We start from the raw sequence: 57671 nt of genomic DNA, 5'->3' as shown, positions 1-57671 counted from the left end.
GCTGCGCTTACTTCCTCAACCGTCAGCACCGGTGACAACAACAACGCTGGCGGCCTCACGGTTGCTGGTACGGCTGGCGGCTCCTCTTCAGGTGGATCATCGTCCGGTGGGAGTTCGAGTGGCGGTTCGTCTTCCGGCGGTGGTTCCTCATCAGGCGGAAGCTCGGGCGGCGGTTGAACCTAATAAACGGAATTCATTAATACAAAAAGACAAACGCCGTCGCATACTGCGCGCGGCGTTTTCGTTTCAAAGAGAGACTGAATTTCTACGGCAGGTCTCAGAACACTTCCAATGCAACAGTGTTAAGATTCCCGAGCGATTGGCCAATTTGTCCCATATTTCGACACAATTGCTCTGTAGGGATTATGCTGTTCAAAATTAGTGATACTGTCGCCAACCAGTCGACCGGCAAAAAAGTGAGGTACAAATATGCGAGCGGTATTCGGACTTGTTCTGATTGTCGGGGTGGCTCTGGCAGGGGGTGCCGTCTACATGGCGCGCAACTATATTGCCGAGTACCAGAACGAGCTTGCCCGTCAGAAGCTGGCGGCAGCCGAGGCGCTGGCCAATGCTCAGGTTGATGTCATCCCCACTGTAACTGTTTACGTGTCGAATCGGCCGCTGAAGTACGGCGAAGCTCTGACACCAGAGGACGTTCGCGCCGTCGATTGGCCCGAAAACGCGATTCCCGAAGGCACCTTCACCGAGATGGCGGTCCTGTTTCCGGAGATCGGACCGCAGGAGCGCTTTGTCCTTCGCACCATGGAAAAAGACGAGGCGATTCTGGCAGTTAAAGTTACTGAGCCGGGCGAAAAGGCTGGCCTGACATCGCGTTTGGAAAAAGGCATGCGCGCTTTCGCCATTAGCGTTGACGTGGCATCAGGCGTATCCGGGTTCCTGCGCCCGGGCGATAACGTTGATATCTACTGGACAGGTTCAAGCGGCACTGCCGAGGGGTCAGCCGGTGGTATTACACGTCTAATTCAATCAAACATCCAATTGATTGCTGTCGACCAAACTGCGGGTTCAGACGTGTCGCAAACGACAATCGCGCGAACCGTGACGGTTGCTGCCACACCCGAGCAAGTCGCGGCGCTTGCCCAAGCTCAGAACACGGGTCGTCTATCATTGGCACTTGTTGGCGTGCAGGATGAATCAGTCGCATCTGCAATCGAAGTTGACCAAAGAAAGCTATTGGGCATCGAAGAAATCGCGCCTGCCCCTGAAAAAGCGAAAGAGCAGGTCTGCACCACGCGCATTCGACGCGGTGGCGACACGTTTGAAACCCAGATTCCCTGCACAAACTAACGTCAATTCAGAACGTTACCGGTTCAGGCCTCGCATAAAGCGCGGCCTGAATTTATCCATTGTTGCCTATTGTCCACATAAACAAAATTCCAGAAACCATTGATTATTGCAATAAATTCGGTTTTCGCGCACTGTCTTAGCCATAGGGCATCAGACCCAAAAAAACGAGGCGTGATCGGAGAGGCAGGTCACATGACAATACGTTCCTGGATCAGCGCAACCCTGCTGGGGTTATCGCTTGTTATGGGCCCGGTCGGCGATGCCGCCAGGGCCGAAACCCTTCGCGTGGTGAAAAAAGGCACAGTGGAAACACTGGATGTTCCGATGAACCGCGCAATCGTTGTGGAAAGCGAACAGCCGTTCGCCGAACTCAGCATTGCCAATGCGGGCATTGCGGATATCTCGTCGCTTTCAGACCGGACTATCTATGTTCTGGGTAAGACACCCGGCATGACCACCCTGACGCTGTTTGACGGCGCCGGCATGCTGTTGGCGAACGTGCGCGTTCGCGTTGCGCCCGATGTGACGGAATTTAAAGAGCGTCTGCGTCAGATTCTGCCGTCGGAGCCAATTGAGGTCCGCACCGCTAATGACGGCATTGTATTGTCGGGCACAGTTTCAAGCTCAGCCAAACTGGCACGCGCACTTGAATTGGCTGAACGCTATGCACCTGAACGCGTATCGAACCTAATGTCGGTCGGTGGAGTTCAGCAGGTCATGCTGAAAGTCCGTTTTGCCGAAATGAACCGTTCGGTTGCGAAACAGCTTTCCTCATCGCTTTCCTTCGCGAGCGGAGACGTTTCTGGTGGTTTCAACCCTCAGAACCTTGTTCCTCCTGTTGCGGTGCAAGACGGTACGTTGCTGTTCGGCTTCGGCGTGGGTTCGGCACAGGTCAATGTTTTGCTTCAAGCGCTAGAAACAAAAGGCCTGGTGCGAAATCTGGCTGAACCCAACCTGTCGGCACTGTCCGGGCAGGAAGCATCCTTCCTTGCGGGTGGAGAGGTTCCAATTCCGGTGCCCCAAGACGATGGGGTCGTTGCAATTGAATTCAAACAGTTCGGCGTTGAGATGAAGTTCACTCCGCGCGTTGTGGACGGTGACCTGATCAACCTGGAAATGGGTACGGCTGTTTCGGCGATTGATACAAGTTCGAACTTCACGATCAATGGTGACATTGTGCCCAGCTTTATCACGCGTCTGGCGAAGACAACCATTGAGCTGCGCGATGGCGAAAGCTTTGCAATCGCAGGTTTGCTTCAGGACAACTTCACCGATCAAAACAACCAGATCCCGTGGTTGGGTGATGTTCCGATCTTGGGCGCGCTTTTCCGCAGTGCTGATTATCAGCGCGAACAAAGCGAGCTTGTCATCATCGTGACTGCGCATCTGGTCAGCCCGACACGCGGCGAAGCCCTTGCGTTGCCAACTGATCGCGTCAAACCACCCAGCGACTTTGACCTGTTCGTCACGGGCCGTGTTGCGCGTACGGAACGCCAAGGTACAGGTGCTGCATCCGAGGTTGCCAAACAGGATTTTGGCAGCTCTTACGGCTACGTTCTGGATTGATGAGGAGGATAGACCAATGAACAAGTGGATTATCACCCTGGGTCTCACAGTCGCCATCTCGGCCTGTACACGCGAGGCGGGATATGAGCTCGACCAGGGCGCATACGGCAACGCAACGCTCAACAATATCCAGGTCATGAATGGCGAGTTGACCTTTGCACAGATCCTGAGCCGCCGATTCGCCTCAGACGTTCCGGTTCAGATCAACTTTGCCTTCAACAGCGCACAACTGGACGCGTCGGCACAGAGTGTTCTGCAGCGTCAGGCCGATTGGATCAAACAGTTCCCCGAGGCGCGTTTCCGCGTCTATGGCCACACCGACGCCGTGGGATCGACCAGTTACAACCAAAGCCTTGGCCTGCGCCGTGCGCAAGCTGCTGTTAACTATCTGGTGCAACAAGGAATTTCGCGCTCACGGCTTGAAGCTGTGGTATCGTTTGGGAAAACGCGACCCCTGATTGACACGCCGAATCGTGATCGGCGAAACCGCCGTACAGTGACCGAAGTTTCTGGCTTTGCAGATGGCAGATCACAGCTGCTGGATGGCAAATATGCCGAGGTCATCTATCGCGAATATGTCGAAAGCGCGACGCGGCCGAGCTACATTGAAGAGACGTCCAGCACCTCAGCCGACGGTTGATAATACACCCGAAATAGGCGACATCGTCGCCTATTTCCCTACAATTGGTTCTTTTGCGCCAAATTCTTGCCCAACTTCACAGCGACATTGTCAACAATTGGGTGACCTGCGGCCTGAATTGACCGCTTAGGGGCGACAGCAAATCAATCGGCGTGATCTCGTCCGCAAGAGATGCTGGCCTCTCTCAACGAGGGTAGTTTGTATGACCAGCGCGACGCCGCAAGACAACAACACCGGTATCCTGGCCTGCACGATCAGCCGGGACGTCCAAAACTTCGATCTGCTGATCGAAGATATGGAAGCCGCTTTGGGTGAGCGTTGGGGCGATCTTGGTTTTGCCGAAGCCTTGGCGTTTTTCGGTCAGCCCGAAGCAGATTCCATGCAATTCGTGGCTTTGGCCATCGACGGCGAAGACGAAGACAACCTTTCTCTGATGGGTGAAATCATCACCCAGGCGAAGGAGAAGAAGATCAAAGTAGTGCTGATCGCCGAGGATGTGACACCCGCATCGCTCCATCAGCTTTTGCGCAAAGGCGCGGATGAGTTTGTGCCATACCCTCTGCCCGAGGGTGAATTGCAAGAAGCAATTGAGCGTATGAACCAGCCAGATCCGGTTGCTGCTGCACAAGCAGCGGCAGTTCCATTGGCGGGGGGCGACGCCAAAGAAGGCGCGATGTTCGTTGTCCATGGTCTGGCCGGGGGTGTCGGCTCAACAACCATGGCCGTGAATCTGGCCTGGGAACTTGCTAACGTATCTGACAAGGACGCACCGACGGTTTGCCTGATCGATCTGGATCTGCAATTCGGTACAGTTTCAACTTATCTTGACCTGCCGCGCCGCGAAACTGTGTTCGAGATGCTGTCCGATACAGCCGCTATGGATGATGAAGTCTTCTCGCAAGCACTTCAGACATATGAAGAAAAGCTTCAGGTTCTGACCGCACCGGCAGACATGGTTCCACTGGATTTGATCACACCGGAAGACATTCAGCGCGTCATCGACATGGCACGCAAGCATTTCGACTATGTCATCGTGGACATGCCGAAAACCTTGGTTCACTGGTCGGAAACTGTATTGCAGGCGTCCCATGTCTATTTTGCCATGATCGAGTTGGACATGCGGTCCGCTCAGAACGCGCTGCGCCTGAAACGGGCCTTGCAAGCCGAAGAACTGCCATTCAACAAGCTGCGATTTGCATTGAACCGGGCCCCGAAATTCACCGATCTGAATGGTAAAGGTCGCGTAAAACGCATGGGCGAAAGCCTTGGAATTTCCATCGATTTGCAACTGCCGGATGGCGGGAAACCCGTGATGCAAAGTGGCGACCACGGTCTGCCACTTGCCAACGCTGCGGCCAAGAACCCGTTGCGCCGCGAAATCGCGAAGCTGGCAAAATCACTCCACAGCCTGGGCAGCAGCGACGCTGAGGCCGCATAAATCATCCCAAAGGGGGGATCAGCCGTGTTTTCAAGATACAAGAAATCGTCCGAAGCGCAGCCGGTGCAGACACCGGCTAAGGCGCCCGCACCGGCAGCACCTGTAGATACCCCCGCACAAAATGCCATCGCAAGAAAACCGGTTCAGAAAAAAGCGGCAGAGGCGAACGGTGTTGATCGCGATCGCAAGCGCAAGGAACGCCTGGGCGAAATCAAGATCGAGCTGCACCGTGAATTGCTTGAGAACCTGAACCTTGCTGCACTGGAAAACGCTGATGAATCTGAACTGCGCTCAGAGATCAGCGCGATTGCCAGCGAAGTTCTTGAAGCGCGTAGTATTGTTCTGAACCGCGAAGACCGGACCCAACTGAACAAAGAACTTTATGACGAAGTCACAGGCCTTGGCCCATTAGAAACGCTGCTTCAGGACGACACTGTCAACGATATTCTGGTGAACGGCCCGCAACAGATATTTGTGGAACGCGCCGGCAAGCTGGAAATCAGCGACATTACCTTCAAGGACGAAAAGCACCTGATGCGGATCATCGACAAGATCGTATCCGCCGTGGGTCGTCGAGTTGATGAATCCAACCCCTATGTTGACGCCCGTCTGGCCGATGGATCGCGCTTCAATGCTATGGTGCCACCAATTGCGGTGGACGGTTCGCTGGTTTCCATCCGTAAGTTCAAAAAGGACAAGCTGGGCATTGACGATCTGGTCAATTTCGGCGCGTTTACCGAAGAGATGGCCGCCTATTTGCAGGCCGCAGTGTCGACCCGACTGAATGTGATCGTATCGGGCGGTACGGGTTCTGGTAAAACGACCACTCTGAACGCGCTATCCAGCTTTATCGACGATGCCGAACGCATCCTTACCATCGAGGATACGGCGGAACTTCAGCTGCAGCAGACCCATGTGGGCCGGATGGAAAGCCGCCCACCCAACGTGGAAGGTAAGGGTGAGGTCAGCCCGCGCGACTGTCTAAAAAACGCCCTGCGTATGCGCCCTGACCGCATCATCGTTGGCGAGACGCGTGGCGCCGAGGTGATCGACATGCTGCAGGCCATGAACACCGGTCATGATGGGTCAATGACGACGATTCACGCCAACTCGGCACGGGACGGCATCTCGCGTCTAGAAAACATGATCGCAATGGCCGGCATTGAGATGCCGATCAAAGCGGTCCGCAGCCAGATCTCATCCGCTGTGAACCTGATCGTGCAGGCCAGCCGCCTGCAGGACGGCTCGCGTCGCATGACATCAATCACCGAGATCACCGGTATGGAAGGTGATGTTATTTCGATGCAGGAAATCTTTAGATTTCAACGCGTTGGATTGACACCTGACAACAAGATTATCGGTCACTTCACTGCAACGGGTGTACGCAGCCACTATTCGGAACGGTTCCGTTTGTGGGGCTTTGACCTGCCTGCGTCCATCTACGACCCAACCACAGTGTAGGAGAGCTTAGTATGAATGTGCCTATGGAGGCGATCATCTATGTCGCCATATTTGTGGGGGTCCTTGCCCTAGTTGAAGGCATCTATCTTGTCGCGTTCGGCAAATCCATCAGCCTGAACAGCCGGGTCAACCGTCGACTGGATATGCTGGAAAAAGGCGCCGGGCGCGAACAGGTACTTGAACAGCTGCGCAAGGAAATGCAGCAGCATATGAAATCGCAGAGCATCCCTCTGTATTCATTGCTTGCAGACAAAGCGCAAAAGGCGGCGATTGCGTTCTCGCCACGGCAGTTGATCATGATCATGTGCTTGGTCTCTGTTGTCGCGTTTATGGGGCTGAGCATTGGTACCGCTACAGAGATCACCCTGCGCATCGCGATTTCAATCGCGATCGGTATTGGCGGTGTCTACGCTTGGGTGAACCACAAAGCCAAGAAGCGGATGAGCCTGATTGAAGAGCAGCTGCCAGATGCCGTCGAACTGATGGTCCGATCCCTGCGTGTGGGCAACCCGTTTGTTTCGACAATTCAGGTGGTTTCTAACGAAGTACAGGACCCGCTGGGAACTGAATTCGGTGTAATCGCAGATGAATGCGCCTATGGCCGCGATGTGGGCGAGGCGCTGAAAGACATGGCAGAACGATTGGATATGCAGGATTTGCGCTTCCTCGCCGTTGCTGTCGGCATTCAACAGCAATCGGGCGGTAACCTCGCAGAAATTCTGGCCGGTCTCGCACAGGTTATCCGCGCACGTTTCCGCCTGTTCCGCCGGGTCAAAGCCATCACGGCCGAGGCGCAATGGTCTGGTAAGTTCCTGTCTGGTTTCCCAATCGCCTGTCTGGTGTTTATCCTGGTGAAAGACCCCGGCTATTACGACGAGGTTCTGGATCACCCCTGGTTCATTCCGGCCTGTTTCGTCGTTGGCATCCTGCTGACGCTGAATCTGATCGTCATGAAGATCATCACCAACATTAAGGTCTGAGGGCGGTATCATGGAATTTCTGACCAGTATCAACGATATGCTCACCGCGAACCTTGGTGAGTTTGGCCCACTGATCGTTGTGGGCATTCTGGGCCTTGTGCTGATCGGCGTCGCCGTTTCGCTGATGATGAGCCAGCCCGAAGACCCGTTGAAAAAGCTTCAGCGCTCGACCGCCGCCCCCAAGGCTGCGAAGAAGGGTAAAAAAGACAAGCTGCGGCATGGCAGCCAGAACGAACAACTTGAAAAGTTTGCCACTTTTCTGGAACCCAAGGACCAGGAAGAATATTCCGCAGTTCAGCTGAAACTGCGGCAAGCCGGTTATCAATCAAAAGATGCTGTTCGCTTCTTTCACTTTGCGCAGTTCGCACTTGGAATCACTGGTATCGTTCTGGGCGTCCTGCTGATCACGGTGTTGGCAGGGGATCAGGAATACACCAGCCAACAACAGATCATCCGCGTACTTTTGCCTGGTGGCATTGGCTACATGATCCCAAAGTACTGGATCACGCGACGGGTCGCCGAACGGCAAGAGGCGATAACATCGGGTTTCCCCGATACGCTTGACCTTATGCTGGTCTGCGTCGAGGCCGGGCAATCACTGGATCAGGCGATTGTGCGTGTCGCAGCTGAGATGAAATCCTCTTACCCGGACATTGCGCAAGAATTTGAAGTCGTTGCGTATGAGATGAAAGCCGGTAAGGACAAGGATACGGTCCTGCGTGATTTTGGTACACGCTGCGGAGTTCAGGATGTCAGCTCTTTTGTTACCGTTATGATCCAATCGGCAACATTTGGTACTTCAATCGCCGAAGCCCTGCGGGTTTATGCCGGCGAGATGCGCGATAAACGGGTAATGCGCGCTGAAGAGGCTGCAAACAAGTTGCCTACGAAAATGACTCTGGTCACAATGATGTTGACGGTGCCACCGCTGCTGATCATTTTGGTTGGCCCCTCTGCAAATGTCATTTCGAGCTTTGGCCGCGGATAAAGCGCTAATGAATACAAAACCCAGGTGCGTCCGATCTGGACTTCGCCGACTGCTTCAAGCCACGGTGGTGATAGCCACCGTGGCTTCTTGTGATCAACTTGGTAAACCCAACGGATTGGACGCGCCGGGCATCGACCCCGATGGTCAAACAAGCGACAACATCGCGACGGGCAACAGGTTGATGGCCGCAGGGGAATATGAACTTGCCCTGCAAAGTTTCAGCCGCGCCGCGCTTGAACAGGGGATGACGCCGCAAGTCCTGACATCGATGGGAACCGCCAATCTTGGATTGCGGCGTTTGGGTCAGGCAGAACCTTTGCTACGACGCGCGGTTAAAGATGATACCGAATGGCCCGTGGCCTGGAATAATCTGGGCGTATTGCTGATGGAGCAGCAGAAATACCCCGAAGCCGCGCAGGTCTTCCAACGTGCCTTCGCCCTGGACAATGGCGAAAGTGACGCAATTCGGGACAATCTGCGCTTAGCACTCGCAAAAATGGAAAATCCTGTTAATACTACTCCACAAGAACAAGAATATACGCTGGAACAGCGCGGCGACGGGCAATTTACGCTGCGCAAAATCCAGTAACCGAGGCAAGAGCAGTAAAGGACGCAAAAATGCGCCAACAATTCTTGATTCCGTCACTCATTCTGAGCGGGCTTATTCTATCCGCATGCGAAAAAGAATCTGCCGAAGAACGGGTTGAACGCACGTTTCAGGAAGTGAACGTCATTGACGAAACCAACCTGAACGACGTTCTTCTGAACGCCTCAGATCCCAACGAAGCGGTGACCTATTTTCAGGGTGCCGCCGCCAAGAACCCCAACCGGATCGATCTGCAGCGTGGACTGGCCGTTTCACTGGGTCGGGCAAAACGTACCACCGAAGCAAGCGCTGCCTGGAAACGGGTAACGACCATGAAGGGAACCAACAGCTCAGACAAAGTCGAATATGCGGACGCTTTGGTTCGAAATGGCGATTGGGCGCAGGCCAAATCTGTGTTGGATTCAGTTCCCCCGACCTATGAAACCTTCAAGCGCTATCGTCTTGAGGCTGTTGTGGCCGATTCCAGAAAAGAATGGAAACGCGCTGATCATTTCTATGAAACAGCCATGGGTCTGACGACTCGTCCTGGCAGCGTCATGAACAACTGGGGCTATTCTAAACTGACCCGCGGCCAGTATGCGGAAGCAGAGCGCCTGTTTTCCGATGCCGTTCGGCAGGATAGTTCGTTGTTTACAGCAAAGAATAATCTGGTTCTTGCCCGCTCGGCACAGGGAAACTACAGCCTGCCTGTTGTGCCCATGTCGCAGATCGAACGCGCACAATTGTTGAACACGATGGGCATTTCAGCTGTCAAACAGGGCGACATCAATACCGCGAAAAACCTGTTCCGCGAGGCGATCTCGACTCATCCGCAGCATTTTGACGAAGCGGTCAGATCTCTGCGCGCGCTTGAGAGTTCCACCTAAATGGAAATTCCTGTTCGCGCGGCGATCTGGTTCTTGCCGTTCATCCTACCGATCTGCCTGTATGTCGCCTTTACCGACATGCGCGATATGAAAATCAAGAACCATGCGGTTGTGGCTCTGGCTTTTGTCTATGTGGTTGTTGGGTTGATTGCCCTGCCCCCTTGGTCTACCGGCACAATCAGCGGCTCGCTAGGCCCCTTCCCGGTCGCCTTTTCCCCATATATCTGGCAGTTGCTGCATCTGCCCATTGTGCTGCTTGCGGGCATTCTTTTGAACGCCATCGGTGCTTTCGGTGCGGGTGATGCCAAGTTTCTGGCCGCGGCAGCACCCTTCGTCTGGATACAAGACCTGGGCGTTCTGATCGCGATTTTATTGGCAACAGTGCTGGGCGCCGTTGCCACTCACCGGCTGGCCCGCCACACCAGATTGCGCACCATCGCCCCTCATTGGGAAAGCTGGGATCGCGGTAAGAAGTTCCCGATGGGCCTTGCTCTGGCCGGGGCTTTGGTCATGTATCTGATTTTGGGTACTGTTTACGGTTCGTAAACTATCATCTGTGCGCCATGTCGCTGCCTTGGTCCCGCCACAAAGCTGAGCCAGATTTCCCACAAGTGGCCCCTTTGGGGGCATGTGTGTGATTTCAGGATAGACGAGCGCCGCGCATGAATATGCAAACCTCCGCCGTGATGGCCCCTCCTGCGCCTAAGGGATTGGGCGAAATGCAGCTTCCGCTGGTGATGATGCGGGACATCCTGCTGAAAACAGTCTTTCGCAAGAATGCCAGCACCGTGTCCGAAGTGGCCGAGGCGATCTGCCTGCCCGGCGCTGTCACACAGGAACTAATCGACATCGCGCGCGAGCAGAAACTGCTGGAAGCCACGGGCACCCTGAACGCGAACAGCGGCAAAGAGATGGGGTACCAGCTGACCGACGCAGGCAAGGCCCGTGCGCTGGATGCACTGAGTCAGTCGGAGTATTTCGGCGCGATGCCCGTGCCGCTTGATGTGTACCGCGAGCAGGTCAAACGCCAGTCGATCCGCAACATTCAGGTTACGCGTGAGCAATTGGTCGGTGCAATGGGCCATCTGGTCCTACCCGACAGCCTGTTGGACCATCTTGGTCCGGCGGTCAGTGCGGGCCGCTCGATCCTGATGTATGGCCCTCCGGGCAATGGTAAATCCTCGATCTCGAACGGTATCCGCGATGCATTGGGCGACAATGTCTATGTGCCCTATGCCATCGAATATGCCGGTCAGGTAATCACCGTCTATGACCCGATCGTGCACACCGCGATCGAGCAGGAAGCCGACGACCCCAACAGTCTGCGCCGCCGCAAGCGGTTCGACTCGCGCTATGTGCAATGCGAACGCCCTACTGTTGTAACGGGTGGTGAATTATCGCTCAGCATGCTGGATTTGGTCTACAACCCCACAGCGCGGACCTATCAGGCCCCGCTGCAGTTGAAATCGACCGGTGGCATCTTCATCGTGGACGACCTTGGCCGTCAGGCAGAACCGCCACAGGCGCTGGTCAACCGCTGGATTGTTCCGCTGGAAGAAAACAAGGATATCCTTGGCCTGCAATCGGGTGAGAAATTCGAGGTTCCGTTTGACACGCTGGTCATCTTCTCGACCAACTTCCACCCGAACGAGATTTTCGACCAAGCGGCCCTGCGCCGGATCTTCTTCAAGATCAAAATTGATGGCCCAAACCAAGAGAACTTCCTGAAAATCTTCGCCATGGTGGCCCGCAAACGCGGCATGCCACTGGATGAGGCCGCTCTGGTTCACCTGTTGAAGGTCAAATACCCGACCATCGACAATATCTATGCGAACTATCAGCCGATCTTCCTGATCGATCAGATGATTTCGATCTGCGAATTCGAGGGCATCCCCTATCAGATGAGCCCCGACCTGATTGACCGCGCCTGGGCCAACATGTTCGTCAAGGACGAGAAAATCGTCAAATAACGCCGTGCCATTCCGGCACGAGGGCGGTTAATCTGCACCTATGACGCAGATTCCCGCCCGGATCGCCGATTGGTTTTCGGCCAAAGGCTGGTCCATCCACCCCCATCAGCAAGACATGTTCGACCGGGCGCGTGATCCGGCGACGCTGCTGATCGCCCCTACCGGGGGCGGCAAGACAATGGCCGGGTTTTTGCCGTCTCTGGCTGAGCTGGCCGTAGGCGCACATAGCGGGTTGCACACGATCTATGTCTCACCGCTGAAAGCCTTGGCGGCGGACATAAAACGCAACCTGCGTTCCCCGGTCGACGAGATCGGCCTGCCTATCCGTATCGAAGATCGCACCGGCGACACCTCGGCCACGCAGAAGAAACGCCAGCGTGCGGACCCACCGCATATTCTGCTAACGACGCCGGAAAGCCTAGCCTTGCTAACCTCATATGAGGATGCGCCGCGCATGTTTGATGGGGTGCAGCGTGTGATCGTCGATGAAATCCACGCCCTCGCCGAAAGCAAGCGCGGAGATCAGTTGATGCTGGCACTGGCGCGGTTGCAGAGCCTGTGCCCGGAACTACGTCGCGTCGGCCTGTCGGCGACGGTCGAAGACCCGGAAGGGATCGCCCGCTTTCTGGCACGACACCCAGACCCCTGCCGGATCATACAGGCCGATCCCGGCCCCGACCCCGACATCGCGATGCTGGAAACCGACGAAATGCCCCCCTGGTCCGGTGGTGGGGCGGCCTATGCGATCCCGGCTGTTCTGGATCAAATCCGCCAACACAAAACAACCCTGATCTTTCACAATACCCGCGCGCAAGCGGAAATTTTCTTTCACAATCTGTGGCTTGCCAACGATGAGGGCCTGCCCATCGGCATCCATCACGGCAGTCTGGACCGACAACAGCGCGAAAGGGTTGAGGCCGCCATGGTCCGGGGCGACCTGCGCGCCATTGTCTGCACCGGCTCTCTGGATTTGGGAATCGATTGGGGCGATGTTGATCTGGTGATCCAGATCGGTGCGCCCAAAAACGTCAAGCGGCTGGTGCAGCGGATCGGACGGGCGAACCATCGCTACAATGCACCGTCCAAGGCGCTTCTGGTGCCCGCCAACCGGTTCGAAGTGGTGGAATGCATCGCCGCGCTAGAGGCTGCGAAGGCGCATGAACTGGACGGCGACCCGCGCGGCGCAGGGCCCCGCGATGTGCTGTGCCAACACATCCTGATTGCGGCCGCCGCGGGCCCATTCGATGCGGATACGCTGTTCACGGAAATGACGTCCGCCGGGCCGTTTTCCGATCTGACCCGCCCGGAATTCGACGCCTGTCTGGATTTCTGCGCCACCGGGGGCTACGCCCTGCGCGCCTATGACCGCTGGCAGCGGCTGCTACAGCGCCCTGATGGGTTGTGGCAGTTGCGCGACCCCCGCGCCGCTGCACGTATCCGCATGAACCTTGGCACCATTCAGGATACCGATACGCTCAAGGTTCGGCTGAGGCGTAACAGGGGTGGCAAACCTTTGGGCGAGGTTGAAGAGGCGTTTGCAGCCTCACTCACTCCCGGCGATACTTTTCTGATCGGCGGTCAGATCGTGCGCTATGAGGGGCTGCGTGAGATGGTGGTCGAGGTCAGCCGTCGTGCTGATAAGAAACCCAAAATTGCCACCTTCGCAGGGACGAAATTTGCTACCTCCACCCAACTGAGCGACCGCATCCTGCGCATGTTCGCACAACCCGATTGGCCTCAGTTGCCTCGTCACACTGCAGACTGGTTGGCCTTGCAGAGGGACATATCCCGACTGCCCCAACGTGATCGCCTGTTGATTGAGAGCTTTCCAAGCGACGGACGAGAGCACCTATGCGTTTACGGCTTCGCTGGACGCAATGCCCAGCAGACTTTGGGCTTGCTGATCACCAAGCGCATGGAAGAAACCGGGTTTGCGCCCTTGGGTTTTGTTGCAACGGATTACGCAACTTTGATCTGGGGCTTGGATGCGGTGACCGATCCCAGCCCTCTTTTCCAACTCGACGCTTTGCGACAGGGATTGGACACATGGTTGGCTGGCAATGCCGTTATGAAACGCACCTTTCGTGCCTCGGCCACAATCGCCGGCCTGATCGAACGCAACACCGGCGGGCAACGCAAAAGCGGACGGCAGGCCACGTTTTCGTCAGATATCCTCTACAACACGCTATTGAAATACGACCCCGACCATTTGCTGATGCAGATCACCCGAGAGGAGGCTATGCGCGGGCTGGTTGATTTTGGACGTATCGAGGCAATGGTCGCACGGATCGGAGATCGGATTGATCTGCTGCGGCTTGACCGTATCACACCGTTGGCTGCGCCTCTGTTTCTGGAGGTTGGAAAGATCCCGGTCAAAGGCGCGGCCGAGGAACGGTTGCTTGCAGAAGAAAGCGCACGGCTGCTGGAAGCTGCCGGGCTGAACCAGCTGTAACCCCTTGCGCATTGAACAGAAACAGGCAAAGAACGTATCATGAACGGCTTGGATTTTCTGTTTTGCGGTCAGGCGCTGCGTGCCCTTCCCTCTGGCGCACTTTGGTGGGCCGATCAGCGGATGCTGTGTGTCTCGGACCTGCATCTGGGCAAGTCCGAGCGGCTGGCACGGCGCAGCGGATTGACCCTGCCCCCCTATGACGGCCGCGAAACGCTGGATCGGCTTTCGGCTGATCTGGATGCGTCAGGTGCTGAAACAGTTTTGTGCCTGGGCGACAGCTTCGATGACCTTGATGCCTCAAACGCCTTGGCAGCGTCCGAGAAACTGCAGATCACCAGGCTGCAGGCCGGTCGGAAATGGATCTGGATAGAAGGCAACCACGATCCCGGCCCTATCGAACTGGGCGGCACGCATCTGGCGGAATGGGTCAAAGGCCCTCTGGTGTTTCGCCATATCGCCGAGGCAAATGCCAAGGGCGAAGTCTCTGGGCATTTTCACCCAAAGGCGCGCCTATCGATCCGGGGTAGATCAATCTCTCGCCCGGCGTTCTTGGTGGATCAAAATCGGCTTATTCTGCCAGCCTATGGCACCTACACAGGCGGATTGCGCAGTTCCGAGCACGTTCTGTCGGACCTGATGCAGAGCGACGCTATGGCCATATTGACCGGGCCAAACCCGCAGATGATCCCGATGCCGCGCACGGCCTAGATCAGCCCGTCTTCTTCCAGCATCGGCTTATATTTGCGGCTGACCGGTACCAGATCACCATTGACCAAGCGTAGGAAGGTTTTACTGCCGGTCTTTTCAACGCCCGCAATGGATGCATCTGTGACCCAGTGTGAGCGGTGAGAGCAGTGGCCCGGAACAGGCTCCATCTCGGCAATAGCGTCTGTAAAACGTGATCTGATCGAAAACACGCCTTCTGAGGTAACAACATCCACGTTGTGATCCCGGACTGTCAGTCGGTAGATCTGACCCTCAAACCCTTCAGGCAAGCGTTTTGACAAGCGCGGCAATTCCGGCGGCTTGGCCCCCCCCATGCTATCGGCATGAAGATCACCGCGACGCACAAGCACAAGGCCTGTGGCAAACAGCACGCCATACGCTGCAACCGATTTAACCTCGGGCACCATCTTTCCGGTATATGTAAACAGACCCCAAGCCAGCAGCCACAACAGCGGTGTTAGAAACACCAGGATCACCGCCGCGAAAGCCAAATCGCGCAGCGGCAGTTTCAATAGTATCAGCTTGTCTCGCAAAAGCACCCGGGTTGCCCAGATCGCGCCCAACGCGATTGCCATAACTCCGACCCAAAACAACAGGCGCAATCCATAGGGAACATCAGCATCCATGAAGGGGGGGAAGGCATATGACAGTAACGGAAGAAAAATGAACGCGGCGCACATGCGCTGAGGGGTAAGGGCCGTTTTGAGTTCACTGACTTCGGTATTCATACTTATCTTCAGATGCACCGCGCCAAATCAACATCAGACATATTGGCAAAGATGCAGACTAACTTAGTAACCATCTGGAAAATAATATTTATCACGATTTACTTCACAAGGAAAGCTTTTCAAAAAAATACCGCGCCCGTGGTCATGCGGGCGCGGTAAATCGTATCTTAAGCTAGCTGATTCTGGTTCAGTTCCAGAACGCAGAATTATGCGGTAAGGCCTTCGGGTTCGGGCAGACTATTTGCACGGCAGCATGCCGTCAGCGTGTTGGCCAGCAGGCAGGAGATCGTCATGGGCCCTACGCCACCGGGAACTGGGGTGATTGCACCTGCACGCTCGGCCGCGCTCGCATAATCCACATCGCCAACCAGCTTATTCTTGCCATCGCGTTCGATCCTGTTGATGCCAACGTCGATCACGGTGGCACCTTCCTTGATCCAATCGCCCGGCACCATTTCAGGGCGGCCAACGGCGGCCACAACGATGTCGGCGCATCGCACGACATCGGGTAGATCCTTGGTGCGGCTGTGCGCGATGGTCACGGTACAGCTGTCGCCCAGCAGCAGCTGTGCCATCGGCTTGCCAACGATGTTCGACCGCCCGATCACAACCGCATCCATACCGGACAGCGAGCCATGGTGGTCGCGCAGCATCATCAGGCATCCCAGCGGGGTGCACGGCACCATCGACTTCTGGCCGGTGCCCAGCAGACCCACATTCGAGATATGGAACCCATCCACATCCTTGGCCGGATCAATCGAATTGATCACGAGGTCTTCGTTCAGATGCTTGGGCAGCGGCAACTGCACCAGAATGCCATGCACAGCCGGATCGGTGTTCAGCTTGTCGATCAGCGCCAGCAGGTCGTCTTCGGATGTGTCGGCGTCCAGCTTGTGCTCGTACGAGTTCATGCCGACCTCAACGGTCTGCTTTCCTTTCGAACGCACATAGACCTGACTCGCCGGGTCTTCGCCCACCAACACCACGGCCAGACCGGGTGTGATGCCGTTTTCTTCCTTCAGCTTTGCAACTTGATCAGCCACCTGCGCGCGTACTTTTGCTGCAAAGGCTTTACCGTCGATAACCTGGGCTACCATTCTTCAATCCCCTCTTCCAAAACGGATCAGGCGCACAAGGCGCCTGTTTGGTCAGTCAGCGCCGATCACGCGTTCTTCGCGGGCAATCGACCAATCAATCAAAATGCGCCAAAGCTTTTCAGCAAGATCGGGGTCCATGCCCAATTCATCCGAGCTCTTGCGCACACGCTGCACCACCTCTTCGACGCGATCCGGGATACGGGCGGGCAGCCCCTCGCCGGGTTTCAGCTGAGACGCACGGTCAATATAGCCTGCGCGCGTTACCAACAATTCGATCAATTGGCGGTCCAGCTTGTCGATCTGAGGCCGCAATTCCTGCATCGAGCGACAGTCTTGCGGCGGTATCAGAGTGGGCATGTTTCTCTCCTCATGGCCCGGGGGTATCCCCAGACCACGAGATGTATCATTCAGGCGCTTAGAACAAGCCCTCGATCTCACCTGCGTCGTTAAGGCAGATGGTCTCGGCCGCAGGTTTGCGCGGCAGGCCAGGCATGGTCATGATCTCGCCGCAGACTACCACAATGAAACCTGCACCAGCCGACAGACGAACCTCGCGCACCGGAACCGAATGGCCGGTGGGCGCGCCGCGCAGGGTTGGGTCGGTCGAGAAGGAATACTGAGTCTTGGCCATGCAGACCGGCAGGTTGCCATAACCTGCGGCTTCCCATTCCTTCAGCTGGTTGCGGATCTTGTTGTCAGCCAGCACCTCGTCTGCGCGATAGATGCGCTTGGCGATGGTTTCGACTTTCTCGAACAGAGGCATATCGTCGGGGTAGATCGGCGCGAAATTCGCGCTGCCACCTTCAACGATTTCGACAACTTTCTCAGCCAGAGGCGCCGAGCCTTCCGAGCCCAGTTCCCAGTGACGCGACAGAACCGCCTCAACGCCATGCTCGGCGCAGTAGCTCTTGACCGCTTCAACTTCGGCGTCGGTGTCGGTGACAAAATGGTTGATGGCGACAACAACCGGTACGCCAAAGGACTTCACGTTCTCGATGTGACGGCCGAGGTTGGCACAGCCAGACTGAACCGCATCCACGTTCTCGGCGCCCAGATCGGCTTTGGCAACGCCGCCGTTCATCTTCATCGCGCGCACGGTGGCAACCAGAACCACAGCCGACGGAGCGATGCCCGCCTTGCGGCACTTGATGTTCATGAACTTTTCGGCACCCAGATCGGCACCAAAGCCCGCTTCGGTCACGACATAGTCAGCAACTTTCAGAGCAGTTTTGGTCGCGATGACCGAGTTACAGCCGTGTGCAATGTTTGCAAACGGGCCGCCATGCACAAAGGCCGGGTTGTTTTCCAGCGTCTGCACCAGGTTCGGCTGCATTGCGTCTTTCAGCAGAACGGTCATTGCGCCTTCGGCCTTGATGTCGCGGCAGTAGACCGGGGTCTTGTCACGGCGATAAGCAACGATGATGTCGCCCAGACGCTTTTCCAGGTCTTTCAGGTCGTTGGCCAGGCAAAGGATCGCCATGACCTCAGATGCAACGGTGATGTCAAAGCCCGTCTCACGCGGGAAGCCGTTCGACACACCGCCCAGAGACGCCGTGATCTGACGCAGCGCGCGGTCGTTCATGTCGACCACGCGACGCCATGCAACACGACGGATGTCGATATCGCACTCGTTGCCCCAATAGATGTGGTTGTCGATCATCGCCGACAGCAGTGAGTGAGCCGAGGTGATGGCGTGGAAGTCACCTGTGAAGTGCAGGTTCATCTCTTCCATCGGAACAACCTGCGCATAGCCGCCGCCCGCAGCGCCGCCCTTCATGCCGAAGTTCGGGCCAAGCGAGGCTTCGCGAATACAGATCATCGCGTTCTTGCCAATGCGGTTCAGACCATCGCCCAGACCAACAGTGGTGGTGGTCTTACCCTCACCCGCCGGGGTCGGGTTGATCGCGGTGACCAGGATCAGCTTGCCGTCTTCGCGGCCCTGCACCGAGTTGATGAAGTCCTGGCTGACCTTCGCCTTGTCATGGCCATAGGGCAGCAGATCATCGCTGGAGATACCCAGCTTGGCACCGATTTCCTGAATCGGCTTCTTGTTCGCCTCACGCGCGATTTCGATGTCAGATTTATAGCTCATTGGGCAGGGTCCCTGATTGAATGCCGTGCAAATTCGGCGCGGCGCGCCGATGCTGAGCAACCCATAGCGTTGTGTACAAATCCAATGGCTATGGATTCCGACATATTCATGCCGCGAAACGGCGTTAGGTCGACTCTGTCGTTTCTAATCGGAAACCCAGGCCACCTATGGCGCCCAAATCGGTTGATCGGGAACAAACAGTTTCATCCTGTCGCCAATGCGTAGTTCGCCGGGCCGCTCGACCCATGCAGTCACCCCACGGCGTCCCTTCGCAGCAGGCTTGAACCCCGCCCCATGACCGGCGTGATCTGCCTCAATCTCGCGCCCTGGCAGGACACAGGGTGCGTTTTCCATATCAACAGTGAGCGTAACGCCACTATCGGCCTGCAATCGCGATGATGGCGGTATGTGCGAAAAATCCCGAATACCGCGCAGGACGATTGACGCCCCCAGATAAGAGGGGTCCAGTTCATCCAGTTTCATCGTCTGCGCAATTTCGGTCAATTCTTCGGCGGACAAAATCGACAGTTGACGCACATTTCGGATTTCAGTCCCCTTTGGATAAAGATTCCCAACCCGCACGCAGGATGCGCGATTGAGCCCTTCATGGCGTTCCCCTTGAACACCCTCAAACCCGAGCTGCAACGCGTCGACCTGCTGTGCACGCAAGGACTTCCCGGCGGGGACATGCCCCAACCAGATCACCTCGGCTGAATACTCGGTTTCGCGCAAAAACGGCATCGGCGGTCCTTCTCTATCGTGCCACGTCGCGCATAATGCGCATGCCTGCAGCGAAGGAAAGAAAAACCCGGAGGCAAGCTCCGGGTTTTGTGATTATGCCGTTGGTTCAGGCTCCATCCCACCTTCGGGCGGAGATTTCTTAGGCTTGGTCTTGGGAATCGCCGTAACGCTCGGCGCGCTGCCCTCATCCGGCTTGTCGTCCTCATCATCGCTTTCGCTGGGCGGCTCGCCATTCATGACGCGCTTGATCTCATCCCCGGTCAAGGTTTCGTATTCCAGCAGGCCTTGGGCCAGACGTTCCCACGCCTCGTTCTTGTCGGTCAGGATTTTGTAGGCGTGCTCATATCCCTGCTGGATCAGGCGTTTCACCTCTTCTTCGATCAGCTCTTTGGTATGTGCCGACACCGAGAACCCGGCTGTATTGCCCGAGTACCCTTCATGCGCTTCGGCATAGTCAATGTTGCCGACCTTGTCCGACATGCCCCAGCGCATCACCATCGCGCGTGCGAGCTGGCTGGCCTGCATGATGTCACCGGCGGGGCCGTTCGACACATGATCCTCACCATATTTGATCACCTCGGCGGCCTTGCCTGCCATGGTCATGGCCAGCTTTTGCTCACACTCATCCCGGTGATAGTTCAGACGGTCCATTTCAGGCAGCGACACCACCATACCCAGCGCACCACCGCGCGGAATGATCGTCGCCTTGTAGACCGGATCGCACAAGGGCAGTTCCAGACCAACAACCGCGTGACCGGCTTCGTGATACGCGGTCTTTTCCTTTTGGTCCTGGGTCAGCACCATCGATCGGCGCTCGGCCCCCATCATCACCTTGTCTTTGGCGTTCTCGAAGTCTTCCATGGTGACAAAGCGACGACCTACACGCGCGGCCATCAGCGCGGCCTCGTTCACAAGGTTTGCCAGATCGGCACCGGAAAAGCCCGGAGTACCACGCGCGATAATCCGCAGATCGACATCGGGGCCCAGAGGTGTCTTACGCGCATGTACGCCCAAGATCTTCTCACGGCCTTTGATGTCAGGATTGCCGACGGTCACGTTGCGGTCAAACCGGCCCGGGCGCAGCAGCGCAGGGTCCAGAACGTCTTTGCGGTTGGTGGCCGCCAGAATGATCACACCTTCGTTGGCCTCAAACCCGTCCATCTCGACCAGCAACTGGTTGAGGGTCTGTTCGCGCTCATCATTGCCACCGCCGTAACCCGCGCCGCGATGGCGACCAACGGCGTCGATCTCGTCGATGAACACGATACACGGCGCGTTCTTCTTGGCCTGTTCGAACATGTCACGGACACGGCTCGCACCGACACCCACGAACATTTCAACAAAGTCAGAGCCTGAGATGGTGAAGAACGGCACGCCCGCCTCACCCGCAATCGCACGGGCCAGCAGCGTTTTACCAGTACCCGGAGGGCCAACCAGAAGAGCGCCCTTCGGGATCTTACCGCCGAGGCGCGAGAATTTCTGCGGGTTGCGCAGGAATTCAACGATCTCTTCCAGCTCTTCCTTGGCCTCGTCAATGCCTGCGACGTCGTCAAACGTCACGCGGCCATGCTTTTCGGTCAGCATCTTGGCCTTGGACTTGCCAAAGCCCATCGCGCCGCCTTTGCCACCGCCTTGCATTCGATTCATGAAATAGACCCAGACACCGATCAGCAGAAGGAAGGGCAGCAGCGTGATCAGGAACGATTGAAAGCCCGACTGCTGTTGTTTCTCAGCGCGCACCGGGATGTTCTCGTCAATCAGCAGCTTGGTGACCTCGGCATCGCCGGGTTTGATCGTCACGTAGGTTCCGCCGGTTTCGGTGGTGTAGCGGATCTGCTCACCATCCAGTGTTACGTTCTTGACTTCACCGTTCTGTACGGCGCTGACAAAGTCGGAGTAGGTGCGTTCATTGCTCTGAAGTGTTCCGCCCGGTCCGCTGAACAAATTGAACAGTGCAAGGATCAGCAAGAACAGAACGACCCAGAAGGCGATATTGCGAGCGTTGCCCAAGGAAATTCTCCCAAAAGATTTCGGCAAACGGGTATTTGCCGGGTTGCTTCTTAAAATAGAGAGGATTGGCGCAGGTTCAATGCGATAAAAACGACGCGTAAAACTCGGGCCATTCCGGTGCGAGTTCTGCGCTCCAGCCATTGGGAAAGCCTGCCAAAGGCGCCGCCTGCAATTCATCACCGTGCCAGATCGCTGGTGAGGATTGTAATGCAAGGCGCGGACGCCCCGTTGCACGCCAATCGGGAACCGAGGCAAGCCCGGCCTCACCCAGCGCACGGATTTCAAATCCGTTGGTCCCCGGCCCGGACAGAACCCAGCGCCCATCCCAGCGCGCGTCGGGGGGCGCTTTCAGGTTGGCAACGGCCTGAAACTCTCTGCAAATCCAAGTGTTCGCGGCTTGAGGCGCCAGCAAACACCCGCTTAGCGATCCCGCTTCCCCATTGTCCAGCGCTTCTACGGCTTGGTCCACAGCGGACTGACGCGGGGGATATCCTGGCCCTGAAATCCAGCCGAGGATACCGACAAGCAGTCGACGCTTGATCTCGGCTGGCAAGGTTTGGAACGCGGCCCGATCCACACGAACATCCCCATCGATAGCAACCGCGACCTTGCGGGCGGATTCCTGCGTAAACAGGTCCAGCGCCTCACGCGCTTGGGCAAGGTTGCTGGCGACGCGCGACAAGGTTTCGGGCGTGATCCCCAGCGGAGACAGGTCAGCAAGTGCTTTTCGGGCTTTGATCCGGTCAAATCTTTTGTCCTGATTCGATGGATCCTCGATCCAGTTCAGCCCCTTATCCGATAGATAGTCACGCAAGCTATGGCGGGTGATCCCAAGCATCGGGCGCAGAATGGTGATACCCGCCCAGGCATGCGAATTTGGCATCGCTGCAAGGCCTGTCACCCCTGCGGAACGGGCCAGCCGCATCAGCACCGTTTCTGCCTGATCATCCGCAGTATGACCCAACGCAATCGCAGGGATACTATTTGCATGCGCCCATTGGGCCAGCAATGCATACCGCGCCTGCCGCGCTTGATCCTGCAGATTGCCTGAGCCGTCCCAACCTTGCCACTTCAGGATGTCGTGTTTCAGCCCCAGTCCAGCCGCCTGCCGCGCTACAATTTGGGCCTCTTCGGCCGCTTCTGGTCGCAAGCCATGGTCAACCGTGGCTGCACATAGCTCAGTCCCTTCATCTGCGGCGATTTCAGCGAGAAGGTGCATCAGCGCCACCGAGTCGCCACCGCCCGAAACAGCAATACCCAAACGTGGCGGCAGCCGTTCAGGCAGCCGGGCGCGAATATCGGATGTGAGGCTGTTCGGGGTCCGGTTCAAGAACACCCCAGTGAGGCCATTTCCTGTGTGGCATTTGACGCGGGACCAGAGGAAGGGAACCGAACGCCGACCTCACTGAGGGTGATACAGGCCTGATCGGTTTGACCCAGACGGCCCAGCGCCGCGCCGAGCTCATACAACGCCTCGGGCGCAACCGCCCCTTCGGAATCGCCGGTGAAGCTGGCAAGAAAGGCGCGTGCCGCTTCGCGCGTGTCACCCAAACCTTCCAGCGCTTGCCCTCGTTTCAAATGCGCCTCGGGCGCCAAAGGGCTGCCGGGATAGGATGTATCGAACTGCGCAAACTTGGTCGCGGCGGTCTGGAAATCACCATCGGCCAGCGCTTGCGACGCATCGTTGAAATCCGCCTGCTCGCCAACGGCGAGTTCTGCCTGCTCGGTCGCAGGAGGTGTGGCCGGTGTTATCACCTCTGTGCCCGAACCGGTGTCTTCGCCCCCCAATGTGCTGGTTGGTTCGCCAGAGATTTCACAATTGGTCTCTAACTCGCAAAGGCGGAATTCAAGATCCCCGATCCGGTTGGTTCCATCGGTCACAATGTTCTGCACCCGCTGGTTCAATTGCTCAGTCTGACGCGTCAGGCGTTGTAGCTCGGCCTCAATCGCGTCGACGCGTTCAAGGACAGAACTGCCGGAAAGGTTCGGCGCCGGAGAGCCGGTGGTTGAAAACTCGCGCTTCAAGCGCTGTATCTCCACATGCAGCACAGTCAGCTCCTGCCGGATATCCGCCAGCGTCTGCTGATCCTGCGCTTGCGCCACGCCCGCTGTTGCGACAACTGCGGCCAAAACCCATCCTGCAAGTCTCATCGTCTTACCCCAAGGTTGAACCGGTCAGCACTGTTACCGCACGGCGGTTCTTGGAATAGCATTCCTCGGTGCTGCAAATTTCAATCGGGCGCTCTTTGCCATAGCTGACAGTGGTCAGTCGGTTGCCCGCCACCCCACGCGAAATCAGGAACTCGCGCGCTGCATTCGCCCGCCGTGCACCCAGCGCGAGGTTATATTCGCGCGTGCCCTGCTCATCGGCATGGCCTTCGATCGTTGCCACATAGTCAGGGTTCGCCATCAGCCACTCGGCCTGCCCCTGAAGCACCGTCTGAGCCTGCGGCGATAGGGTCGACTGATCCACTGCAAACAAGACGCGATCGCCAACCGTTTGCTGGAAATACGCAGGCGAGCGCGGATCACTGGGTGACCCCGCAACAATCGAACCGCTGCCACCGGGACCGCCACCGCCCAGAGCCGAAGGATCATTGTTTGCGCAAGCTGCAACCACGCTCAGCGCGCCCAGCGCCAGGATTTTGCCCAATATGTTCATCTCAAGTGCCTCGTTGTTTTGTTCGTTGCCGCCTGTCTACCACAGGGGCGGTTTCTTGTGAACGTTCCCGCACGTCTGCAGCGATCAATTCTGTAACGGACCCCATGACGGGTCGCTGCCACCGTCCGGTGTTCGCACTGGCCGCAGGTTCCGACCCGAAATATCCACTGAGTAGAGCGTCGCCCGACCGCTTGCACCCTGTGTCTCTCGGGTGAACATGATAACCCTCCCGTTCGGGGACCATGTTGGCCCTTCGTCCAGGAAGGAAGATGTGAGCAGGCGTTCTTCGTCCCCGTTGGTGCGCATCACACCGATATGGAACCGGCCTTTGTTTTGCTTGGTGAACGCGATCAAATCTCCGCGCGGCGACCAGACGGGTGTGCCATAGCGGCCCTGACCAAAGCTGATCCGCGTTGCCTCGCCCCCATTTGCGGGCATGACATACAGTTGTGGTGTTCCCGAACGGTCGCTTTCAAACACGATCTGGCTGCCGTCTGGCGAATAGCTGGGCGCTGTTTCAATCGCAGGCGTATTAGTCAGGCGCGTACTTTGCCCAGAGGCCAGATCCATCTTCCAAAGGTCGGTGTTACCGCCCTGGATCAGCGAATAGACAATTGACCTTCCATCCGGTGAGAAGCGGGGCGAGAAACTCATGGTGCCACCCTGGGTATTCAACTCCTGACGCCTCACGCTTCCCACATCCAGCACGTAGATACGCGGGCTGCCTGTTTCATAGCTGGTGTAAAGCAACCGATCCCCGGTGGGCGAAAAGCGCGGGGCCAAAACGATCGCGGAACTGTCGGTCAGGTACTGAACATTTGCCCCATCATAATCCATGATCGCCAGACGTTTCAGACGCTGGTTTTTAGGGCCGCTTTCCGAGACAAACGCCACGCGACTGTCGAAATATCCACCTTCGCCCGTAATCCGGCTATAGACCTGATCGGCAACCTTATGTGCCATGCGCCGCCACCCATCGGTGGTTCCGGCCAGCTGCAGCCCGTTGCCCAGTTCTTGACCTGAGAACACATCCCAGACCCGGAAACGTACCGTCAGCCGCTTGCCCGAGACATTGACCGCCCCGGTTATCAGTGCCTGCGCATTGATCGCTTTCCAATCGGCAAACTGCACCGGTGCATCAAAGCTACTGACGCGGCTGATGAATGCGTCCGAGGAGATTTCACGGAACAGCCCCGTTCCAGTCAGGTCCGCCGCGACAACGCGGGAAAGATCGGCGGCGTATTGCGTCGCGGACGGTCCATCAGGCACAAAATTCGGAACCGCAAAGGGCATCGGCTCGATGATCCCTTCGTCGATCTCCAGGCGCAGCGGGCCGCTCTGAGCATGAACCGGGGCCGACATCACGGTCAGACCAAGGACGAGGCTGGTCAGAAGTTTCATCATTTGATCCGCATCCTCTCGGGATTGAAGGTAATCTCAATATCCTGCCACTGATCGTATTTGTCAGCAGGCAGATCGTATCCACGCGCACCACAGCGCAAAATTGCCCGTCTTGCGGCCTGATAAGCCTGATTTTCAGCCCCCGCCGACCCGCCAGAGCTGTCCAGCAAGCGAACACTTCCGCCTACAACCGTTCCATCACGATTGAGTGAAAACCCAACCACAACAACGACGTTCAACGCATCCGTCGACAACGAGCCGACATTCCAGCATTGCGATACCGCCACACGCATCGCATCCTTTTCACCGCTGGTCAGCGGCGGGCCGGATGGTGCGGCGGGTTCGGACAAAGCCTCGGCCAGCGCGTCGTTGATGGCATCATCATTGTTCTGCGCCGGCGCCTCAGGGGTCGGTTCCGGAGTTTCCGCCACCTCTGGTTCAGGCGCAGGGGCTGGACGATTGGGTCGTACACGTGGACGTGGCGACGTCAGAGGCGCTTGCTCATCGCTCTCCTCAGCCTCAGTCACAATCTCAGGCGCAGCCTCTTCCGGGGCGGTTTGATCCTGTTGTTCCTGCTGGGTTTCAGCACCTTCGTCCAAAGAAACGGGGGGCGTTTCCACCTCATCCGGCTTCGCCTCGGGCGGTGGTGGCGCGACGGGTTCGGGTGCGATCCGCTCAGACGGGCTGGGCTGCGCCTCGGGGCCCGGAGGCGCAACCAAGGCGGTCGTTTCCGGTTCCTTCAGTGTCGGGGGCTCTTCTGGCAGTTCCGGTTCTGGCGGAACTTCAACCGTTTCTGGTTGAACCTCGGGCTCGGGCTCAGATGGCGTTACGGGCTCGGGGCGCGGTTGTTCTTCCGGTGTCGCCTCGGGCGCGTTGGCTTCGGTCTCGGGCTCTGGCGGCTGCTCCAATATACCCGGTGAGGTCGGCACTTCGGGCGCGTTGGTCTGCGCGGTCATCGCTACAAAGTCCTCAGCCGAAATCACGGACACATCCTGCACAGCCATCGGCAAAGGTTCGGACCGGAAGGTGCCGCCGAACAGCGCCCAGCTGATTAGCCCGACATGCGCAATCGCCGAGATTTTGGTGCCGGTATCCACCGCGCGACCCCACCTTTACCCATCGTCCAGCGTCGGCCCGCCGGTATCCGTCACAAGACCCACATTCGAAAACCCGCCCGCATTCAACGCGCCCATGACCTGCATCACCTGTGCATAGGGGATTGCTCCGTCAGCGCGCAGAAAGACCCGATCGCTGCTGCGCTCGGCTGCAATGGCACGTAGCCTTCCGATCAATTCCTCGCGCTGAATATCGGTGGTCTGAATTTGAATACGGCCATCAGCAGTCAGCGTGACGGTCAGCGGTTCTTCACTATCGCCGGGCAAAGCACTTGCGGCAGTCTTGGGCAGATCGACAGGCACCCCGACGGTCAGCAGAGGCGCTGCCACCATGAAGATGATCAGCAGCACCAGCATGACATCGACAAAAGGCGTCACGTTGATCTCGGCCATTGGTTGCGCGCGACCACGCCGCCGTCCGCGTCTGCGCCCATTGCTGCCAGAGTTCTGCTGAACCGCCGCGCCCATCGCTCAGCCGTCCAACTGACGCGACAGGATAGTGGCGAATTCATCTGCAAAGGCCTCGTAACCGCCAACGATCCGATCGCTATCGGCACTGAGCTTGTTGTAAAAAATCACCGCCGGGATCGCGGCCAACAGGCCTAGACCGGTCGCCAACAACGCCTCGGCAATGCCGGGAGCGACAACGGCAAGGTTGGTGTTCTGCTGCTCGGCAATCTCGATAAAGGCGTTCATGATGCCCCAGACCGTACCGAACAGACCTATGAACGGCGCGGTCGAGCCGACGGTCGCCAGAATAGGCAGCCCTTTCTGCAAGGTCTCCGCCTCTTTTGCGATGGCGACATCCATCGATCGATCAATCCGGGCCGTTGCGCCTGCGATCAACCCGCCATCGGTGCGATGCGATCTGCGCCATTCGATCATTCCGGCGGCGAATATCTTCTCGGAACTGCCGTCAGGCTGCGAGCCGATCTGCTCGAACAGCTCATCCAACGGGTTGCCAGACCAGAAATGTTCATCAAACACCTGCGCTTCGCGCCGAGCCGCGCGATAGTTGATGAGTTTTTGGATGATAATGCCCCAGGACCAGATCGATGCCGCGATCAGCATCAACATCACCAGTTTGACGATAAAGGTCGCGCGGGCATACAGCCCCCACATGGAGAAATCGATCTCCTGCGCCAGCGCCAGCGTTTCAGCTTCCATGAACCTGCTCTTTGTTTTTGCCTGAATGGCCGTTGATTTGGCCTTGTTTTGCCAAACGCTATCGCAGTTGGGGCTGAAAAGCCAACAGAACCACCCCAGGTCCACAAATTGTTACATCAATGCGCGAATCTCTGCCGGAAGGCGCACGGGCTTGCCCTGCGCATTCATGCACACCGCGGTAACCTCAGCCCGGAAAATCTCGGTCTCACCCCGTTTCACCAGCTGCGACATGGTCAGCCGTGCGCCAGAGAGCGAAACCATCTCGGTTTCCACAACCAGCTCATCCTCGAACCGCGCTGCGGCCAGATAGTCCGCCTCGACGCGCCGTACGACCCAAACAATGCCCTGTTCCCGCATCGCATTCTGGTCATTGCCCAGTTTTCGCACCCAATCGGAGCGGGCGCGCTCGATATATCGCAGGTAATTTGCGTGATAGACGACGCCGCCCATATCGGTGTCTTCATAATACACGCGAACCGGGTAGGTGTGTTTCATTGCAATGTCTCCAACCGGGCAAACAGACGTAAAGCATGCGAGGCATCCTGCGCCGACCCCGGCAAAATCGGGTCATACGCGGCGCGGATCAGTGCAGCAATATCCGGCCGCAGGATCGTGGCCCCTGCCGTAATTGCCAGCGGCGATTGCGCCCGAAACGCGGTATCCGACCACAACAGGATCGTCTGCACCACCTGACTAAGCGCAAGGGTTTCCGCAGGCACCTTGGACAATTCCTTATCCATGCGAAGGAAAACAAACGCGGCGCGGATCGCGCCATCCTCTTCGAACCGGAATATCCGGTATTGATTGGCCTCAGCGGCCAACAACCGGTCGACCAATGGCCCGAGGTCAGGGATCAGACGATCCAGATCCGGCACCTCAAGCAGTTCCTGCCAGTCGCGGAAAAAGAACACCATGCAATTGGCACCCAGTTCCGGGTCGGTTTCAGCCATCTTGTGACCGGCCAACGTCACAACCGCCTCAAACGCGCCTTTGACAGTGGACAGGGTTTCATCCTCAACCCCAAATACGATGGGCACGACGGGTCGCCCCCAGCGCGCAAACAGAAACTCACCGCTCTCACGGGTAAACAGCGCTTCGATCTCGTCCGGAGTCACGCCCAGCCCTTTGTCTTTCTGAAAATACTCTCACTGAGAGGCATAAAATCTTAAGTGCGTCGCTTCAACCAAACAGATCGCTCTGGCCGCGAGGCGGGGCAATTCCAAGATGTGTCCACGCTTTTTGCGCCAACATCCGCCCACGCGGCGTGCGTTGGATCAAACCTTGCTGCAACAGATAGGGCTCGATCACCTCTTCCAGCGAATCCCGGCTCTCTGACAGCGCAGCCGAGAGCGTTTCGATACCAACCGGACCGCCCGCATAATTCTCAGCAATCAGCTTCAGATACCGCCGGTCGGCCCCATCCAGCCCCAGATTATCGACCCCCAAACGCGTCAATGCTCCATCGGCCAGTTCCCGCGTGATCCGGCCGTCCCCTTCGACGATTGCAAAATCGACCACCCGGCGCAGTAACCGCCCAGCGATCCGGGGTGTCCCGCGTGACCGGCGCGCAATCTCGCGCGCGCCATCATCATCCGCCGGAGCACCAAGTTTGCGGGCGTTGCGGGTGACGATCTCATGCAACTCATCCACAGTATAAAACTGCAACCTTGTTGGAATACCAAAACGGTCGCGTAGCGGCGTTGTCAGAAGCCCCATCCGCGTGGTCGCTCCGACAAGCGTGAACGGCTGCAACTCGATCCGCACTGTACGGGCCGCCGGGCCCTCGCCAATGACCAGATCCAGCTCAAAATCCTCCATCGCGGGATAGAGCACTTCTTCAACCGCCGGGTTCAGACGGTGTATCTCGTCGATGAACAGCACATCGCGCGATTCCAGATTGGTCAGGATCGCCGCCAGGTCACCTGCTTTGGCCAGAACCGGGCCGGATGTCATGCGAAAGTTTACGCCCAACTCACGCGCCATGATCTGAGCCAGCGTGGTTTTCCCTAAGCCCGGAGGGCCATGGAACAACGTATGATCCATCGCCTCACCCCGCTGCTTGGCCGATTGGATGAAGATGCGCAGGTTAGCGCGTGCCTCGGCCTGACCGATGAACTCGTCCAATCCCTGCGGGCGCAATGCGCGGTCATTATCCTCGGGCAGAGGGTCGGGGCGCAGGGTGGGATCAGCGTCTACCATTCACTCAGCCCTTTGGTGCCAGCAATTTCAGTGCTGCGCGGATCAATTCAGCCTCACTCGCTTCCGGCAGGCTCGCCGCCGCTTCGGCCACGGCCGAGGCGGCCTCGGACGGGCCATAGCCCAGATTTGACAGCGCAGACAGCGCGCCCGCAGATGCCGCTGCTGACCCCGAGGCCGGTTTCGCCACGCGTTTCGGCGCAGGGGCGGGTTCAGTCAGTTCAACCACCTCAAGCGCGGGGCCATCCATCGCCTCGGTTACCGTGCCGCCCATGGCCATGACGCCCGGGGCCTTGTCTTTGAGATCTAATACAATTCGCTGCGCAGTCTTCGGTCCAACGCCCTTGGCTGCTTTCACTGCCGCCCAATCGCCCAGGGCAATCGCGCGGCTGACCCCATCGGGACCAAGCGCCGACAGAATAGCCAAGGATACCTTCGCCCCAACGCCCTGAACCGAGCAGAGCAACCGGTGCCACTCCTTTTCGACCAGAGATAGGAACCCATAGAGCTGCATCAGGTCCTCGCGCACGACCATATCGGTGTAGATCGAGACCGCCTCACCCACCCCCGGTAGGGCTGCCATGGTTCGGTCGGAGCAATAGACAATGTAACCGACCCCACGCACATCGATCAGGACATGATCCGCTGCGCGATAGTCCAAACGCCCTGTCAGCTTACCGATCATGCCCCGACCTCTTTCAACCGCGATTGCTGCGTCTTGCCGTAATACGCATGACAAATCGCAATCGCCAGCGCATCCGCCGCATCTGCGCCTTTTGGTGAACAGCCGGGCAGTTGCAGTTTGACCATGTGCAAAACCTGCTCTTTCTCGGCATGGCCAACACCAACCACGGTCTTCTTGACCCGGTTGGGCGCGTATTCCCCCACCGGCAAACCCGCCTGAGCCAACGTCAACAGCGCCACACCCCGCGCTTGGCCCAGCTTAAGGGTCCCTGCCCCGTCCTTGTTCACAAAAGTCTGTTCAATGGCAGCCTGATCCGGCTGATGCTCGGCAATCACTTCGACAATCTGGTTATGCAACGACAGCAGCCGCTCACCCAGATCGTCGCCATCTGATTTGCATAACCCGTTCGCAACATGGCTCAGGCGGCTGCCATGCGATTCGATGACGCCCCATCCCAAGGTTCTCAACCCCGGATCAATGCCCAAAATTCGCATGTTGTGCCTCGGCCTGCTCGGGTTATGTGATCTTTTTTCAACGCCTAGCACGAAGCGTGAACATTTTCCAAGCGAATTGGTCCATGGACAAAAACCGACAGCTTTGTCCTGCCAACGACACCACGCGTCGATTGCGACTTCGAATAATCTGTTTTCGACCAGTTTATGAACGCGAATTAACCAATAATTTAAGCGAATTACGGCTTAAACATGTTGAAGATGAGGCTTGCAATTATTGCATAGGAAATATGCAAAAAATGATCTTGTGCAGGCGATTTGGCAGCACTAAATGCCCGGCAGATCGCAAGATCGATATGAAACACAAACCAGAAGGAAACAGGATATGGCTGCACTGGACACCACCCGCATCGCCACCACTGGCTCGTTCGGCCTCGTTGGCCGTATCGGCGCGCTTTTTGCATCGGCATTCAATGTCGTTGCTGAATGGAACGACGCCCGCGCAACACGCAAAGCGCTGACTGGCCTGACGGACCGCGAGCTGGAAGATATCGGCCTGTGCCGTGGCGACATCGATATGATCGCCGAAGGCCGCCGTTAAGACGACGACAACATAACTGCCCCTTCTCCTCCCTATGGGGCAAACAGAAAACACCGCGTGCTGATCAGCGCGCGGTGTTTTTCTATTCTGGACGTCTAAAACCGAACTGTATCAGTAGAGAACCTTGTTCAACTGAATCGCCAGCGCTTCGGACAAGGGATCGATCTGCATGACCCAGGCACCAGCCTGTTCAACCGATGTGCCCTGATTCAGGCTATCGATCCGAAACTGATAGCCTGTCGGCCCGAGGCTGGAGAGCAGGAACGCTTTGAATCCGAAAAAGCCAAGCAAGCAAAAGACTAACACTTTAGCCGGAACAGCTGATCGAACACGCTGTGGTTTCATAACAACCAAGCCATCCTTGCGCATCGTCGCGCGATAGCCTCGGCTCATCTTGTGATGCTTCTTGTTCAGGCGATGTACGCGCTGATTGAATTCCAGTTGTTTTGTCGTCATGGCAGCCTCCACAAAACCGCCCCCCATCGAGTTGATCAAAAAACGGTAAGCAGAGAATGCGACAAAACCGTGGCAAAAATCCATAAAACTCCTGCAAATGGTCTAAATTGGGCCCTGTTTGCTTAAGATTAGCGTCGTCCATTCACCAATCTCACTTCTGTCGGTCAGATTAAATCCATTCTGGGAATAAACAGACACGACATCGTCAGCCTGTTCATTGAGGATTCCCGACAGAATTGCGTACCCCCCCGTACAGAGATTCGCGGCAATTTCGGGTGACAAAGCCACCAGCGGGCCCTTGAGGATATTTGCAAATATCAGGTCATACGGCGCGGCAGATTTAAGCTCAGGATGATCGAACCCCGCCGCCTCGACACAGCGAACGGCTCCGGCCATGCCATTGGCCTTCAGGTTGGCCTCGGCCACATCAACCGCCACCTGATCAATGTCGCTGGCCAGAATCTCGCCATCCCACACACGTGCTGCGGCCATGGCCAGAACGGCGGTGCCACATCCGATATCGGCAACTTTCATCGCGCTGAACCCGTCATCCAGCAAACGATCCAGCGCCTTCAAACACCCAAGCGTGGTGCCGTGATGGCCTGTGCCAAACGCCATCGCGGCCTCGATCAGCAATGGTATCCGACCCTTGGGCAGCTTGTCTGCATCGTGGCTGCCGTAGACAAAGAACCGGCCTGCCTCAACGGGGGCGAGCTCGCGGCGCACATGGGCAACCCAATCGGTTTCAGGCAGTTCCGAGACGACAAAGGATTTGGCCTCAAACGCAGCAGCCAAAACCGCAAGGGCTGTCTCATCTGGAGCTTCAGTGAAATACCCCCCAACTTCCCAAAGGCCCGAGCCGTCTTCGACCTCGAACACACCAACACCAGTTGGTTCCGGGTCCAAACGCTCCATCGCCTCGCCCAGACCTTCGGCGGCAGTTTTGCCTGTCAGCGTCGTTAACGCGGTGAATGTGGGCATGGGGACCTCCTGTCTCAGTTGAGACAGCGCCTATGGCTTGGGCCCGCCAAGGTCAAGCATAGGCGCTCATTCAGCAGGGGCCGCGGCGTATTTGGACAGGATGGTTTCGTTCCCTGGCTCGGGATGGCGCGGGATGAGCAGCGACAGCAGCAGCGAGATCATGGCCATTGCAGCCGCCAGGCCAAAGACGGCTCCGGGCGACACGACCCAAAGCAGGCCCAGCAGCGCAGGCAGGAACACCGCCGCAATATGGTTGATGGTGAAGGCCACCGCAGCTGTTGGAGCGATATCCGCCGGATCAGCAATCTTTTGGAAATAGGTTTTCAGCGCCAGCGCCAAAGCAAACAGAACGTGGTCGATCACGTAAAGGATCGCCGCCAGCAAAACGCCCCAGCCAAACCAATAGATGCCGCCATAGGCTGCAAAGACGATCGCGAGGCCGGTATATTCGAAGATCAACGTGCGGCGCTCGCCAAACGTGGCCACTGCTTTGCCCAGCATCGGAGCGGCGGCCATGTTGATCACGAGATTGATCAGGTACAGGCTGGTGAGTTCGTGAACTTCGAACCCGAATTTCTCAACCATCATGAAGCCCGCAAAGACGACAAAGATCTGGCGACGCGCTCCGGCCATGAATTGCAGCGCGTAGTATAGCCAGTAGCGTTTGCGCAGGATCAGTTTCTTAGTCTGCGGTGTGGGCGCGTCAAATTGCGGATAAGCAATCAGGCTGAACAGCGCCAGCAGAGCAGTCACCCCTCCGGTGGCCCAAAAAACGGTATTGTAGGACAGATCGAACCGATCCCATGTCAACACGATCAGTCCATAGACCACCGCCGTTGCAGCCGACCCCATGGCCACCAGCCAGCCCAGCACTTGCGGGGCCTTGTCCTTGGGCAACCATTGCAGCTGAAGCGACTGGTTTACCGTTTCGTAGTAGTGAAAGCCGATCGAGCTGAACAAAGTCACGAATAGCAACCCACCCAGGCTGGGGAACCATGCCGTCACCGCTGTTGCCACACCCAGCATCATCAGCGAGATCATGGCCAAGACCTGCTCGCGGACGAAAATGATCACCGCAATCACACCAACCGCCAGAAAGCCCGGGATTTCGCGCACCGTGTGCAGCAGGCCGATATCCGCGCCATCAAAATTCGCCACCTCGATGACGAAATTGTTCAGCAGGGCACTCCAGCCGTTGAACGCAATCGGCATGGTCATCGCCATCACAAAAAGAAGCGTGATCGGGCGGCGCCAGAACGGCAGGCTTTGCGCCTCGGCAAGGGGCATGGGTTTCAGCATGAGAGTCCCTCTACGCCCATTTCCAGGGTTTGGCGAGAGGAAAGCACGGAGCGCACAATGGGTCTGCACAGGTGCAGAGATCAGTAGAAACTCTGCGGGTCGATATCGACCGTCAGACGAATATCGCCTTTCAGGCGCAACGGCGCAATCCAGCGGGCGATGCCGTCTTGTATTGGCGCCCCCTTTGGGGCCTTGACCAACAGACGCACCCGGTGACGCCCGCGAATACGCGCTATTGGGGCGGGCGCCGGGCCAAAGACCTGCGCCCCGATCTCGCGCAGTGGCGCATCATTGCGAGCCATGGCGTTGCCGATATCGAACACCGGCCCAACCTCTGGTCCGGACAAGACGATACCCGCCATGCGCCCATAAGGCGGCACACCAGCTGCTTGTCGCGCAGCGGCTTCGGTTTTCCAGAACCCTTCCTCATCCCCTGACAGGATCGCCCGGATCACCGGATGCTCGGGTTGGAAGGTCTGCAACAGGGCCTGACCGGGTTTGTCCGCACGCCCCGCTCGACCCGCCACTTGCCGCATCAATTGAAAGGTGCGCTCGGCCGCGCGCAGGTCAGCCCCATGCAGGCTAAGATCCGCATCAATGACACCGACCAATGTCAGCTTGGGGAAGTTATGCCCCTTGGCCACCAGTTGGGTGCCGATGATGATATCCGCCTCCCCTGCGGCAATCTCCTCGATCTTTGCCTTCAACGCCCGGGCCGATCCGAAAAGATCCGAACTCAGCATGGTGATGTTGGCGTCAGGAAAGGTGGCTTCGGCCTCCTCCGCCAGCCGTTCGATCCCCGGCCCCACCGGCGCCAGTTTGCCCTCGACCCCGCACGATGGACAAACGTAGGGCATCGGTTTGGTCTCACCACACTGATGGCACATGAGGCGTTTGAGAAAACGATGTTCCACCATCCGTGCATCGCAATGATCGCATGCAATTTGGCTGCCGCAAGCTCGGCACAAGGTGACCGGCGCATAGCCGCGGCGGTTTATGAACAGCAGGGACTGTTCACCATTCTCGATCCGTTGTTGCACGGCCTGCCGCAAGGACGGTGAGATCCAGCTGTTGGGTTGCAGCGGTTCGGCCCGCATATCAATTGACCTCATTTCGGGCAGCATCGCCGCGCCAAAGCGGGACGTCAGGTCCAACCTTTCATACTTGCCCGCCTCGGCATTTGCCCAGCTTTCTAGCGAGGGCGTCGCGCTGGCCAAAACCACGCGCGCGCCGCAAATGGCGGACCGCAAAACCGCCATATCGCGGGCGCTATAGTGCACCCCGTCTTCCTGTTTATAGGATGTGTCGTGCTCTTCATCGACCACAACAAGCCCCAGATCGCGGAAGGGCAGAAACAAAGCTGATCGCGCGCCCACGACCAGTTGCGCATCACCCTGACCAACCATGCGCCAGACCCGGCGTCGTTCAGTCATGGTTGCACCCGAATGCCATTCGGCAGGGTGGGCGCCGAACCGGGCCTCGACGCGGGTAAGGAATTCGGCGGTCAGCGCAATCTCAGGCAGCAGCACCAGAGCCTGCCGCCCCATGCGCAATGTTTCTGCGACGGCCTCCAGATACACCTCCGTCTTGCCCGAACCCGTCACGCCTTTCAGCAAAGTAGTGCCGTAATCACCTGTGCGCTGACCATCTTTCAACGAGGCGACCGCCGCGGCTTGGTCGTCCGTAAGCTGTTTGCTCGGCAAATCCGGGTTCAGATGCGGATAGGGCAGGTCACGCGGGCTGTCCTCTTCTCGAACAGCGCCCAGTTTGACCAACCCTTTGACGACAGAGGTCGTTACCCCGGCCTGCTCGGCCAGTTCTTTCAACGTGAAGGCCAGCCCGCCGTATTCTTTCAACACCTCAAGCACCCGGCCCCGAGCGTCGGTCATCCGATCCGGCTCGGCAACACCCAGGCGATAGACCTTCCGCATCGACGGCGTATCACCCAAGCCCGGCGCGCGGGTTGCAAGGCGCAGCATCGCAGGCATCGGTGTTAGCGTGTAATCCGCCACCTTTCCCAAAAACACCCGCATCTCTTCTCGCATGGGCGCAACTTCAAGCACCCGGATCACGGACCGCGCCTTGTTCAGATCAAACCCGCCCTGTCCCGGCCCCCAAACTACGCCCAGAACCTTGCGTGGCCCCAGCGGCACCTCGACAAACGCGCCTAAAAAGCACCCACCTTCGGGCGCTTTGTAATCCAACGTACGGTCCAGCGGCTGCGTGGTCAGCACCGCAACCAGCTCTCCTTCGTCGAAAAATTCGTTAGCGCTCACAGCATATCCTATGCAGGGGGTTCCAGCAGGGGTCTCTTTGAGGTAAAGCCATCCGCGACCAAGGCCAACCCATCAAAGGACTGCCCGCATGAAATTCTTCGTAGACACCGCCGAGATCGACGCCATTGCCGAACTGAACGACCTGGGCATGGTTGACGGCGTCACCACCAACCCTTCGCTGATCCTGAAATCAGGCCGCGACATTCTGGAAGTCACCAAGGAAATCTGCGATCTGGTCGACGGCCCCGTATCCGCCGAAGTTGTCGCCACCGAGGCCGACGACATGATCGCCGAAGGCCGCAAGCTGGCCAAGATCGCGCCGAACATCGCGGTCAAAGTACCGCTGACATGGGCCGGCCTGAAAACCTGTAAAACCCTCAGCGACGAAGGCCAGATGGTCAACGTGACCCTGTGTTTCTCGACCAATCAAGCAATTCTGGCAGCCAAAGCAGGCGCAACCTTCATCTCGCCCTTCATCGGTCGTCTGGACGATATCAACCTCGACGGAATGGACCTGATCGCCGACATTCGTCAGGTCTATGACAACTATGGGTTCGAGACCGAAATCCTCGCGGCGTCGATCCGCACCGTGAACCACGTGACCGACAGCGCGCGTATCGGGGCCGATGTGATCACTGCACCGCCAACCGTGATCAAGAAACTGGCCGATCATCCTCTGACAGACAAAGGTCTTGAAACCTTCCTCGCCGATTGGGCCAAAACCGGTCAGCAAATCCTCTGATCCTTTTGCACAACCGCGCGGTGCCGACAGGCACCGCGCCCGGCCCAACTGTGCGGGGCTGATCTCTGATCAGCGCCAAACAGGCGGGAGCGCTCGCCACACGGGCCAATTATTCCACCAAAAGATGTATTTTTCCCAAGGCAAAACCGGTTCGTCATGCTATAAGCCGCCAAAACAAAAAATACCGACCGGACGGGACATGAGCAGCAACCCAAAACTTGAAGACAGCCTTCGCGCTGCGATTCTGGCCAAACCAGACGCATTGCTGGATGACAAAGACCTGATGCAGGCATTGGTCAGCGCCAATGAACAAGCGCGCGGTGAAAACGTGATCGACTTGCGTGGCATTGCCATGCAGCGGCTCGAAGCGCGGTTGGACCGGCTGGAAGACACGCATCGTTCGGTAATTGCGGCAGCCTATGAAAACCTGGCCGGCACCAATCAGATCCATCGCGCCATTCTGCGGCTCCTAGAACCCGTCGAGTTCGAGGATTTTCTGCGCATCCTGGGTAACGAAGTTCCCGAAATTCTGCGTGTCGATCAGATCACTCTGGTTTTGGAAACCGCCATCCTGCAAGACGACCCCGCGATCGACACGCTGGGCGGTGTTCTGACGGTCGTTGAACCCGGTTACGTCAACAGATACCTCTCGCAGGATCGCGGAAGCACAGTGCGCGATGTCACCTTGCGCGAAATCCGTCAACCCAACCCACGCATCTTTGGTAGCGACGCCGACCATCTGCGGTCCGAGGCATGCCTCAAGCTGGATCTGGGTGCAGGCCGCCTGCCAGGCATGATCGTGATAGGCGCCACCGATCCGCGCCATTTCACGCCACAGCTTGGCACTGATCTTTTGGCCTTCTTCGCAGGCGTATTCGAACGCTCGATGCGCCACTGGCTGTCGTGAGCCTGATTTCACCGGCGTGCAGGGATGCCTTGCAGCATTGGCTGGAAAGCCTTGGCGCGCTGGCTGGGCGATCAGACAACACCCAGTCCGCCTATCGCGGCGATGTCACTGATTTTCTGTCCTTCATGACACTCCATCAAGGGGATCGTCAGGGGCTTGCCGCACTTGAGCGCATCTCGATCTCGGATATGCGAGCCTGGATGGCACAACTGCGCGCGGATGGGATTGGTGCGCGGTCGCTTGCGCGCAAACTCTCGGCTGTCAAAAGTTTCTACCGATGGCTAGCTGAACGGGAAGGGTTTGAACCCACGGCCGTCCTGTCCACCCGCGCGCCCAAGTTCACCAAGAAGCTGCCGCGCCCCCTGGCCGAGGACGCAGCCCGGGCCATGATCGACACGGTCGAATTGCAGGCAACATCGGATTGGGTTGCCGCGAGAGACGTAGCAGTTGTCACCCTACTCTATGGTTGCGGCTTGCGGATTTCCGAGGCCCTTTCTCTGACTGGGGCCGATACCCCATTGCCGCAAACCCTGCGCATCATCGGTAAGGGTGGCAAAGAACGCATCGTCCCCGTAATCCCTGCGGCGCGTGAGGCTGTAGACCGGTATCTCCGCCTCTGTCCACATCCTCAATCGTCGGAGGCACCGCTGTTCCGCGGTGTGCGCGGTGGCGCATTGAACCCGCGCGCCATTCAGGGGGTGATGGCCAAAGTCCGGATGCAATTGGGTCTGCCGTCAACGGCAACACCTCATGCCATGCGGCATAGCTTTGCCACACATCTACTGTCTGCCGGCGGCGATCTTCGGGCCATTCAGGAACTTTTGGGTCACGCATCGCTTTCGACGACCCAAGCCTATACAGCCGTTGATACCGCGCGCTTGATGGAGGTCTATAACCGCGCGCATCCCAAGGCCAAACACTGACGAAACAGGTTTCTTGGGCAGTAGGTCACGCAACTGGGCTTTTGGTTTGCATCTTGGACACGCATCGTACATGACACTCGCATGACACTCAGATTCAAAGCCTTAGCCGTCCATCTTTTCACTGCGACGGGCGCTGTTTTTGCCATGTTGGCCATGCTAGCCGCCGTCGAAGGTGAATGGAGCCTGATGTATCTTTGGCTGGTGGTTTCGTTCATTATCGATGGGATCGACGGACCGCTTGCGCGGCACTACCATGTCAAAAAGAACGCACCCGAATTTGATGGCGTGCTTCTGGATCTGATCATCGACTATCTGACCTATGTGTTCATCCCGGCTTACGCCTTGTTTAAGTCGGGCCTGATGGACGGATGGACAGGCTGGTTTGCGATCATCGTGATCACCTTTGCAAGCGCGATGTATTTTGCCGATACCCGAATGAAGACAAAAGACAATTCGTTCTCGGGTTTTCCGGGATGCTGGAACATGGTTGTGATCGTGATCTTCGCGCTTGAACCCAACTTCTGGTTCAGCCTTGTCCTTGTCACACTGCTGTCGATCGCGATGTTCCTACCGCTCAAATTCGTACACCCTGTGCGGACTGAGCGGTGGCGCAGCCTGACACTTCCCATGGCTTTTGCCTGGACCTTCTTTGCTGGCTGGGCGGCCTGGGTTGATTTCCACCCCGAAAGCTGGGCGCATTGGGGCCTGGTGATCACCAGCCTCTATCTGGTCTTTGCCGGGATCGGACAGCAGATCATACCACAGCGCAGGGCTACATGACGTCCTGCACCTCGAACTCAGCTCCATTATGCGTGAAGACATCACCCGCTTGAAGCCCAACCATGGCGAGGTAAATGGGGCTTTGCGTTGAAATACCCATGTAAGTCTTTCCACCCACATCGAAACGGGTTGTTGAGACGCAAACAACAAAACGGCGATTGTTGAACTTGATGACAGCCCCGGGCTGAACCGTATCGGTCAAACCAAAGTCAGTGTTTTCGATCACATCGATCTTGGCGTGATGGGCGTGGACGGGCGCGTCAAAAGCAGCAGCCAGATCCGCATTCTCGCGTGAGGCCGCGATATCATCTTTGTCATGCGCTTCGCGGTCGTCCAGCTGAGCATCTTTCAGAAAGGCGTCATAGTGCGCCTGTGCCGTAGCAAGCTCCTGTTCTTCCAGCGACATCAGCTTATCAACAATTGATTTCTTGCGAGCGGCGCGATCTGCCTCGGTCATCATAAGATCCCTTCAACTGCGGTATCTTGTATAAGTTGTGCACCTGATCACAGGATTGCAACTGAAATCCGGTTGTCAGATCAGCAGGCCAGCCGCCTTTTCGTGGCGCAAGAGGGCGACCTTTGTTTCGACCCCACCATCGCCCGAGAACCCGCCCAGACCCGTTGCCGACAGAACCCGGTGGCACGGGATAATCACCGGGATCGGGTTGGCGCCACAGGCTTGTCCGACCGGTTGGGCCGGGTGTCCAAGCTGTTTTGCGATCTCGCCATAGGTCATGGTTTCACCCATTGGTATCGCGTACATCAGATCGCAGACCTGCCGCTGAAACTCTGACCCTTCGATGCGATAGGGCAAATCAAAGCGTGTCAACTCACCGGCATCATAGGCGCGCAGCTGGGCTGCCGCTTCGCGCAGCAAGGATGTAGCTTCGCCCTCATCCTGCCCATGCCAGACCAGCCGCGTGATCGCCCCGTCCGCCTCAACAACGCCTAACCTTCCGAACTGTGTTTCAACTGCAATCATGGCCATGACCCAAGGCTTTCAGATCAGAGCACCCAACGCAAGAGAGCCAAGCAGGACCTGTTTTGGGATTTGGGCAATTTCATGCTAAGCTTGCCCCATTGTTAAAGGAATTGGAGTTATTGGTATGGGACGGCATTTGGTCCTGACAGTCCATGGCATCGGCGAACAAAAACCCGGTGAAACCGTGGATCAGGTGGTTGGTGCGGCGACCACATGGTTGGACGGGAAATCCCAACCCCCCATCGAAGTCGAGCGTGAGATGATCGAGTTGGCCGAAAGAAATTTCGATGACTCACACCGCAATGCCAAGCTGTTCAAGGTCAATCTGCGCAAAGTGTCCAAACCCAATGACACAAGGGATCAGGCCTTGTTTGCCGAGGTGTTCTGGGCAGATCGCTCGCCTGCCCCCAAGGGAGCCATCAAAACGGCAATCGACCTGATCTGGGTGGTTCTGGCACTGGGCTACCTGGCGATGGACAATGTGGAACAAACCCATAGGCGCAAAGGGGTAAACCCGGGTGAAGAGCATGGCCGGAACACCTATGCGGCCAAAATCGTTCACCTGTTCACTTGGGTTTTCTTCGGCGCGGTTGCGACATTGAATTCATATCTGCTGATCGGCGCTGGCGCGGTGATGATCCGATCGCTGAAAACAGAGCTGGCCCAAGGCTGGGGTGTGTTGTTCACGCTGTTGCTCCTGATCTATTTGAGCGGAACGCTGGCCGGGTATCTACGGTTCAAGACCGCCCCGACCTACCTGCGACGCGTGTTCTGGTGCGGCATCGGATGGGTCGGCCTTATACTGACGGCCACTCTGATATCGGGGCCTTATGGCCTCGAGCTTTGGGCGTTGCCGTGCGACGAATACGGCAAGGGGCCGGGATGCGGCTCTGCGCTAGAGCAGCTTGTCGTGTTTCAACTGATGGGTCTGGGCGGCATCTGGGCGTTTCTGATTCTGTTGACGGTCATCCTGTATCTGATCTCGCTGCTGAAGCTTGAGGTCTCGGATGGCTTGGACGGACATCGGCGGCTCTATCCGAGCATCTGCGCCGGAATGCTGGTTTTCTGGATGTTCTTCATATCCGGGCTTTGGCTTACGTTTGAAGAATTGCTCAAAACAGTACCCAGCCTGTCAAACCCGACGCTCAAGGGGTTATTCGCCGGGAACCTGAGAAACTCCCTCGACACGCTCAGCATCGCATTTGGCGCCATCGCCCTGTTGGTCGCACTGGGGATTGGCCTGTTTATCGGACGCAAGCTGGGCAAGACGAGACTCCACGAGAAGCATCATTTTCTGAGCCGGGCCATTCTGAACCAGTTGGCACAGTTGGTGTTCTTCATCGCGGCCATAAGCTTGGCCGTCGTGGCGGTCAGTGAGTTGTCCCTCGTGATCTTTGGACTCGACCTCCATTGCACCACCACGACCAACGCCGAGGGGGTGGCGCAATCAGGCGAAGGCAACAAAACCTGCAACGCCGTAGGCAACGGCCTGAGCAAACTCACCGTAGCGCAAGGCTGGATTGGTGTGATTGTGCTGGGCGCCACCGCCTTCCTATATCGGTTTTCGAACGTCGTCGCGGCGGGTCTGGGCGTGGCCCGCGATATCGTGACCTATGCGATCCGCGATAAATGCGCGTTGCGTTGGTCGTTAAAGGATCGAAGCAGCAACTACCCGGACCGCCACGCCATTGATGAGCGGTTCTACAGAACGCTCTACTATGCGCTGGATATCTTCCCGGCCGACCACATCACGGTGATCTCACATTCTCAGGGCACCGTGATCGCTACGCAGATGCTGGCGGATGAACGGGTGCAAAAGCGCATCAAAGGCCGCCCTGTCACTCTGATCACGATGGGTGCGCCGGTGACGCATATCTATCAGCGCTATTTCCCCGAAATGTTCACTGTCGACCCACAAAAGCTGGGGGCGACATGGTTCAATATCTTCCGCCAGGATGATTTCGTCGGCACCCGGATTGACGGAAACCTCATTCCCAATGACAGGAATATCGACGTTCCACCCGGCGGGCATACGGGATACTTCACCGACTATAAGGTCTGGACAAAACTGACCGGAGATAAGATCGGATTTCACCTGTTCAATCCCAAGAGACATTGAACAGGGGTGCCCCCTTCTGGTGGCAGAGGGGGCGAGATGTTTATCCAAGTGCCTCGTTGCAGCGACCGCAAACGCCGGGATGCGCATGCAGCCCAACGTCTGGCAGGATTTTCCAGCAGCGTTGGCATTTGGCACCTTCGGCCTTTTCAAACACCACCGAGACGCCTTCGATCTCGGGCACGCGGAACGCTTCGGCCGGGGATGGATCGCCGGTGACGCTCAGGCCGGAGGTGATGCACATGTCGTCTACATCGAAGGTCGCCAGCAGATCGCGGGTTTCACTGTCTTCCACATGCACGACCGGCGCGGCCTCCAAGCTCGATCCGATCACCTTGTCCTGACGCTGAACCTCGAGCGCAGCGGTCACCGCACGGCGCACACGACGGACCTTGGCCATGCTGGCCTCAAGCTCGTCATTGCGCCAGTCGGCTGGCGTTTCCGGGAAATCCACCAGATGGACCGAGCTGTCGTCGCCGGGGAACCGCTCCAGCCAAACCTCTTCCATGGTGAACACCAGAACAGGGGCCAGCCATGTGGTCAGGCGGTGGAACAGGATGTCCAGAACCGTACGGGCCGAGCGGCGGCGCAGGGTATCACCGTCGCAGTAGAGCGCATCCTTCCGGACGTCGAAATAGAAAGACGACAGATCGACCGTGGCAAAGGTAAACACCGCACTGAACACGCCCTGGAAGTCGAAGGACGCATAGCCCTTGCGCACCTGTTCATCGAGTTCGGCCAGACGGCTGAGCACCCAGCGTTCCAGACGCGGCATGTCCTGCGGATCGACCCGGTCGGCTTCGGTGAAGTCGGCCAGCGAACCCAGCATGAACCGCATCGTGTTGCGCAAACGGCGGTAGCTGTCAGCGGTGCCCTTCAGGATTTCCGGCCCGATCCGCTGATCGGTTGTGTAGTCGGTCTGAGCCACCCACAGGCGCAGGATATCCGCGCCGTACTGTTTGATCACTTCCTCCGGCACGATGGTATTGCCGATGGACTTCGACATTTTCATGCCCTTTTCGTCCAGCGTCATGCCATGCGTGATCACATTGCGGTAAGGCGCGCGTCCCTTGGTGCCGCAGGCTTGCAGCATGGACGAATGGAACCAACCACGATGCTGGTCGGTGCCCTCCATATAGACGTCGGCGATGCCGTCCTCGGTCCCGTCCTCACGGTCACGCAGAACGAATGCGTGGGTCGAACCCGAGTCGAACCACACGTCCAGCACGTCAAACACCTGATCGTAGTCGTCCGGGTTGGCGATGCCGTCGAGGATCTTTTCTTTGAAGCCGTCCGTGTACCAGATATCCGCGCCGTCCTGCTCAAACGCCGCCTTGATGCGGGCGTTGAGTTCCTCGTTGCGCAGCAAGTAATCTGCGTCGGTGGGCAGAGCACCTTTCTTAGTGAAGCAGGTCAGCGGCACACCCCAGGCGCGCTGGCGCGACAGAACCCAATCCGGGCGCGCCTCGATCATCGAATAGAGGCGATTGCGGCCAGTTTGCGGTGTCCACTTCACCAGCTCGTCAATCGAGCGCAGGGCGCGTTCGCGGATGGTATCGCCCATCTCGCCCATGCCGTCGTCCAGCTTGCGGTCGACGGATGCAAACCACTGCGGCGTATTGCGATAGATGATCGGAGCCTTCGAGCGCCACGAATGTGGATAGCTGTGCTTGATCTTGCCACGCGCCAGCAACCCGCCGACCTCGGCCAGCTTGTCGATGACAGCTTTGTTCGCGTCACCTTCGCCGCCCTTGCGGGACAGGATGAATTTGCCACCAAAGAACGGCAGATCAGCGCGGAATGAGCCATCGTCCATCACGTTATAGGTGATGACCTGCTCGAGCATGCCCAGATCGCGATAGAGTTCGAATTCCTCCATCCCGTGCGACGGCGCACAGTGGACGAAGCCAGTCCCTTCAGTATCGGTCACGAACTCAGCGGCGCGGAAGTCGCGAATGTCGTCCCATTCGCCATTGCCGCCCTCAGCCCCAGCCAGAGGGTGTCTAAGGCTGAGCGTTGCAAGCTCATCAGCGGTGACATCGCGGACACGAGCCCACTGATCGTCGTTCAGACGCGCGCGGCCCAGCACATCGGCTGCAAGATTGTCGGCTAGCAGGAATTTGTCACCAACTGCGGCCCAGCACTCATCAGGCGCACCGGTGACTTCATAGAGGCCGTACGAGATGTCCGATCCATAAACCACGGCTTTGTTAGACGGCATGGTCCACGGCGTCGTCGTCCAGATTACAACGTAAGATCCGTCAAGATCGCTAAGTGGTTGCACCCGCACCACTTCGCCGGTGACCGCAGGCGTGGTTTCATTGATCAAGACCTTGAATTTCACCCAGATGGTGAAGCTTTCCTTGTCGTGATACTCAACCTCGGCCTCGGCCAGAGCGGTTTTTTCGATGGGCGACCACATCACAGGTTTCGAGCCCTGATAGAGCGTACCGTTCATCAGGAACTTCATGAACTCGTCGGCGATCACCGCCTCGGCATGGTAGTCCATGGTGATATAGGGATTGGGCCAGTTGCCAGTGATGCCCAGACGCTTGAATTCTTCGCGCTGGATGTCGATCCAGCCTTCGGCGAACTTGCGGCATTCTTGACGGAAGTCGACGATGTTCACCTCGTCCTTGTTCTTGCCCTTCTTGCGGTACTGCTCTTCGATCTTCCATTCGATGGGCAAGCCGTGGCAGTCCCAACCGGGCACATAGCGCGAGTCAAAGCCCATCATCTGATGGGACCGTACGATCATGTCCTTGATGGTCTTGTTCAGCGCGTGGCCGATATGCAAATGGCCGTTTGCATAGGGCGGGCCATCATGCAGGGTAAAGGGCTTGCGGCCCTGTTTCTCGCGCAGGCGGTCATAGACGCCGATCTTCTCCCAGCGCTCCAACCATGCAGGCTCGCGCTTGGGCAGGCCAGCGCGCATGGGAAAGTCAGTTTTGGGCAGGTTCAGCGTGTCTTTGTAGTCAGGTGTTTGGGTCGTGTCGGCGCACATTTGGGGCGTCCTCAGGATGGTCTGGTCGTGTCTAGATCGAAGCGGTCAGTGCGATAACTCAAGCACCTTTGCCCGGCGTCTCGCGATATCAGAGCGCCGGGGATATAATTCGAATAATGATGGCCAAACGGTCAAACATGGCCGCGCTTATAGGACGCCTGCGCCTAATGGTCCAGAGGGTCCTGCCCTTGCATCCCGTGGCGCAGTTTTGCCCAGCGGTTGAGCCATGCCAGAGCGGCCAGTGCCAGGCCCAGTGCAAGCAGTGAGAACACCCGGATCAGCCCGCCAAGGCCCGCGATGTCGATCAGGAAAACCTTGGCCACAGCCAGCCCGATCACTGCCAACCCCGCCTTGCGCATCAAGTCGGACCGACGCGCCAGAGATTGGTAGAACAGCGCAGCGCCTATCAACAATAAGGCCATGGTATAGGTATATAGCTCTGGCTGGGTGACCCCGTTGCCCTCAAACATGCCATCAGCCCCTTGCCAAACATGGCGTATCATCAGGCCTAGCCAAACAGCGGCCAACGCGATGCTCAGGCCATAGCAGGAGCGTTGCAACCAGAGCGGCATCGCAGCAATACGCCATGCCGAAAACCCTATCGCCAGCGCAGGCAACAGATAGGCAACGGCCAGCGTATTCAGCACGGGCGGGCCGAGAACCGGTTCGGCGAAAGGGTTCAGCAGCGGGTTGCTGATCTCCAACGCTTCGAACAAGCGCATCAGGCCATGCCCGGCAAAAAACACCGCCAGCGCATAACGCAGATAGGTCAGTTTGCCGCCCAGTTCGAACCGTTGCACCTGCGCAAAAGCCAGCAGCAACCAGATGACCGACAGCAGACCTAGCCCCCAATGGCTGTTCTGCGCGCCGCCTTCGCCGAAGGTTTCCAGCCAGCGCAGCAAAAGCAGTGACAGCAGGATACCCCCGGTCGCCCAGGCGGCGCTTTCCAGCAGCATCTTGGCAATTGGGCGGTCCAGCGGTTTGATCAGAATCCAGCTCGCGGCGAAACCAGCCGTTGCGGCGCCATAGACCAATGTCAACTCCCACAGGGGCGCAGTGTCTGCCCAGCGCAGACCGGGGTCCAAAACCAAGCGCACGGTTACCGTGAACACTCCAGCCCAAATGAACCAGCTCATCTGTGGCAGGGTGAATCGGCGATCCAGCGTGGCCGCCACAACAATCGTTGCGACCAACGCGATGGTCAAAGCGGCCGAGCTGAGGACAATGACACAGGCAAAGGCCAGGCAGGACAGCGCGGATAATGTGGCCAATGCTGGCCGCAATCGGTTATCCGCATCAACCCGCGCGAACCGCTCTGCCAGCCCAACCATCAACGCACTCAAAACGATAGCGTGCAATGCCCAAGGGTATGGGCCGATCACGGTGGCGGGTTTCCAGCCTATTTCCAATGCTATGGCCATTGCTGGAGCAAACAGCACCGCAGCCCCGGCCCAGACAGCGGCATATCGCCCAGCGCCAAAGGAGCGCCGGGCGGCAAGGATGGAAATCAACGCGGCGAGCGCCATCAAACCAGTGGCCACCATCGGGGCGTCTGCTTCAACGGTTTCGGCATAGGTGGCCGCGAAGGTCTGCTCCACAATCCCTCCGTCCAGCCCGTGCATCAACACATAAGCGATCAAACCAATCGCAGGAAACACGGTCACGTCTTGCAAAGCAGGCGCATTTTTGGCCCACAGGATCAGGCCCAGCAGCAGCCCTGTTAGCAGGATGATGCCCAGCCAGAATTCCCCAGACGAATCCGCCCAGTGCAGTGACAGGATTGCCGAACTGACCGCGACTGCAGCAAAGGCCACACGCGTCGGAAACTCAGGCCAGGGCTCCCCTTTTTTGCGTCGTATCAGTTCGGCCACCATCGGGCCGGAGTGATCAGGCCAAAGGCGCCGTGCGGGGACCGCAATCGCCAGCACCGCCAGCGCAGTAGCACAGGTCAGATATCCGGGTTCCGTCAACGGCGCAGACAATACCAGCAGCAAGCTGGACGCATAGGCCGCGAACAGGGTCAAAACCGTGATCCATGCCCAGCGGCGCACAGTATCGATACCCAGCCCCAGAAGGGTCAGAATGAAGAAATACCCATACAGCCAAGTTGGATCATCCGAAGATCCACCGACCATAAACGGCGCTGAAAAACCGCCCAGCAAGCCAACGGCGGCCAGCAAGGGACCATGAAACCAGCCAAGAACCAATCCCAGAAGCGCGATTAACACCATGCCGGCCAGTGCGGCTTCGGGTGAGATCAGGTCGTACAGCTGCCGGGCAGCCAGAACACCTCCGAATAAAGTCACCAGCCCTGCACCAGAGAAGACCGATGGCAGATAGGCGGTGCTGGCGTCTTCATCATCGCCAAACTTGCGACGGACAAGCTCACCCGCGGCGATCAGGGCCGCGCCAAAGGCAAATGCGGCGGCAACACGTGCTGATGGTGGTAGCAGACCGTTCTCAACCCCGTATTGAACCAAAAAAATCCCGGCCAGCGCCAAGGACAGGGCTGAGACGGCATAGAACCAGTTTTCACGCAACCAGCCCCAAAGCGCGGCAAACCGATCCTGCCGAAAGACAACAGCGCCTTGCGTGTCCTCTACTTCGCTTGTCTCAGGTTCGATCTTGGCAGCGGGCCAGGGCGATTGAGCGGGCTCTGCGGCAGGTGCAGGTTCCTCTGACTCAATCTCAGGTTCTGGCGGCAGAGCCTCTTTCGGTGTTGGTGACACGGACTGAAGCTGCTTTTCCAACTGCTCGACCCTGCGACGCAATCGTGTTTGCCCAACCAACAGCACAATGATCGTGACAGGTATCGCTAAAACAATCAGGCCAAGAAGAACAAGCAGCGATTCCAATTGAAGCTCCGTAGCTGTTATCGGCGCAAGCTACACCGCCTGAGCCCCAGAGCAACAGTCAGGAATTCCGGCCACAACGGTCAGGGATGAAACAGCGAGCCCACCAGATAGGCAATCGCTGCCGCTGCGCCGCCGATCAGCAGCGTCTCAAACCCGGATTTCCACCAACGCACCAACGACCACCGGCTTTTCAACGCACCAATGGCAAAAAAAACACCCATCGTCATCCAAGCCGAGATTGCAAAGGCATTCTCCAGTGCGATTAAAAAGGGCAACAACGGGATCAACCCAGCTACCAGAAAAGCAAAAAACGTAGCCAGGGCTGCCTTGATGGGATGCGGATCAACGCTGCCCAGCCCGTATTCACCCTCGATCATAAGATTGATCCAGCTTTCGTGGTTCGAAGTGATGGCAGCTGTTGCATCGTCCAGCACTGGCCCTGACAGACCTTTCTGCGCCAGAATTTCACGCACTTCGTCCTGTTCCCCTTGGGGATAGAGCGCGATGTGGCGTTCCTCGATCGCACGGATGCGTTCAATGTTGTCCAGTTCAGCCTTGGTGCCCGAGTAATTCCCTGCCGCCATAGAGAACCCATCGGCCAGAACATTCGCCAGCCCAAGCGCCACGATGACAAACGATGACAGCCCAGCCCCAGCGACACCTGCAACGATGGCAAATGTGGTTACCGAACCGTCGATACCCCCATAAACCACATCGCGTAGAACGCCGCGGCCCGGTGGTGCGTTGATCCGCTGTGCGATCTCCTGCTGGCTGTGACCGTGATCTGTCATGGCTGGCCCTCCGTCCCGTTCAGTGTGACGAAGGGCTGTCAGATGCGCTTTGCGTCAGATCAACCCTTGGAAAACAGCCCCTTCAATGCCCGCTTGATTACGGCACGGGTCGATGGTTTGTGGCGATCCGAGAAAGGCAAGGGTCTGCACACCTCCATCGCGGCAACGCCAACCCGGGCGCTGAGTGCGCCGTTCACCAACCCCTCGCCGAACCGGCGGGACAGTTTGCTGAGGACCGAGCCACCGAGCACCGGTTCCAAAAGGTCATCACCCACCGCAACCGCGCCAGTTGCGACCAGATGCACAAACACCGCACGGGTCAGACGCCAACTGCCCAGAAATCCAGCTCGTCCCCCATATATCTCGGCAATCCGCCGGATCATCCGCAACGAGGCTGCAAGCGCCGTCGCCACATCCGCCAGAGCCAAGGGCACCAAAGCCGTCACCGTCGCCACCTGACGAGCTGCGGCCTCAACCTCTCGGCTGGCTGCGGCGTCCAGCGGGGCCAGCAGTTCATCTTCAGCCAAAGCCAACAGGCCGGACGCATCGAACTGCTCAGACATCCGCTCTGACAATCGGTCGCGACCCCATTGGGTTTCATCACGACCCTTGTAAAAGGCAATCAGACGGGTCGTGACAGCGCGCGCTTTGGCTAAATCGGCGTCGGCCAGCGCCTCATCGGCAGCGCGGCGCAAACCATCGACGCGGGCCAGGCGACCAATCGCTGCCAGTTCCCGGATCGCGATGATCAGTACGACGAAAACCAGCGCCGCGATCAACCCGGTGACAATCCACCCCAGAACAGGGGCACGGGCCATCAGTGAGGTGGCGAAATCCCAAGCGGCAACCGAGATTGCAGCACCAACAACCGCCAGCGCCAGCCCCCAGAACCATCGCGCCAAGGCCGAGGGTTTGCGGGCGGCAAATCGCGCCGCGCTTTGCATGGCCTGCCCTTGCGGCGGCACCAGATCGGGCACCGGAGGGGCTTTGGCCACGTCAGCGGTGGGTTCGTCTGTTTCGAGATCGATCAGAACAGGGCCTTTAGCCATTCTCTGCCCCTTCACTGCGCCAGACATATTTGATGTCAGGCAGGTTTTCATCGTTGTCCGCCCCGTCGCTTCGGGCGACCTCGGCAAAGCCGTTGCGTTCATAGAACCTGCACGCGCCAGTGTTTGCATGAAAGGCAAACAAGGAAAGGTGCGGGTGCTGCGCCTTCGCATGATCGAGCAACCGCTTGCCGATCCCTTGCCCGCGCACTGCAGGCGCCAAATACAGTGAATGCACATCCGATCCGTTCAGGGCCAGAAATCCAACCACTGTGTCCGAGACCTCAGCGACTGTAACCCAGCCTTGATCAATCATACGGCCACAAAAGGCGATGGTTTCGGCGCTACTGTGCAATTCCGGCATCCAGTCATTCTCACATGAAAACCCGTGCAGGATTTCCCCGGTCGCACCGGCATCGGTGCTGCGGGCGGGGCGCAAAGTGACCATCACAGCCGGTCTCCAATCAGGAATTGTGCGGCCCGATCCAGCCGGATATGCGGCGGTCCGTCGCCCGGGCGCAGCGTCAACTGGGCCGGAGCGAAGGCCATGAAACCATAGTCGTCGCCAAGCCACGTCTCGGCTCCGTTCCGGGCAGGGCCAAGCAGATGGGATGGATCATCCGGAAGCTCTCCGGGGTAGAACGCGGCTTTTTTGCCGCTGTCCAGCAAGGTGCCCCGGACGCAGGGAAGCTCAGTTCCGTTATGGCTGCGCATCTCTTCAGTCGTGGCACGCAACGAGGCCAGCGACAGGGCCGCCGTTTCAGCACCAGCGAAGCTCGCCCGGTCCCGCGCCTCACGTGTCAGAGCCTCCATGATCGCGGTCAGGCGCGGGTGTTGCGTGTGGTGCAGATGGTCGGCCTTGGTGGCCGCAAACAGAATGCGTTCAACCCGTTTGCCCAGCAACAACTGGCTGAGCCACGCGTTGCGCCCCGGACGGAAGGCCGAGAGGATATCGCCCATGGCGCGGCGCATATCCTCGACCGCTTGCGGGCCTTTGTGGATTGCGCCCAACGCATCGACCAGCACAACCTGACGGTCGATGCGTGAGAAATGATCGCGGAAAAACGGCTTCACCACTTGGGACTTATAAGCCTCGTAGCGCCGCTCCATCTCGCGCTGCAGGGTGCGACGGCGCGAGGGATCGGTCACCGGCAAAGGGGCAAAGGTCAGAACCGGAGAGCCTGCCAGATCGCCAGGCAACAGAAAACGACCCGGCGTGCAATCGTAGAAACCAGCGTCCCGCGCCGTATTCAGATAGGTCGTGAACGCAGCGGCCAGAGCCTGCGCGGTAGGCTCGTCATGCGTTGCCGTCAGATCGGTGCCACGGGCCTGCGCCAGAAACTCGACCGCCTCGGGGCGGTTTTCGATGCGCGACAGCGTCTCCTTTGACCAGCCGGCGTAGGATTTGTCTAGCAGCGCGAGGTCCAAAAGCCACTCGCCGGGATAGTCAACGATGTCCAGATGTACGGTGCGCGGTCCCTGAAGCCCTGCCAGCAATCCGGCCGGTCGCGCCTTGAACGACAGGCGCAGCTCGGACACGGCGCGGGTGCTTTCGGGCCAGTGCGGCTGCGGGCCTGCGAGGTCGGAAAGATGGGATTCGTAGTCGAACCGCGGGACCGTGTCGTCTGGCTGCGGTTGCAGGTAGGCCGCGTTGATCCGCCCCTCTTGCTGCGCGACAAGGCCGCTCATGCGGCCCCGGTCCAGCAGGTTTGCCACCAGCGACGTGATGAAAACCGTCTTGCCGGAGCGCGCCAGACCGGTGACGCCCAGTCGGATGACCGGCTCGAAAAACGTCTCGGACACGCTGTCGCCGATGGTTTCGACGCCGCGCACAAGACTGTCTGCCAGGGATGAGATGACCAAATTGTCGCCCCGCAATAATCGTTTCGCCCAAGATAGGTAGCCGCTGCCGGACATGCCAGCGCTTTCGCCCCCTTGCCCGTTCGTGCGCTGCGCGCTACCAGCGGCCCATGCCCAGATATGCGTTGAAAGTTGAATACCAAGGAGAACCGTTCGCCGGATGGCAGCGCCAGAAGGAATTACCTTCGGTTCAAGGCGCGATCGAATACGCTCTGTCGCGCATTCAACCGGGCGATCACACCATTGCTGCCGCCGGACGCACGGATGCAGGGGTGCATGCGTTGGGGCAAGTGGCCCATTGCGATCTGGTCAAGGAATGGGATCCTTTCCGCCTGTCCGAGGCCTTGAACTACCACCTCAAACCGCAGCCGGTGGCGATTGTGCAAGCCGCGCGGGTTGATGACGACTGGCACGCGCGCTTCTCGGCGGTTGAACGTCAATACCTGTTCCGCATCCTGATGCGCCGCGCGCCTGCTACCCATGACAAAGGGCAGGTCTGGCAGATCAACCATCAGCTGGATGTCGAAGCCATGCAGGCGGGTGCTGATATGCTGATCGGACGGCATGATTTCACCACCTTCCGATCCTCGATCTGTCAGGCGGCCAGCCCGGTGAAAACCCTGAATGAGTTGCGGGTTGAACAGGTGCAGGGTTTCTCGGGCCCCGAGGTTCATTTCCACGTGCGCGCGCGATCCTTCCTGCACAATCAGGTGCGCAGCTTTGTGGGCACTCTGGAACGTGTTGGCGCCGGGTCGTGGTCGCCCGAGGATGTGCGCGACGCTCTGGAAGCCGAAGACCGCGCCGCCTGCGGGCCGGTTTGCCCGCCGCAGGGCCTCTACCTGGCGCGGGTTGGGTATCCCGATCCGGTCTTCTAAATTGCCCGCAACAGCAGGCCGCTCGCGATCACGACAATCACCAGCCCAGCCACCAGTTCAATTGTCGGCGCGAGTACAGACGCAAAGCGCGTCGCCGATGCCGAAGCCAGTAACCCTCCTCGCAAGCCAAAGGACGTCCAGCCTACCAAGGTGGTGACCAGTGCGGTGCCCAGTGCCATAGCAAACGCCCCGGCGATTCCGACCCAGGCGATACCCATCTGCCAAGTCAAAATCAGGACAAATAGCGCTCCGGTACAAGGTCGTGCAGCGATGCCTGCGATCAGGAACATCGCCTCGCGAACACTACCAACATTGGCAACCTCCTCCGCGCTGGGGCCGTGGCGATGGCCACAATCCGAGCAGACCTCACCCTTGTGGTGATGGTGGTCGTGGTGGTGGTTATGGTCGTGGGCATGACCATGCGTGTGATCATGAGCCTGCGCTGGCTCGGCCGCAATACGTGATCGCCTTGCAAAACTGCGAACGCCCCTGAAAACAAGCCAAAGCCCGATTGCGGCAATTGCTGCGTAGCTGATTGGGGCCATAACCTGTTCGGTCGCGCCTACAAGCGCCTCGCGCGACGTCTGAAAAACAAGGACCCCGGCGTAAACCAGAACCACCGCTGTCACCGCTTGCCCAAGGCTCGACAGCACACTGATGGCTGACAGGCGCCAGAATGCAACGCGCCGGCCCAAGCCGTATCCGCCGATCAGAACCTTGCCATGCCCCGGTCCAATCGCGTGAAAAAACCCATAGGCAAAGCATACTGTCAGAAGCGTTGCGACGGCCTCGGGCTCTCCGGCCCGGGTGGCGCGCAGGGCGCGGGCGATCTGGTTCTGGAATTCGCGCTGCTCTCCGGCGGCCCAGGCCGCCAGGCTGTCAAAGCCACCGCTGCCCCAGAACCAGAGCAACAGGCCGCATGCAAGCGCAACAGGTACAATCAGGTATTTGGACATGAAATCAGGATTTCAGTTGCAAAGCTTTCCCCGACCAGCGGGATATCATTCTCTTCCAGATCGTATTCTGCATCCAAGGTCAGCAAGAATGCCTGCATCTGCGCCAACTGCCCATCAATATCCGGGTCGATCCGCTCCATCACACATGATGCAGGCCCGGTAACGGTCACCGGTCGGTTCACCTCGTAAGCGGTATAGTAGGTCTCATCAAACGGTTTGGCCGACAGGGTGGCCGCCGAAACAGCGCCCCCTTCGACCGCGCGCAAATGTGAGGTGATAATCCGCCCGTTTTCCGCCGTGGCCTGAGGTTCCAGCGGACCGGACAAAGCAACCGGAGCACCGCCCGCGGTCACCACAAGATCTCCGTTATACCCTTCGATCCATTCCGCATCAAAACCTGTCAGGGTGGCTTCTTCGCGTTTCGTCAGCGCACCATCGCCATCCTGATCCAGCTTCATATCCTCGAGCTGCAGCAGCGAGAAAAATTCGTCATAGGCCCAGGTCACGCGGATATGAGTTAATTGGCCTGCCTCATCCACGATAAATTCCAATCCGGTGTCGATGAAGACATGCGGATGGGCCAAGGCCGGTAATGGCAGGCAACAGGTCAGGAACGGGATCAGCCAACGCATGCGCGCAAGATAGGGTGCCGACCTCATAGCGGCAACGCGTTTCGCACGCATCATGCAAAAACCAGCCGATGTGATTAGGTTGGTGGGAACAATATGAGTGTCTGCAAGGCCGTTCCAACTGGGCCTTCGGCATCAAACAGAACAGATTGCGACATGCCAACACCCGACGGCTGCCAATGTGACAGCGACTCGGACGCCAACCAATCCGACGCAGGCTCTCGATGGATGTTCACAGTCAGGTCCGTGTTCATGAATCCCATTTCAGATGTCGGCGCATTCCAAGAAATGCCATTACCACAATCCGCAAGCGCGCAGATCGATTGAATGGGCGATTGAGCTTCACCTTCAAGCAATTGAGGCGTACGCATCCAGACGGTTTTCGGGCCGGGCCCATGCTGCGTACACGCAGGGTATTTCACATCGCTGAAATGTGCGAAACCGGGTTTTTCATGACGAATTTCACCAATCGGAAACGGGCCGTCAACCGCCGTGTCATACCGCGGCCCGGTGATATCGACATTGGGCACAGCTCCGAGATCACGCCGCACCAGATGCATGGTCGAGGCAGTTGCACAGAGCGTGTCATCCAAATCGTGAACCGTGACCCGCGTTGTTGCCAACGTCTTGGTGTGGCGTGTTGTCTCTGCCGCCACACGCAACCCGGCCAAGGGTAGTGGACGCAGCAGATCGACCGTCAACCGGGTCAACATCTTCTCGGGGCCGACCTCGGTTTCGGCGGCGCGCACGATCAGTCCCGCGACCGGCCCGGCATGGCAGTGATCAGGGGACCAAGGCCCACGGGCCGGATCATTACCGACAAAGGCTCCATCTTCGACCTGACGAAAATATGCCAAACCTTCGAAATCCAGCGCTGCGGCCATCTGGGATCAGACCTTTTCCTGCGTATGTTTTTTCAGTTCCGCACGTGCGACCTGACGACGGTGTACCGCATCCGGCCCATCGGCCAGCCGCAAAGTCCGCACATGGGTCCAGGCGGTTGCCAGCGGCGTATCCTGACTGACCCCCTGACCGCCAAACATCTGTACAGCCTCATCGATTACCTTGAGTGCCACACGCGGAGCAACAACCTTGATCTGGCTGATCCAAGGGGCCGCCGCACGCGCATCGCCCTGATCCATATACCAAGCCGCTTTGAGACACAGCAGGCGGGCCATCTCGATCTCCATCCGGCATTCAGCGATGATGTCGTAGTTGGCCCCCAGCTGCGCCAGTTTCTTGCCAAATGCCTCGCGCTGCATGGAGCGTTTGCACATCTGTTCCAGTGCGCTTTCCGCCTGACCGATGGCGCGCATGCAGTGGTGAATGCGCCCCGGCCCCAAGCGGCCTTGCGCAATCTCAAATCCCCGGCCTTCGCCAAGCAGAATATTCTCTGCAGGCACTCGCACATTGGTAAATCGGATATGCATATGGCCATGGGGAGCGTCGTCGTGACCGTAGACCTGCATGGGCCGCAGAATTTCGATCCCTTCGGCATCTGCAGGCACCACAATCATCGACTGGCGCTGATGCTTTGGCTGATCCTCTCCCCCGGTATTGACCATCACGATATACACCTTGCAGCGCGGATCGCCTGCGCCTGATGACCACCATTTCTCGCCATTCAGGACATAGTCATCACCGTCCCGCACGCAGGACATCGACACATTGGTCGCATCGGATGAAGCGACATCCGGTTCGGTCATCAAATAGGCCGAACGGATCTGACCATCGAGCAGTGGCTTCAGCCATTGCGCTTTCATCTTCTCGGTCCCGTAGCGTTCGAAAACCTCCATATTGCCCGTATCCGGCGCGGAACAGTTGAACACCTCGGCCCCCAGCGGCGTTTTACCCATCTCTTCTGCGAGATAGGCATATTCCACAGTCGTCAGCCCGAATCCTTTATCGCTGTCTGTCAGCCAGAAATTCCACAGCCCGGCCGCCTTGGCCTTAGTCTTCAGCCCTTCAAGGATTTCAGCCTGACGTTCGGTGTACTGCCAGCGGTCGCCTTTGTTGATCTCGGCCTGGTATTCCTCTTCCAGTGGCATGATCTCATCGCGGACCATATCGGCGACTCGTTGCAAAAGGGCGCGGTTCTCTTCGCGCAGACCAAAAGACATATTCATGAGAATCCCTCCTGCCCCGTGAAATCCGGGCTGTACCTTATGCCCCGAGGATGGCTTAACTGTCGGGACTCTGTCCAGTTGGGTGACGGAACGTCATCCATCATTTTGAAACGAAGGA

55 protein-coding genes (1 of these 55 cut by a window edge) are annotated in these 57671 nt (G+C 58.0%); 21 read left to right on the top strand and 34 right to left on the bottom strand.

The window, feature by feature from the left end; all coding sequences use genetic code 11:
• The 14 genes from ACR0DH_RS00830 to pdeM all read left to right on the top strand — a co-directional run.
• Positions 1-382 carry the 3' portion of a hypothetical protein gene (locus tag ACR0DH_RS00830; RefSeq protein ID WP_480546449.1) on the top strand. Its footprint begins 2 nt before the window's first position, so the window shows 382 of its 384 coding nt (coding positions 3-384); only part of the start codon is in view: it crosses the left edge, with 1 base visible at position 1; its stop codon occupies positions 380-382.
• Between the two features lie 47 nt (positions 383-429).
• The gene (cpaB, locus tag ACR0DH_RS00825) at positions 430-1308 is read left to right on the top strand and encodes a Flp pilus assembly protein CpaB (protein WP_480542045.1); all 879 of its coding nucleotides are present in this window, start codon (positions 430-432) and stop codon (positions 1306-1308) included.
• Positions 1309-1500: 192 nt separating this feature from the next.
• Positions 1501-2874: a type II and III secretion system protein family protein gene (locus tag ACR0DH_RS00820; RefSeq protein ID WP_480546447.1), complete on the top strand. Its 1374-nt coding sequence runs from the start codon at positions 1501-1503 to the stop codon at positions 2872-2874.
• Between the two features lie 16 nt (positions 2875-2890).
• Complete coding sequence (locus ACR0DH_RS00815) at positions 2891-3514, top strand: OmpA family protein (RefSeq protein ID WP_480542041.1); 624 nt, start codon at positions 2891-2893, stop codon at positions 3512-3514.
• A 202-nt stretch (positions 3515-3716) separates the two neighbouring features.
• A complete protein-coding gene (locus ACR0DH_RS00810) occupies positions 3717-4952 on the top strand; it encodes a CpaE/TadZ family protein (RefSeq protein WP_480542039.1) in 1236 nt (411 codons plus the stop codon).
• A gap of 24 nt (positions 4953-4976) precedes the next feature.
• Entirely contained in the window at positions 4977-6413 is a 1437-nt protein-coding gene (locus ACR0DH_RS00805) for a TadA family conjugal transfer-associated ATPase (RefSeq protein ID WP_480542037.1), read from the top strand.
• Positions 6414-6424: 11 nt separating this feature from the next.
• Positions 6425-7393: a type II secretion system F family protein gene (locus ACR0DH_RS00800; RefSeq protein WP_170531007.1), complete on the top strand. Its 969-nt coding sequence runs from the start codon at positions 6425-6427 to the stop codon at positions 7391-7393.
• A 10-nt stretch (positions 7394-7403) separates the two neighbouring features.
• Positions 7404-8381 carry a type II secretion system F family protein gene (locus ACR0DH_RS00795; protein WP_480546445.1) on the top strand — a complete coding sequence of 326 codons (978 nt, stop codon included), beginning with the start codon at positions 7404-7406 and terminating at the stop codon, positions 8379-8381.
• Between the two features lie 7 nt (positions 8382-8388).
• Positions 8389-8970, top strand: coding sequence for a tetratricopeptide repeat protein (locus ACR0DH_RS00790; protein ID WP_480542974.1), 582 nt, complete (start codon positions 8389-8391; stop codon positions 8968-8970).
• A gap of 29 nt (positions 8971-8999) precedes the next feature.
• Positions 9000-9854, top strand: a complete 855-nt coding sequence (locus ACR0DH_RS00785) for a tetratricopeptide repeat protein (RefSeq protein WP_170531013.1) — start codon at positions 9000-9002, stop codon at positions 9852-9854.
• Complete coding sequence (locus ACR0DH_RS00780) at positions 9855-10400, top strand: prepilin peptidase (protein ID WP_480546444.1); 546 nt, start codon at positions 9855-9857, stop codon at positions 10398-10400.
• A 116-nt stretch (positions 10401-10516) separates the two neighbouring features.
• Positions 10517-11824, top strand: coding sequence for an ATPase (locus tag ACR0DH_RS00775; RefSeq protein WP_480546442.1), 1308 nt, complete (start codon positions 10517-10519; stop codon positions 11822-11824).
• Between the two features lie 40 nt (positions 11825-11864).
• The gene (locus ACR0DH_RS00770) at positions 11865-14276 is read left to right on the top strand and encodes a ligase-associated DNA damage response DEXH box helicase (RefSeq protein ID WP_480546440.1); all 2412 of its coding nucleotides are present in this window, start codon (positions 11865-11867) and stop codon (positions 14274-14276) included.
• 39 nt (positions 14277-14315) lie between these two features.
• Positions 14316-14984, top strand: coding sequence for a ligase-associated DNA damage response endonuclease PdeM (gene pdeM, locus ACR0DH_RS00765; protein ID WP_480542029.1), 669 nt, complete (start codon positions 14316-14318; stop codon positions 14982-14984).
• On the opposite strand, the gene ACR0DH_RS00760 is transcribed toward pdeM, so the two are convergent.
• The 18 genes from ACR0DH_RS00760 to ruvC all read right to left on the bottom strand — a co-directional run bounded on the left by ACR0DH_RS00760 (position 14981) and on the right by ruvC (position 31390).
• On the bottom strand, positions 14981-15730 hold the full coding sequence (locus ACR0DH_RS00760; RefSeq protein WP_480546439.1) for a LytTR family DNA-binding domain-containing protein: 750 nt from the start codon (positions 15728-15730) through the stop codon (positions 14981-14983). The two genes, pdeM and ACR0DH_RS00760, sit on opposite strands and share 4 nt — an antisense overlap.
• A 206-nt stretch (positions 15731-15936) precedes the next feature.
• Positions 15937-16827 (bottom strand): bifunctional methylenetetrahydrofolate dehydrogenase/methenyltetrahydrofolate cyclohydrolase FolD, encoded by an 891-nt coding sequence (folD, locus tag ACR0DH_RS00755; RefSeq protein ID WP_480546437.1) that lies wholly within the window; start codon positions 16825-16827, stop codon positions 15937-15939.
• A 51-nt stretch (positions 16828-16878) separates the two neighbouring features.
• A complete protein-coding gene (locus tag ACR0DH_RS00750) occupies positions 16879-17184 on the bottom strand; it encodes a chorismate mutase (protein WP_480542022.1) in 306 nt (101 codons plus the stop codon).
• Between the two features lie 58 nt (positions 17185-17242).
• Positions 17243-18919: a formate--tetrahydrofolate ligase gene (locus tag ACR0DH_RS00745; protein WP_480546436.1), complete on the bottom strand. Its 1677-nt coding sequence runs from the start codon at positions 18917-18919 to the stop codon at positions 17243-17245.
• A gap of 165 nt (positions 18920-19084) precedes the next feature.
• Positions 19085-19660: an MOSC domain-containing protein gene (locus ACR0DH_RS00740; RefSeq protein WP_480546434.1), complete on the bottom strand. Its 576-nt coding sequence runs from the start codon at positions 19658-19660 to the stop codon at positions 19085-19087.
• A 93-nt stretch (positions 19661-19753) separates the two neighbouring features.
• Positions 19754-21670 (bottom strand): ATP-dependent zinc metalloprotease FtsH, encoded by a 1917-nt coding sequence (gene ftsH, locus ACR0DH_RS00735; protein WP_480546432.1) that lies wholly within the window; start codon positions 21668-21670, stop codon positions 19754-19756.
• A gap of 76 nt (positions 21671-21746) precedes the next feature.
• Positions 21747-23000, bottom strand: a complete 1254-nt coding sequence (gene tilS / locus ACR0DH_RS00730; protein ID WP_480546430.1) for a tRNA lysidine(34) synthetase TilS — start codon at positions 22998-23000, stop codon at positions 21747-21749.
• Positions 22997-23821, bottom strand: a complete 825-nt coding sequence (ybgF, locus tag ACR0DH_RS00725; protein ID WP_480546428.1) for a tol-pal system protein YbgF — start codon at positions 23819-23821, stop codon at positions 22997-22999. The genes tilS and ybgF overlap by 4 nt, the downstream gene beginning before the upstream one ends.
• A gap of 4 nt (positions 23822-23825) precedes the next feature.
• Positions 23826-24332, bottom strand: a complete 507-nt coding sequence (gene pal / locus ACR0DH_RS00720; protein WP_170531039.1) for a peptidoglycan-associated lipoprotein Pal — start codon at positions 24330-24332, stop codon at positions 23826-23828.
• An 84-nt stretch (positions 24333-24416) separates the two neighbouring features.
• The gene (gene tolB / locus ACR0DH_RS00715; protein WP_480546426.1) at positions 24417-25736 is read right to left on the bottom strand and encodes a Tol-Pal system beta propeller repeat protein TolB; all 1320 of its coding nucleotides are present in this window, start codon (positions 25734-25736) and stop codon (positions 24417-24419) included.
• The gene (locus ACR0DH_RS00710; protein WP_480546424.1) at positions 25733-26830 is read right to left on the bottom strand and encodes an energy transducer TonB; all 1098 of its coding nucleotides are present in this window, start codon (positions 26828-26830) and stop codon (positions 25733-25735) included. Before ACR0DH_RS00710 ends, tolB begins: the two co-directional genes overlap by 4 nt.
• A gap of 15 nt (positions 26831-26845) precedes the next feature.
• Entirely contained in the window at positions 26846-27316 is a 471-nt protein-coding gene (gene tolR, locus ACR0DH_RS00705) for a protein TolR (protein ID WP_170531045.1), read from the bottom strand.
• Positions 27317-27319: 3 nt separating this feature from the next.
• Positions 27320-28015 carry a protein TolQ gene (gene tolQ / locus ACR0DH_RS00700; RefSeq protein WP_353012465.1) on the bottom strand — a complete coding sequence of 232 codons (696 nt, stop codon included), beginning with the start codon at positions 28013-28015 and terminating at the stop codon, positions 27320-27322.
• A gap of 111 nt (positions 28016-28126) precedes the next feature.
• Positions 28127-28510: a tol-pal system-associated acyl-CoA thioesterase gene (gene ybgC / locus ACR0DH_RS00695; protein WP_170531048.1), complete on the bottom strand. Its 384-nt coding sequence runs from the start codon at positions 28508-28510 to the stop codon at positions 28127-28129.
• The gene (locus ACR0DH_RS00690) at positions 28507-29130 is read right to left on the bottom strand and encodes a hypothetical protein (RefSeq protein ID WP_480546422.1); all 624 of its coding nucleotides are present in this window, start codon (positions 29128-29130) and stop codon (positions 28507-28509) included. The genes ybgC and ACR0DH_RS00690 overlap by 4 nt, the downstream gene beginning before the upstream one ends.
• Before the next feature lie 64 nt (positions 29131-29194).
• Complete coding sequence (gene ruvB / locus ACR0DH_RS00685) at positions 29195-30214, bottom strand: Holliday junction branch migration DNA helicase RuvB (RefSeq protein ID WP_170531051.1); 1020 nt, start codon at positions 30212-30214, stop codon at positions 29195-29197.
• A gap of 4 nt (positions 30215-30218) precedes the next feature.
• Positions 30219-30896 carry a Holliday junction branch migration protein RuvA gene (ruvA, locus tag ACR0DH_RS00680; protein ID WP_480546420.1) on the bottom strand — a complete coding sequence of 226 codons (678 nt, stop codon included), beginning with the start codon at positions 30894-30896 and terminating at the stop codon, positions 30219-30221.
• The gene (gene ruvC / locus ACR0DH_RS00675; protein WP_353012451.1) at positions 30893-31390 is read right to left on the bottom strand and encodes a crossover junction endodeoxyribonuclease RuvC; all 498 of its coding nucleotides are present in this window, start codon (positions 31388-31390) and stop codon (positions 30893-30895) included. Before ruvC ends, ruvA begins: the two co-directional genes overlap by 4 nt.
• A gap of 343 nt (positions 31391-31733) precedes the next feature.
• Between ruvC and ACR0DH_RS00670 the strand changes: the two genes are divergently transcribed.
• The gene (locus ACR0DH_RS00670) at positions 31734-31949 is read left to right on the top strand and encodes a DUF1127 domain-containing protein (protein WP_480542002.1); all 216 of its coding nucleotides are present in this window, start codon (positions 31734-31736) and stop codon (positions 31947-31949) included.
• Between the two features lie 111 nt (positions 31950-32060).
• On the opposite strand, the gene ACR0DH_RS00665 is transcribed toward ACR0DH_RS00670, so the two are convergent.
• The 4 genes from ACR0DH_RS00665 to ACR0DH_RS00650 all read right to left on the bottom strand — a co-directional run bounded on the left by ACR0DH_RS00665 (position 32061) and on the right by ACR0DH_RS00650 (position 36961).
• A complete protein-coding gene (locus tag ACR0DH_RS00665) occupies positions 32061-32405 on the bottom strand; it encodes a hypothetical protein (RefSeq protein ID WP_480546418.1) in 345 nt (114 codons plus the stop codon).
• 102 nt (positions 32406-32507) lie between these two features.
• Positions 32508-33386: a 50S ribosomal protein L11 methyltransferase gene (locus ACR0DH_RS00660; protein ID WP_480546416.1), complete on the bottom strand. Its 879-nt coding sequence runs from the start codon at positions 33384-33386 to the stop codon at positions 32508-32510.
• A 66-nt stretch (positions 33387-33452) separates the two neighbouring features.
• Positions 33453-34685 carry an MFS transporter gene (locus ACR0DH_RS00655; protein WP_480546414.1) on the bottom strand — a complete coding sequence of 411 codons (1233 nt, stop codon included), beginning with the start codon at positions 34683-34685 and terminating at the stop codon, positions 33453-33455.
• Positions 34686-34765: 80 nt separating this feature from the next.
• Positions 34766-36961, bottom strand: a complete 2196-nt coding sequence (locus ACR0DH_RS00650) for a primosomal protein N' (RefSeq protein WP_480546412.1) — start codon at positions 36959-36961, stop codon at positions 34766-34768.
• A gap of 88 nt (positions 36962-37049) precedes the next feature.
• Between ACR0DH_RS00650 and fsa the strand changes: the two genes are divergently transcribed.
• The 4 genes from fsa to ACR0DH_RS00630 all read left to right on the top strand — a co-directional run bounded on the left by fsa (position 37050) and on the right by ACR0DH_RS00630 (position 40313).
• Complete coding sequence (fsa, locus tag ACR0DH_RS00645) at positions 37050-37703, top strand: fructose-6-phosphate aldolase (protein WP_480546410.1); 654 nt, start codon at positions 37050-37052, stop codon at positions 37701-37703.
• Between the two features lie 199 nt (positions 37704-37902).
• Complete coding sequence (locus ACR0DH_RS00640) at positions 37903-38610, top strand: DUF484 family protein (RefSeq protein ID WP_480546408.1); 708 nt, start codon at positions 37903-37905, stop codon at positions 38608-38610.
• Positions 38607-39533, top strand: a complete 927-nt coding sequence (locus tag ACR0DH_RS00635) for a tyrosine recombinase XerC (RefSeq protein WP_480546406.1) — start codon at positions 38607-38609, stop codon at positions 39531-39533. Before ACR0DH_RS00640 ends, ACR0DH_RS00635 begins: the two co-directional genes overlap by 4 nt.
• A gap of 81 nt (positions 39534-39614) precedes the next feature.
• The gene (locus ACR0DH_RS00630) at positions 39615-40313 is read left to right on the top strand and encodes a CDP-alcohol phosphatidyltransferase family protein (protein ID WP_480546404.1); all 699 of its coding nucleotides are present in this window, start codon (positions 39615-39617) and stop codon (positions 40311-40313) included.
• Here the strand turns inward: ACR0DH_RS00630 and ACR0DH_RS00625 are convergent.
• Together ACR0DH_RS00625 and ACR0DH_RS00620 are read right to left on the bottom strand one after the other, a co-directional pair.
• Positions 40306-40770, bottom strand: a complete 465-nt coding sequence (locus tag ACR0DH_RS00625; RefSeq protein WP_480546402.1) for a hypothetical protein — start codon at positions 40768-40770, stop codon at positions 40306-40308. The genes ACR0DH_RS00630 and ACR0DH_RS00625 overlap by 8 nt on opposite strands.
• A gap of 75 nt (positions 40771-40845) precedes the next feature.
• Positions 40846-41301, bottom strand: coding sequence for a methylated-DNA--[protein]-cysteine S-methyltransferase (locus ACR0DH_RS00620; protein WP_480546400.1), 456 nt, complete (start codon positions 41299-41301; stop codon positions 40846-40848).
• 118 nt (positions 41302-41419) lie between these two features.
• On the opposite strand from ACR0DH_RS00620, the gene ACR0DH_RS00615 reads away from it, so the two are divergent.
• Positions 41420-43414 (top strand): alpha/beta hydrolase family protein, encoded by a 1995-nt coding sequence (locus tag ACR0DH_RS00615; protein ID WP_480546398.1) that lies wholly within the window; start codon positions 41420-41422, stop codon positions 43412-43414.
• Between the two features lie 40 nt (positions 43415-43454).
• Here the strand turns inward: ACR0DH_RS00615 and ileS are convergent, their stop codons facing one another.
• The 6 genes from ileS to ACR0DH_RS00585 form a co-directional block, all read right to left on the bottom strand.
• Complete coding sequence (gene ileS, locus ACR0DH_RS00610; RefSeq protein WP_480546396.1) at positions 43455-46415, bottom strand: isoleucine--tRNA ligase; 2961 nt, start codon at positions 46413-46415, stop codon at positions 43455-43457.
• 164 nt (positions 46416-46579) lie between these two features.
• On the bottom strand, positions 46580-49270 hold the full coding sequence (locus tag ACR0DH_RS00605) for a DUF2339 domain-containing protein (RefSeq protein ID WP_480546394.1): 2691 nt from the start codon (positions 49268-49270) through the stop codon (positions 46580-46582).
• Between the two features lie 80 nt (positions 49271-49350).
• Positions 49351-50061, bottom strand: a complete 711-nt coding sequence (locus tag ACR0DH_RS00600) for a VIT1/CCC1 transporter family protein (protein WP_480541976.1) — start codon at positions 50059-50061, stop codon at positions 49351-49353.
• Positions 50062-50120: 59 nt separating this feature from the next.
• Entirely contained in the window at positions 50121-51110 is a 990-nt protein-coding gene (locus tag ACR0DH_RS00595; RefSeq protein WP_480546392.1) for a YcjF family protein, read from the bottom strand.
• Positions 51103-51555 (bottom strand): N-acetyltransferase family protein, encoded by a 453-nt coding sequence (locus ACR0DH_RS00590; RefSeq protein ID WP_480542972.1) that lies wholly within the window; start codon positions 51553-51555, stop codon positions 51103-51105. Before ACR0DH_RS00590 ends, ACR0DH_RS00595 begins: the two co-directional genes overlap by 8 nt.
• Entirely contained in the window at positions 51555-52970 is a 1416-nt protein-coding gene (locus ACR0DH_RS00585; RefSeq protein ID WP_480546390.1) for a YcjX family GTP-binding protein, read from the bottom strand. Before ACR0DH_RS00585 ends, ACR0DH_RS00590 begins: the two co-directional genes overlap by 1 nt.
• Positions 52971-53077: 107 nt before the next feature.
• Between ACR0DH_RS00585 and truA the strand changes: the two genes are divergently transcribed.
• On the top strand, positions 53078-53842 hold the full coding sequence (gene truA, locus ACR0DH_RS00580) for a tRNA pseudouridine(38-40) synthase TruA (RefSeq protein WP_480546388.1): 765 nt from the start codon (positions 53078-53080) through the stop codon (positions 53840-53842).
• Here the strand turns inward: truA and ACR0DH_RS00575 are convergent.
• Genes ACR0DH_RS00575 through ACR0DH_RS00560 form a run of 4 tightly spaced genes read right to left on the bottom strand, consistent with a single transcriptional unit; the run spans position 53839 to position 57553 of the window.
• Positions 53839-54798 (bottom strand): nickel/cobalt transporter, encoded by a 960-nt coding sequence (locus ACR0DH_RS00575; protein WP_480546386.1) that lies wholly within the window; start codon positions 54796-54798, stop codon positions 53839-53841. The two genes, truA and ACR0DH_RS00575, sit on opposite strands and share 4 nt — an antisense overlap.
• Positions 54783-55457, bottom strand: coding sequence for a DUF1007 family protein (locus tag ACR0DH_RS00570; RefSeq protein WP_480546384.1), 675 nt, complete (start codon positions 55455-55457; stop codon positions 54783-54785). The genes ACR0DH_RS00575 and ACR0DH_RS00570 overlap by 16 nt, the downstream gene beginning before the upstream one ends.
• Before the next feature lie 47 nt (positions 55458-55504).
• A complete protein-coding gene (locus ACR0DH_RS00565; protein WP_480546382.1) occupies positions 55505-56311 on the bottom strand; it encodes a thioesterase family protein in 807 nt (268 codons plus the stop codon).
• A gap of 6 nt (positions 56312-56317) precedes the next feature.
• Positions 56318-57553 carry an acyl-CoA dehydrogenase family protein gene (locus ACR0DH_RS00560; RefSeq protein WP_480546380.1) on the bottom strand — a complete coding sequence of 412 codons (1236 nt, stop codon included), beginning with the start codon at positions 57551-57553 and terminating at the stop codon, positions 56318-56320.
• Between the last annotated feature and the right edge of the window lie 118 nt (positions 57554-57671).

Source organism: Ruegeria sp. I1 (genome assembly GCF_056532675.1).
The sequence above is the reverse complement of the archived record's forward strand: the minus strand, read 5'-3'. Positions and strand labels throughout refer to the sequence as shown.

What these genes read in the sequence shown, in the direction of transcription:
- tolB (WP_480546426.1), bottom strand. Translation starts at nt 25,736, where the DNA reads ATGATGAAACTTCTGACCAGCCTCGTCCTTGGTCTGACCGTGATGTCG.
- ACR0DH_RS00640 (WP_480546408.1), top strand. Translation starts at nt 37,903, where the DNA reads ATGAGCAGCAACCCAAAACTTGAAGACAGCCTTCGCGCTGCGATTCTG.
- ACR0DH_RS00820 (WP_480546447.1), top strand. Translation starts at nt 1,501, where the DNA reads ATGACAATACGTTCCTGGATCAGCGCAACCCTGCTGGGGTTATCGCTT.
- ileS (WP_480546396.1), bottom strand. Translation starts at nt 46,415, where the DNA reads ATGTGCGCCGACACGACCCAAACACCTGACTACAAAGACACGCTGAAC.
- ACR0DH_RS00620 (WP_480546400.1), bottom strand. Translation starts at nt 41,301, where the DNA reads ATGGCCATGATTGCAGTTGAAACACAGTTCGGAAGGTTAGGCGTTGTT.
- ACR0DH_RS00665 (WP_480546418.1), bottom strand. Translation starts at nt 32,405, where the DNA reads ATGACGACAAAACAACTGGAATTCAATCAGCGCGTACATCGCCTGAAC.
- ACR0DH_RS00745 (WP_480546436.1), bottom strand. Translation starts at nt 18,919, where the DNA reads ATGAGCTATAAATCTGACATCGAAATCGCGCGTGAGGCGAACAAGAAG.
- pal (WP_170531039.1), bottom strand. Translation starts at nt 24,332, where the DNA reads ATGAACATATTGGGCAAAATCCTGGCGCTGGGCGCGCTGAGCGTGGTT.
- tolQ (WP_353012465.1), bottom strand. Translation starts at nt 28,015, where the DNA reads ATGGAAGCTGAAACGCTGGCGCTGGCGCAGGAGATCGATTTCTCCATG.
- ACR0DH_RS00630 (WP_480546404.1), top strand. Translation starts at nt 39,615, where the DNA reads ATGACACTCAGATTCAAAGCCTTAGCCGTCCATCTTTTCACTGCGACG.
- cpaB (WP_480542045.1), top strand. Translation starts at nt 430, where the DNA reads ATGCGAGCGGTATTCGGACTTGTTCTGATTGTCGGGGTGGCTCTGGCA.
- ACR0DH_RS00595 (WP_480546392.1), bottom strand. Translation starts at nt 51,110, where the DNA reads ATGGCTAAAGGCCCTGTTCTGATCGATCTCGAAACAGACGAACCCACC.
- ACR0DH_RS00780 (WP_480546444.1), top strand. Translation starts at nt 9,855, where the DNA reads ATGGAAATTCCTGTTCGCGCGGCGATCTGGTTCTTGCCGTTCATCCTA.
- ruvB (WP_170531051.1), bottom strand. Translation starts at nt 30,214, where the DNA reads ATGGTAGACGCTGATCCCACCCTGCGCCCCGACCCTCTGCCCGAGGAT.
- ACR0DH_RS00570 (WP_480546384.1), bottom strand. Translation starts at nt 55,457, where the DNA reads ATGAGGTCGGCACCCTATCTTGCGCGCATGCGTTGGCTGATCCCGTTC.
- ACR0DH_RS00750 (WP_480542022.1), bottom strand. Translation starts at nt 17,184, where the DNA reads ATGCCCACTCTGATACCGCCGCAAGACTGTCGCTCGATGCAGGAATTG.
- ACR0DH_RS00795 (WP_480546445.1), top strand. Translation starts at nt 7,404, where the DNA reads ATGGAATTTCTGACCAGTATCAACGATATGCTCACCGCGAACCTTGGT.
- ACR0DH_RS00670 (WP_480542002.1), top strand. Translation starts at nt 31,734, where the DNA reads ATGGCTGCACTGGACACCACCCGCATCGCCACCACTGGCTCGTTCGGC.
- ACR0DH_RS00815 (WP_480542041.1), top strand. Translation starts at nt 2,891, where the DNA reads ATGAACAAGTGGATTATCACCCTGGGTCTCACAGTCGCCATCTCGGCC.
- ACR0DH_RS00800 (WP_170531007.1), top strand. Translation starts at nt 6,425, where the DNA reads ATGAATGTGCCTATGGAGGCGATCATCTATGTCGCCATATTTGTGGGG.
- tolR (WP_170531045.1), bottom strand. Translation starts at nt 27,316, where the DNA reads ATGGGCGCGGCGGTTCAGCAGAACTCTGGCAGCAATGGGCGCAGACGC.
- ACR0DH_RS00575 (WP_480546386.1), bottom strand. Translation starts at nt 54,798, where the DNA reads ATGTCCAAATACCTGATTGTACCTGTTGCGCTTGCATGCGGCCTGTTG.
- ACR0DH_RS00740 (WP_480546434.1), bottom strand. Translation starts at nt 19,660, where the DNA reads ATGCCGTTTTTGCGCGAAACCGAGTATTCAGCCGAGGTGATCTGGTTG.
- ACR0DH_RS00810 (WP_480542039.1), top strand. Translation starts at nt 3,717, where the DNA reads ATGACCAGCGCGACGCCGCAAGACAACAACACCGGTATCCTGGCCTGC.
- ACR0DH_RS00560 (WP_480546380.1), bottom strand. Translation starts at nt 57,553, where the DNA reads ATGAATATGTCTTTTGGTCTGCGCGAAGAGAACCGCGCCCTTTTGCAA.
- folD (WP_480546437.1), bottom strand. Translation starts at nt 16,827, where the DNA reads ATGGTAGCCCAGGTTATCGACGGTAAAGCCTTTGCAGCAAAAGTACGC.
- ACR0DH_RS00660 (WP_480546416.1), bottom strand. Translation starts at nt 33,386, where the DNA reads ATGCCCACATTCACCGCGTTAACGACGCTGACAGGCAAAACTGCCGCC.
- truA (WP_480546388.1), top strand. Translation starts at nt 53,078, where the DNA reads ATGCCCAGATATGCGTTGAAAGTTGAATACCAAGGAGAACCGTTCGCC.
- ACR0DH_RS00770 (WP_480546440.1), top strand. Translation starts at nt 11,865, where the DNA reads ATGACGCAGATTCCCGCCCGGATCGCCGATTGGTTTTCGGCCAAAGGC.
- ybgC (WP_170531048.1), bottom strand. Translation starts at nt 28,510, where the DNA reads ATGAAACACACCTACCCGGTTCGCGTGTATTATGAAGACACCGATATG.
- ACR0DH_RS00790 (WP_480542974.1), top strand. Translation starts at nt 8,389, where the DNA reads ATGAATACAAAACCCAGGTGCGTCCGATCTGGACTTCGCCGACTGCTT.
- fsa (WP_480546410.1), top strand. Translation starts at nt 37,050, where the DNA reads ATGAAATTCTTCGTAGACACCGCCGAGATCGACGCCATTGCCGAACTG.
- pdeM (WP_480542029.1), top strand. Translation starts at nt 14,316, where the DNA reads ATGAACGGCTTGGATTTTCTGTTTTGCGGTCAGGCGCTGCGTGCCCTT.
- ACR0DH_RS00615 (WP_480546398.1), top strand. Translation starts at nt 41,420, where the DNA reads ATGGGACGGCATTTGGTCCTGACAGTCCATGGCATCGGCGAACAAAAA.
- ACR0DH_RS00785 (WP_170531013.1), top strand. Translation starts at nt 9,000, where the DNA reads ATGCGCCAACAATTCTTGATTCCGTCACTCATTCTGAGCGGGCTTATT.
- ruvC (WP_353012451.1), bottom strand. Translation starts at nt 31,390, where the DNA reads ATGCGAATTTTGGGCATTGATCCGGGGTTGAGAACCTTGGGATGGGGC.
- ACR0DH_RS00760 (WP_480546439.1), bottom strand. Translation starts at nt 15,730, where the DNA reads ATGAATACCGAAGTCAGTGAACTCAAAACGGCCCTTACCCCTCAGCGC.
- ybgF (WP_480546428.1), bottom strand. Translation starts at nt 23,821, where the DNA reads ATGAGACTTGCAGGATGGGTTTTGGCCGCAGTTGTCGCAACAGCGGGC.
- ACR0DH_RS00625 (WP_480546402.1), bottom strand. Translation starts at nt 40,770, where the DNA reads ATGACCGAGGCAGATCGCGCCGCTCGCAAGAAATCAATTGTTGATAAG.
- ACR0DH_RS00775 (WP_480546442.1), top strand. Translation starts at nt 10,517, where the DNA reads ATGAATATGCAAACCTCCGCCGTGATGGCCCCTCCTGCGCCTAAGGGA.
- ACR0DH_RS00655 (WP_480546414.1), bottom strand. Translation starts at nt 34,685, where the DNA reads ATGCTGAAACCCATGCCCCTTGCCGAGGCGCAAAGCCTGCCGTTCTGG.
- ACR0DH_RS00565 (WP_480546382.1), bottom strand. Translation starts at nt 56,311, where the DNA reads ATGGCCGCAGCGCTGGATTTCGAAGGTTTGGCATATTTTCGTCAGGTC.
- ruvA (WP_480546420.1), bottom strand. Translation starts at nt 30,896, where the DNA reads ATGATCGGTAAGCTGACAGGGCGTTTGGACTATCGCGCAGCGGATCAT.
- ACR0DH_RS00600 (WP_480541976.1), bottom strand. Translation starts at nt 50,061, where the DNA reads ATGACAGATCACGGTCACAGCCAGCAGGAGATCGCACAGCGGATCAAC.
- ACR0DH_RS00590 (WP_480542972.1), bottom strand. Translation starts at nt 51,555, where the DNA reads ATGGTCACTTTGCGCCCCGCCCGCAGCACCGATGCCGGTGCGACCGGG.